Here is a 57,671-nt window from a genome sequence, read left to right as displayed (position 1 = left end):
TACTGGTCATGGTCAGTTGCTGGCCGTGACAACGTAATAGGATGTTGGACAAAATAGGCAGTGTAGAGCGCCGTTCTACGATGCTGCACACCAGTTGTAAGGGACGGGCAATAATGTCTTGGCTTACTGTAAATTGCATGATGTCTCTCTCAGCTAACTCGACAAAGTACGAAGTAAATTTCGGTAATCTTCCGCGATGCGGCTATCAGTTTCTTTCAGTTCCACTACTTTACGACAAGCATGCAGAACAGTGGTGTGATCGCGTCCACCAAAAGCTTCACCGATTTCTGGCAAGCTATGACTGGTGAGTTCTTTTGCCAGCGCCATTGCTATTTGTCTCGGACGGGCAACCGAACGCGTGCGTTTTTTAGCCAGCAAGTCCGATACCCGTATTTTGAAATATTCTGCAACAGTTTTCTGGATACTTTCCAGTGTCACCAATTTTTGATGCAAAGCCAGCAGATCTTTTAACGCATCCTGCGCCATATCAATTGACAGCGGCTGGTTGGTAAACCGTGAGAATGCCATGACTCGTTGTAGGGCACCTTCCAAATCACGGACGTTTGATTTGATACGTTTGGCAATAAAAAAGGCCACATCGTCCGGTAGGGTAATCAAGTTTTGTTGTGCTTTTTTGATCAAAATCGCAACGCGGGTTTCCAGCTCTGGCGGTTCAATGGCAATGGTCAGGCCCCAGCCTAGTCGCGATTGCAAACGTTCATCCAGATTTTCTACTTCCTTGGGAAAGCGGTCACAGGTCAGAATAATTTGGCGTTGGCCTTCCAGCAGACTGTTAAAGGTATAAAAGAACTCTTCTTGAGAACGTTCTTTTTTGGCAAAAAACTGGATGTCATCAATCAATAACGCATCGGCACTGCGGTAATGTGCTTTGAATTGATCGATGGCGTTATTGCGCAGTGCGGTAATCATATCCTGAACAAAACGTTCTGAAGACAGGTAAATAACCCGCGCTTTAGGATTGTTCTGCCGGATCTTATTGCCAACAGCAAGCATTAAATGGGTTTTGCCAAGCCCGGTTCCACCATATAGAAACAACGGATTGTATCCGGAGGTGCCAGGGGCTTCGGCGACATGTAATGATGCTGCACGAGCAATCTGATTAGATTTACCTTCAACATAGTTATCAAAGGTAAACAGCGGATTCATTGGGCTGCCGATGGCCGGTGTTGGTTCTGCTTCAGAGAGTGAGATTGATGCAGGAGCTTTATCAGTAGTTTTGACGCGGCGTTTGGTTTTTTCCGCAGAAATAGAATCTTTAGTTCCGACTTCAATTTCAAATTTGCTGATATTGCCGTTGCTCAAACCCTTGATCAGCGCATTTATCTGCTGTTCCAGCTGCTCATGTACCCAGGCTTTGACATAAGGATTTGGTGCCAGCAGGCGCAGACTGTCTTCGGTTTCAATGGCTTGAAGGGGGCGTAACCACGTGTTCAGCTGTTGTGCCGAAAGATCACCTTCAAGATGGGATAGACATTTTTCCCAAAGGGGTGAAGACACAGCAACTCCTTGACTAATATATGGTTTACAGGAAACAGACTGACAAATGCAGGCTTTTGTAGGTGATAGTATAGCGCGACAGACAGGGCATCTAAAGTTATCTGCATGCTGTTCGTTTGGCAAGTAAAATAATGTTAGTAGACATGTTGAATGCGGTTTGACTTGTTATGCCTGCAAACTCTATAATCCCATGTCTTTTGCCCCGGCTGTTTCCGTTCGAGAGACGCTTACCGGCTGCAAAACCATTGTTATTCCTGGAGTTGGTGAAATGAAAAGAACTTTTCAGCCTAGTAATCTGAAGCGCAAGCGTACTCATGGTTTCCGCGCACGCATGAAAACTGTCGGTGGCCGTCGTGTTATTAACGCCCGTAGAGCCAAAGGCCGCGCAAAACTTTCTGTTTAATTCTCTCTGTTCGCAGAGGGTGCATGACTTGGCCACTTTTAGCCGAGCCATGAAAATGAATAGCCCGGGAGATTTTACCCGGGTTTTTCGTCAGGGAAAGCGCACTGGTGGCGGTGGCCTGACGATCTTGAGCGTTGAAAACTCGGTCGGACATCCTCGACTGGGACTGGCAATCGCAAAGAAGCATCTCAAGCTGGCCAGCCAACGTAACCGGGTAAAGCGGATCATCCGGGAGTCTTTCCGGCAGCATCAATCAGCTTTATCCAATATCGACATTGTGGTGTTATCACGTCCTGATATCAGTCAGCGGGATTCATCGCAATTGTGGGCAGCATTGGAGCGACATTGGTTAACCGTGGTGGCACAATGGCAAACATCCTAATCGCTTTTGTTCGCGCATATCGCTTTTTATTAAGCCCGTTCATGGGCATGCACTGTCGTTTCCAACCTTCTTGCTCTCAATACATGATTGAAGCCATTCAAACACATGGCTCACTGCGTGGTGTGTGGCTCGGTTTACGCCGACTATCACGCTGTCATCCCTGGCACGCCGGCGGCGTGGATCCTGTTCCTGAACTAAAGACAAAAAAACACAATGGATAATCTCAGAACTCTGTTTATTTTTGGCCTGTTAATTGTTTCTCTGTTGTTATGGGAAGCCTGGCAAAATGACTATGTACGTCCTCAGCAAGTCGCCACCCAAGCCGATACAACCAGCCCATTCGCTGCAGCTGACCGTCAAGATGACTTACCTGATTTACCTGCTGCCGTTTCTGCAGATGGCCTTCCTGCTTTACCTGACAGTGACCAAGCTTCCTCAGGTTCTACCGGTCAGGTTCGAGTCAAAACTGATGTAATTGATGCGATGATCGATTTACGCGGTGCTGATATTCGCAAATTGGCGTTGTTGAAATACCCGGTTGATGTGAATTTACCAGATCAACCTGTCCAGTTTTTGAATGATGGTCGAGATCATTTCTTTGTCACACAATCCGGTTTAAGAGCTGAAGGTCCAGCCCCAACTCATTATGAAACTTATACTGCAGAGCAAGCTGAATACACTTTAGAGGATAACGCCGACAGTATTAGCATTCCATTTCGTTGGGAGTCTGATAACGGTCTGACGGTTATTAAAACCTATACTTTCACTCGTGACAGCTATTTAGTTAATGTGGTTTATCAGGTTGAAAATCAGTCTGGCGAGCGTTTTGCGGCATATCCATACGCTCAATTTAATCGTAACGAGTCGCAAGACGACAGTTTTCTTATCTACACCTACACCGGAGCGGTCTTTTCCAGTGAAGGCAATGAATATGAGAAAGTCGCTTTCAAAGATTTGAATAAAAATGATTTCCGCCGTGATGTAAACGGTGGCTGGGCAGCGATGATCCAGCACTATTTTGTCGCAGCCTTTATTCCAGAAAGTAAACCACTGGAAATCAGCCTGTATGGCAAATCAATAAACAACACCAATTTCACTGCAGGAATTCGCTTTCCGGTAATCATTGCCGAAGACGGCCAGCAGGCGCAAACCTCCTACAAAGTTTATCTTGGCCCGAAAGAACATAAACGATTGGAACAGGTTGCTGAGAATCTGGATCTGACAGTTGATTACGGCATCTTGACCATTATTTCCAAACCGTTATTTATCGTGATGGACTGGCTGCATTCACTGACGGGCAACTGGGGTTGGTCAATTGTCTTGCTGACGATTTTGATCAAACTGGCGTTTTATAAATTATCTGCCGCCAGTTATCGCTCGATGGCCTCCATGCGTAAGTTGACACCAAAACTGGCCAGCCTGAAAGAACGTTACGGTGATGATAAGCAAAAATTCAATCAGGCAATGATGGATTTATATCGCACTGAAAAAATCAATCCGCTGGGTGGTTGTTTGCCAATCCTGGTGCAGATGCCGGTATTTTTAGCCTTCTACTGGGTACTAGTCGAAAGTATTGAGTTACGTCAGGCCGACTTCATTTTCTGGCTGAACGATTTGACGGCGATTGATCCTTATTTTGTGCTGCCGGTTTTGTTTGGCTTGACTATGTGGTTCCAGCAAAAGCTCAACCCAATGCCACAGGATCCGGCTCAGGCGATGATGATGAAGGTATTCCCGATCATCTTTACTGTGTTCTTTGCATTCTTCCCATCGGGTCTGGTGCTTTACTGGCTGGTCAACAACCTTCTGTCAATCGCACAGCAGTGGTACATCACTCGTAAAATGGGTGCGTTGTAGCGCCGTTGCCGGACATAAGTAAACAGCATTACTTATGACTGAAATGTTCACCGATACCATCGTTGCCGTAGCCACTGCGCCGGGACGCGGTGGTGTCGGTGTTGTACGTTTATCGGGACCACAAAGTGCTCAAATTGCTGAGCAAATCTGCGGCAAACTGGCTCAACCCCGTCAGGCAAAATTCAGCCACTTTCGTGCAGCTGATAAAGAAATCATCGACAGCGGTATTGCGCTTTATTTTGCCGCACCTGCTTCATTTACTGGTGAAGATGTTATCGAGCTGCAAGGCCATGGCAGTCCATTAGTGATGGATAGATTGTGTCAGCGCGCGATTGAACTCGGTGCACGCATGGCCCGTCCCGGCGAGTTTTCTGAACGTGCATTTCTTAATGGCAAAATGGATTTAGCTCAGGCAGAAGCCGTCGCGGATTTAATTGAGAGCTCCACTGATCAGGCTGCTCGCAGTGCTATGCGTTCCCTGCAGGGTGAATTTTCCAAGAAAGTAAATGATTTCCTGCAGGAACTGACCCATTTACGCATGTTTGTTGAAGCGTCGATTGATTTTGCTGATGAAGAAATTGATTTTCTTGGCGAAGCACAAGTCGATAAACAGCTACAACAATTGTTAGTTACATTGGCAGGTATTCAAGGCAGTGCTCGGCAAGGCCGATTATTGCGCGAGGGCATTAGTGTGGTGCTAGCCGGCCAACCCAATGCTGGTAAATCCAGTTTGCATAATCGACTCGCTGGGCATGATGCCGCGATTGTCACAGAAGTTGCAGGCACCACACGTGATGTATTGCGTGAGCAGATCCATTTGGGTGGCTTGCCCTTACGAATTTCAGATACCGCTGGCTTGCATGACGCCACCGAAGACATTGTTGAGCTGGAAGGCATTCGTCGCACCAACAATGAATTAGCGCAGGCTGATCATATTCTGCTGTTGATCAATGATAAGTTGGGCATGACCGAGCAGGATGAAAAAATTCTTGCTTCATTACCAACTGATAAATCGCTGACCTTGATTCGCAATAAAATTGATCAAAGCGGCAATGCTCCAGCTATCAGCATGGAAAACAATCTGCCAGTCATTTATCTGTCAGCCAAAAATGGTGATGGCATGGAACTGTTGACCAAACATTTGTGTGAAGTGGTAGGGTTTCATCCAGAAGAAGAAGGTGTCTTTATGGCACGGCGTCGTCATCTGGACGCTTTACAGCGGGCTCAGCAGGCTATAGAAGCGGGTTATAACTGCCTGACTGGAATGGGAGCGGGCGAGTTACTGGCGGAAGAATTGCGGGTTGCTCAACTAGCTTTGGGAGAGATTACCGGTACTTTCACCACAGAAGATTTACTGGATAAGATTTTTTCCAGTTTCTGTATCGGCAAATGATGTTTGTTCATGTGCTTAGAGTTTCCCATAAAAGATACTCAAATCAGTGCCTTGCATGCGGTTCGCCATCAACAGATCCTTGAGTTAGTCAGACAAAGTGGCGCCAGACAGGTGCTGGATTTAGGTTGTGGTTCTGGCATTTTTCTCTGGCATCTACTGAATGAGCCTCAAATCGAAAATGCCATAGGGCTTGAACAATCCGGAATATCATTGCTACAGGCCCGTGAAAAACTTGCAGTTTATCTTGATGCTACTCCTTGCCGACTCAGACTAATCAATGGCTCCTACACAGATCCTCATCCAGAACTGCATAGCTTTCCGATGGCAGTAATGATTGAAACCATTGAGCATATCGAGCCCAAACATTTGTCTATGGTTGAACAAAACGTGTTTGCGCGAATGCGGCCAAAGCAAATTATCCTCACCACCCCCAACAGCGAATACAATTCTTTATATGGCTTGTTACCGGGAGAATTTCGAGATCCCGATCATCAATTTGAATGGACTAGGGCTAAATTCCAACAATGGGCCAATGGTGTGGCCGCGCGTCATGATTATGCTGTGCGCTTTGCAGGAATCGGTGAAGCTGATCTGCAACTTGGTTCGCCCACTCAAATGGCAGTATTTCAGCAAGTCTGACATAGCTCTGTCATTGAATTGCCACTGAAATGTCATAGCCTTTGCGGTATGAACCTGCCATTACGTTACAATGTTTTGAAAAATCCCTCATGCAAAACCCAATAAATTAGGAGCCGGCATGCTACGCCTATACAAAATTGCTCATGGCTTAATTAAAGAGATCAAGGTCGAAACTGAGGAGTTAGCGCATCACTTGAAGGAAGCCGACTGGATTGATGCGTTAGAGCCCGATGATGATGAGCGAGCGTTATTGGCCACCTTATTCAGTGATGAAGTACCCGATGTTGATGATGTCGAGGAAATTGAGGCATCGGCCCGGTGTTTTACCGATCAGGACGGCCTGCATGTGCATTCATTATTTTTGGGGTATTCAGAAGGACGTCACCATACGGTATCGGTAGCATTTATCCTGCAGCAAGATAGATTAATTGCCATCCGTGATGGCGAATTAAGCGACTTTCGTTTGTTAAGGATGCGCGCCCGCCGTGGTCAAGTCAGTTGTGAAACACCCACCGATTTATTGATTACTTTATTGGAACAAAAAGTCGAGAATCACGCCGATAATCTTGAAGATATCCATCGTCAGCTGGAGCGCGTCAGTCATCTGGTGTTGGAGGATGAAAGTGCCGATCTGGAAGATGCCATCAGTCAACTAGCACGGCTTGAAGATAGTAACGGAAAGATTCGTCTGTGTTTGATGGATACCCAGCGGGATATTTCGTTTTTGCTGCGTCATTTACGTGAGCCCGGATCTTCTCGGGAAACCTTGTATGAGATATTACGAGATTTAGAGACTTTGATGTCTCATACGACATTCCTGTTCGACAAGATAAATTTCTTGATGGACTCCACTCAGGGCTTTATCAATATTCAGCAGGCACAGATCATTAAAACCTTCTCGATTGCCGCTGTGGTGTTCCTACCACCAACGTTGATTGCCAGTATTTACGGCATGAACTTTAAGTATATGCCAGAGCTAGATTGGAGCTTTGGTTATCCATTTGCCATCGGTTTGATGGTGGCGGCAGGCATGGCACCTTACCTTTATTTCAAACGTAAAGGCTGGTTGTAAAATTTTTATAGGAGTAAGTCAGATGAGTCGACATTTTGATAAAGCTGAAGGGCTAAGCGAAACGCATGATACGGCAACACATAACTATGTGTTCAATCAGACGATGTTTCGCATCAAAGATCCAAAACGTAGCCTGAAGTTTTACTCTGAAGTCATGGGCATGACGCTGATCAAGCGCTTCGATTTCCCTGAAATGCAGTTTACCTTGTATTTCATGGCGGCTGTTTCTCCTGAACAACGTCAGGACTGGTCTGATGACAATGATGAGCGTATCAAACAAACTTTTGCCCGCCCGGCGATGTTGGAATTAACCCATAACTGGGGTGATGAGGACAAAGATGAGGTGGTTTACCACAATGGCAATAGTGAGCCACGTGGTTTTGGTCATATCGGTTTTGCAGTACCGGATATTGATGCCGCATGTGCGCGCTTTGAAGAATTTGATGTACCTTTTATCAAACGCCCGAATGACGGCAAGATGAAAGGTATCGCTTTCATACAGGATCCCGATGGTTATTGGATTGAAATCTTCACTGCTGATCGTCAGCCATTTTTGCTGAAAGATCATCTGGCATAGTTTCTTCGTGTTTATTTGAGCCTACCCCTAATGGAGGGCTGGCAAAAACCTGTATCCTATCAGGCAATTTTTTAGCTTCGTACATTGCCTCGTCCGCGTAGCGAACCAATTGCATGGCATTATTGCCATGCAATGGATATAAAGCGATGCCGATACTGACACCTATATGCAGAATTTTGCCATCCACTTCATAAGCAATGCTTAAACATTCACAGATTTTCTCGGCTGTATTCTGGGCATTCGCTACATGATGAACATTTTGTAACAACACGACAAATTCATCACCGCCAATGCGTCCCACTACATCCGCTCCACGCAGACATTGCTGAATCCGGTTGGCGACCTGTTGCAGGAGTAAATCACCGATAGCATGACCATGCTGATCATTAATCGGCTTGAAATTATCCAAATCCAGAAATAAAACAGCGACGGCTTGCTCTTCGCGTTGGCTTAATACAATGGCTTGATTCAAATGCTCAGTAAAACTGGCTCGGTTTGGCAGCCCTGTTAGCGTATCGTGATGCGCCATATAAGACATACGCTGCATCATCAATTTATGTTCGGTGATATCACGCGCGATACCGGTAAAAGAATTTACCTCGCCGTTTCTATCAAATAACGGTGCCACATTACTTCGATGCCAGCACCAATGGCCATTAAAGTGTTGTATTCGATATTCGATACCACTGTGTTTTTGCCTGCTATGACGAACTTGCTGCAAAAAACTATGGCAGGCAGAGATATCATCTGGATGAATAAAATGCTCAAAATTTCTACCGATAACGTCGGTCAGCGGATGGCCCAGAATTTCGCTCCAGTTAGGCGATGCATAGGTCAGAGTGCCGTCTAATGAAAGCGAATAGATGATGTCATTGGCATTTTCAACAAAGGCTCTAAATTTTGTTTCACTTTCATTAAGCGCAGTTTCATAGTTCTTGCGTTGAGTGATCTCATTACCATAGCCTGTCCAGACAATGGTGCCATCAGCTTCGCGAATAGGCGTGTCGTAGGCTTCAATCCAAATGATTCGACCGTTTTTAAGCAGCATCCGAAATTCACTGTGCCAGGCGCTGGCTGATTCTGCTGATTCGATACTTTCGTTGATTACACGTTGGTAGTCATCGGGATGGATCATTTTCAACAGCAAGGAGGCATCTTCAGCCAGTTGTTGTTGTGTTACACCAAATAAACTTTCAACTCTGGGGCTGGTATAGCTGTAATAAAATCGACCTTCAGGAGTTAGACAAAGTTGATAGATAAATCCGGGCAGATAAGGTGAAACGGCACTTAAATGTTTGAGTAACTCGTTGCCAGTCAGGTTGGTAGATTCCGTCTTGGCCTCTGATGGTGGTTGCATCATGCTTGAATAACACCCTTAATTTTCACTCAATAATAGGCTGATGCTATGACGGCTTCAAGCATTTACATGACTCAAAACATTTTTTTAGTTATTCCATGCCGCAGGAAGTTCGGCTTTTAGATGTTCAATAAAGACCCTGGTTCGACGTGATAAATGCCCATAGGGGTACATTAACCAAATGGGTAAGCTGGGTCCATTCCATTCTGGTAAACACCTTTGTAGCGTGTGAGGTTCGTTATTTAATTTCAACTCAGCCAACCAGTCCGGATAAAACCCTAAACCCCTACCACGGGCTACGGCATCGGCCTGCATCATAAACTGATCCGCTGACATGCGGGATGGCCTTACTGGCAACTTAAATGGTTTTTCATCTGGATGAGTTAAAGTTACTTCTTGCGTTGCTTGATCAAGGGTATCAATCCACTTATGTTCGATTAGCTGTCGTGGATGGATGATTTCAGCCGCCTGTTGCAAATAGTGTGGGCTGGCATAAATACCTTGGGTAAGCTGGCCAAGGCATTCATGGCGTAAACCGTTATCAGAGACTTTCCCTAACCATAAGATGACCGATTCTCCCTCAGCAGCCTGAGGCAAACTAAAACCGGTTCGCATTTTAAGATGTAATTTAGGATGTTCAGCCATCAGTGTTTCCACTTTATCGCTGAGCCAACAGCAACTAAACGCATTGTGGAAAGTAAAGTTGAGTTCTCCACTCACTTCCATCTGCAGAGCATCCAATGCCAGCTGGCTCTGCTGAGCCAGTTCAATAAACTGCTGGCAATAATCTGCAAATAATTGTCCTGCCTGTGTTGGAATAAGTCGGTTTGATTCTCGTCGCAGTAATTTTTGGCCTATTCGCTCTTCAAGTTGGGTTATTCGCCTGCTTAAAGTTGATTTTGGAATATCGAGTTGTTCAGCGGTAAACGTTAAACTTCCACTGCGAATAATTTCAATAAAGGCGCTTACCGCTCTCATATCTGGCAAAACTGCACGTTTTTTCATAATAATCCTGTTCAGTTTTTTGCAACTTGACGTTGATGATTAGCTACTTTTAAATACAAATGATAAACAATATCATCTGCATTAAGAGTAGTGCATTGTATTGAAGAAATTGAATCTCTACCAGCTATCCATGATGGTCTGATTTCAGTTGCTTTAGCTTAAACAAGTTACGGTTAAGAAAGGATTAACATCGTTAATCAATACACAATCTGTTTAAACCCTGAGAGATTTATTGTTTGTTTGCCCTTTCCCGGTGTTACTGCTAAGTACGCCGGGTTTTTTTTGTCTGCAATTTAGAGCTGTTTTCTCATTTTCATTTGCTACATAACGCTTTGATCGCCACACTAAAGACATTAGGAGTGTGCGATGAGATTATCAACAACAATGTTGTGGTTGAGTTTGGCTTCTGCCTCGACAGTCCAAGCCGATGAACCAGCCTTCAGCTACAATTTTTATAGCTCAATTAGGATGCAGGCAGAAACCGTCATTCCAGATAATCAGCAAATCATGTCTGGCTATGGTGGTTTACGTGATGCTTATTCCAGAGTTGGTTTCAATGCTGCTTATGTATTCTCTCAAAACACCTCGTTATTCGCCCAGCTGGAACTTCCATTTGATAGTGCGAATTTTCGATTTCGTGATTCATATGATCAGGCGAAGCCGGACGTGATAAAAAAGAAAATATCCGCGTCGGTTTAATAGGTCTGACCAGTCAAGCCGGCAGGATAACGGCAGGGCAGCAGTGGATGCCGTATTACAACGCTATTACCTTTCCAGTAGATCAGTTCAGTAGCTTTTACAGTGGCTTTGCAACCTACACGACCTTTCGAGTGAAAGAAACTCTGGCTTATGAAAGTCCAATATTCTGGAATGGCTTCAGTTTGGGCGGTTCTTATTCGACGCGTCATGGCAATATCCGTTCACCGTCCAGGATTGATGACCGTCGTATTCAAGCGGTTGCCAGTTATCAGTTTGCTGATAAGACACGTCTAGCAATTGGAATGGACGATCGTGGAAATGGCAGTGGTTACAAAGACCGGTTGTATGGCTTAACATTGTCCCATGCGAAAGGCTCATGGTCTTGGGCTGCTAAATACGAAATAACCGATACCGATAATCCCAACAGTTTTTATGGTGATAGAGCACAAGCCTTTAATTTATACAGTGCTTATTATCAAGGGAAAAATACTTACAAAATCATGCTGGCAAATGTTGAAGCATATGGTGAAGCGGTCATTCATTTGGGAATCGATCACCGAATCAATCAGGATTTAAGACTGTTTGCAGAGTTTTACCAAGAGCAGGAAACTGCCGCGATGACGGCCAAACAAGCTGGGCTTGATGGTTTTGATGCCAATATCAGGGGCGGAAAACTATTTTTAGTAGGGTTTCGTTATGATCTGAACATGTAAAACTCACTCCAGCTGATCATGCTGGAGTGAGTAACATTGGTTTATTCAGAGGGTTTTAACCTTTCATCATTCAACTCGCCTTTTGCATTCAGCATTTCATCATGCTCCTGCATTTTCCAGGGCAAGATGCCGGGTGAGATATGAATGAAATGCAGATATTTTTCAAACTGATTCAGAATGTCATCAATGACTTCCTGCTGATCACAGTTAAACACATCATAAGCTGCACCGCCTCTGCGCATAAAGACTTCAGCACGGTAATAACGTTTGTCACCATCTTCATCACTTGCCATCTGCGGGTAGGCAAAGGTCGGCATGGCATAGCCACGCATACGGATCTCATAAATAAAGTCGAGCTCTTCCGCTCGTACCACCTCGATATAGGCCCGATGCTGGGTATCATCAAAAAATACATTTACTGGCCAGCCTTTTTCATTCAATACCGCTTCAACATTCTGCATAGCCGGATGAGCAGTGTTTTTAATAAAATCAGCTACTTGCTGATAATCCGGATAATGAATCAATCCGGCCAAGCGTTTTTTCCAGCTACCAGGGCTATGTTGTGAGCTATGCATATAGGCTGACAGACTCGCCTCACGATGACCTTCAATTGCCAAAGCCCGCCACATACCGATGGCTGCAAGTACCATAATGATGGCAAATGGCAATGCACTGGTAATACTCATGGTTTGCAGGGCACTCAAGCCACCGGCAATTAATAATGCCGCTGCTACCAATCCTTCCATAGTTGCCCAGAAAACCCGTTGCCATACTGGCGTGACGCTGGCACCGCCAGAAGCTAATGAATCAATCACCAATGACCCCGAGTCAGAAGATGTGACAAAGAACGTCATGATTAAAATTACAGTGATAAACGACACAATCGAGGTCAGAGGCAACCGCTCATAAAGCTTAAATAACGCAATGGCAGTGTCATTCTGTACCTCGGTAATCAACGCGGTGTAACCCTGATGCATGATCATATTGAGTGCAGTATCACCAAAAATGGAAAACCAGATAAAGGTGAAAATCGTTGGAACCAGCAACACCCCAAACACAAACTGACGAATGGTCCGACCACGACTGATTTTGGCAATAAACAGCCCGACAAAAGGTGCCCACGCAATAGTCCAGCCAAAGATAAATAAGGTCCAGTTACCGATCCAGTCACTGCGGGTATAGGCCTGCAAGTTAAAGGTTCGTTCAACAATATTGTTGAGATAACTGCCGGTGTTTTGTAAAAAGGTTTCAAGAATAATAATGCTTGGCCCGGCAATAAACACAAACAGCATTAACGATACCGCCAGCACCATATTGAGGATAGACAAGCGTTTGACGCCTTTATCAAGGCCTGCCACCACCGACAAAATCGCCAGTAAGGTAATGCCGGCAATGGTCACCACTTGCACAAAAATGCTGACCGGAATGCTTGGCCATAAATAATTCATCCCGGCATTAATTTGAGCTACCGAGAGCCCAAGCGTGGTGGCAATACCAAATAAGGTACCGAGAATAGCGATGACATCAACGGTATGGCCAATCGGTCCATAAATTCGCTCGCCGATCAACGGATAAAGAGCTGAACGCATTGATAACGGCAAACCATGTCGAAAGGCAAAATAAGCCAGAACCAAACCGGTTAATCCATAAATCGCCCAGATATGGAAACCCCAGTGAAAAAAGGCAATTTGCATTGCTTGCTTGGCGGCATCGATGGTTTCTGGAGCGCCCTGTGGGGGAGAGGCATAGTGCAAAACGGGCTCAGCCACACCAAAAAATAATAAGGCTATGCCATAACCTGCAGAAAATAACATGGCAAACCAGGCGGGAAAGCTATATTGCGGCTCAGCATGATCGGGGCCTAATTTGGTTTTTCCCCAGCTGGATATTGCGACGGTCACAATAAAAACCAGAAAGAAAGCAACAGCCAACATGTAAAACCAGCCAAAGGTTTTGGTCATGTAACTCAGCGTGGCAGCAAAGGCTTCACCAGCCAATTCGGGATTACTAATAGTGCCGATCACCAACAGCAAGGTAATGACAACGGCGGGAACAAAAACAGGTACTAAGATTGTGGATGGAATTTTCGATGACTTGGTTTGCATGGTCAAACTCCCTTTATGGATTCTGAAGAATCGCAAGAGTCATGCAATATGTTGTATCAATTAGACGTAAACGTCTCGGCGCTGACAATGCAAAAAGATAAAAATGCTTACATTATTGGCATATTGCATGCCGGATGTGGTGCTGAAACACCCCGAACATACTTGTAAGTGTGTTCGGGGTGATATTTTTCGCTAGCCTTTAGGTCCTAGTAAGAACCATAAAATCAGACCAATTAACGGGAAGAACAACAATATTAAAATCCATAACACTTTGGCCATTGTTCCGGCACCACTTTTTGCCACTTTGAGAATGGCCCAAATGATGATGATCAGCCAAATCAGGCCTAACAGGCCACCGACTTCAACGCCCATTTTGTCGCTCCTTTGCTAGTGATTTAAAAAAGATTGTTACCTAGCATAACGATAAACGGTTCTTTAAACCAACTCTTTTTCAGGGTGTTGCCTGTTCAATCACTTCACCAGAGTAGGCTTTCAAGCCCCCGCCCAATGCTTTGTAAAGTGTTAATTGATTTCGCAGTCGAGCCAGCTGGGTATCAATTTGAGCTAATTGAGCATCAATGTGACTGCGTTGGGCATCCAGTACTTCCAGATAGCTGTCGACACCGGCGTCATAGCGAATTTCAGCCAGTTCCAGACTGCGGCCAGTGGCTTTGGTTAAATCTTGTTGTGCTGTAAGCTGCGCATCAAGTGTGACCCTTGCCTGCATTTCATCCAACACTTCTTTGAAAGCTTGCTGGATAGTTTCCTGATAACGGGCGATATTAATATCTTTTTGCAATTCAGCCACATCAAGATTGGCATCATTTACACCCCAATCAAGTAGCGGTAGGGATAATTGAGGCGAAATCTGCCAGAGACGATTACCTGTGTTAGTTAAGTCTGAAGGTGATGAGCCGCCCAAACCCAGCGAACTCGTCAGGCTTATTCGTGGGAAAAAGGCTGCTCTGGCCGCACCGATGTTGGCATTGGCTGCTTTAACCTGGTGTTCCGCCTGCATCACATCGGGCCTGGCCAGCAATACTTCAGAAGATAGATTTACCGGCAGATCTTGCAGTGTGTGCTCATCATCATTCCATTTCGCCGTCCATTGCTGGCGGTCCAATGTCTGGCCGACTAATAATTCCAGAGCGGTAAAGTTCTGATTAGCCTGTTGTTGATATAAAGACTCTGCAATACGTGCTTCATGCAAAGCGGTTTCAGCTTGTCGTAAAGCAAGCTCAGAAGCTAAACCTGATTCAAAACGCTTGTTAATCAATTCATAACTTTCCTCGCGGGCTTCACGAGTGGAGCGGGAGAATTCTAACTGGGCAATGGTAGCTTGCCAGCTGAACCAGGCATCGGCTACTTCAGAAACCAGGGTTAATTGAATGCTTTTTCGACTGGCTTCACTGGCAAGGAATTGTTCCAAAGCGGCTTGTTGCAAGCTGTCAATTCGGCCGAAAAAGTCGATTTCCCATGCCGAAATACCTACTCCGATCTGATACTCATCGTAGACTCCACTGCCGCCCAGACCAGTAGTATTTAAACTTTCCGGTACACGTTGACGGGTAGCACTGGCGTTGGCATTTAAAGCAGGTAACAGCTCTGCCCGCTGGATTTTATACTGTGCCCGCAGTTGCTCAACCTGCAACACCGTAGCGCGAAGGTTGCGGTTATTTTCCAGTGACAAAGCAATTAATTGTTGTAATTGTTTGTCCTGATAAAATTCCTGCCAGCCGGTATCCGCAGCTAAAGAAGCATCGACAATCGATTCACTGCTTTCCAGCATCACAGGATTTGCCGGACGTTGATATTCAGGAATCATTGAGCACGCGCTAAGCATGGCTGACAATGTCATTACAGAAATCAGTTTCAATTTGGCATTCATGCCGATTCTCCTTGAGAAACCTGCTGTTTGGCAGGCGTTTTACCAGTCATTTTGCTGGCTAATGTAAAGACCATCACAAAAAACATTGGAACAAAGAATATTGCCAGGCCTGTTGCGGTCACCATGCCACCAAACACGGCGGTACCAATGGCATTTTGACTTGCTGAACCAGCACCGGTACTGATCATGAGCGGTGTAACGCCTAACATAAAGGTTAAGGCTGTCATCGCAATTGGGCGTAAACGCATGCGTACCGCCTCCAATGTGGCATCCACCAGAGACAAACCGTCCTCATACAAGGTTTTGGCAAACTCAACAATCAGAATGGCATTTCGAGAAGAAAGACCTATCGTCGTTAACAGGCCAACCTGAAAATACACGTCATTTGACAACTCGCGACCAATCGCAAATAGCACCGCCCCGATGATACCCAACGGCACCACCAGCATTACTGAGAAGGGTACGGTCCAGCTTTCATAAAGTGCTGCCAGACATAAAAATACCACCAGTATTGAAAGCCCATAAAGCAGTGGTGCTTGGTTGCCGGATTGTTTTTCCTGGAATGAAATACCAGTCCATTCATAACCGATACCGTCTGGCAGCTGACTTATCAACTCTTCCATTGCCAGCATCGCATCGCCAGAGCTCACGCCGGGAGCGCCTTCACCTTGAATATTGCGAGAGGATACTCCGTTGTATCGTTCGAGTCTTGGAGAGCCGTCAATCCAACGACCACTGGTGACGGCGGATAACGGCACCATTTCGCCAATACTATTGCGAACATACCAGTTGCCAACATCTTCCGGCATCATCCGAAATGGCGCATCACCTTGAATATAAACCCTTTTGACCCGTTGGTTATCAATAAAATCATTGACATAACTCGGCGCCCAGACACTGCTGAAAGTACGATTGATTTCCGCTAATGACACGCCAAATGCAGCCGCCTTTTCATGATCGATATCAATCTTGAATTGGGGAGTGTCTTCTTGTCCGTTCGGGCGCACACCCATTAAACGAGGATCCTGTGAAGCCATGCCCAGTAATTGATTACGGGCATTCATCAACGCATCATGTCCTACACCACCAACATCTTTTAAATGGAGGTTAAAGCCGCTTGCAGTGCCAAGTTCAATTATCGGTGGCGGAACGAAAGGAAATGCCATGGCATCCTTTATTTGACTGAAAAAGCCCATCGCCCGACCAGCAACTTGTTGGACATGTTGCTCAGGATTTGGGCGCTCAGACCAATCTTTCATATTGACGAACGCGATACCATTATTTTGACCGCGGCCAGCGAAGCTGAAACCAATGACGGAGAACACCGATTCGACATTATCTGCCTCTTCATCGAGGAAAAAATCTTCAATCTGGTTCATGACTTCCATCGATCGTTCTTTAGAAGCATTTGCTGGTAAGGTCATTTGATTAAACAAAATGCCTTGATCTTCTTCAGGCAAAAAGGCTCCTGGCAATTTGGTGAACAGATAAGCCAATAAACCCACAATGACTAAGTAAAGCAGGGCATACCGGCCCATTCTGGCAAGAATGTGTCGTACACTGCTTTGATAACCGTTACTCAGCTTGTCAAAGCCACGATTAAACAGGCCGAAAAAGCCGCGTTTCTGATAATGCTCAGGATCAACTGGTTTTAATAATGTGGCACATAATGCCGGCGTTAACGTTAATGCCACTAACACCGATAATGCCATGGCGGAAACAACGGTAATGGAGAATTGCCGGTAGATAACGCCGGTTGATCCGCCAAAGAAAGCCATGGGTATAAACACGGCCGAAACTACCAGGGCAATCCCGACCAGAGCACCGGTAATCTGTCCCATAGATTTACGCGTGGCTTCACGTGGTGACAAGCCATCTTCATGCATGACCCGTTCTACGTTTTCCACGACGACGATGGCATCATCCACCAATAAACCAATCGCCAACACCATGCCAAACATGGTTAAGGTGTTTATCGAAAAGCCAAAGGCATAGAGAATGGCGAAGGTACCCAGCAATACTACCGGTACGGCAATCGTTGGTATCAACGTGGCACGCAGGTTTTGTAAAAACAGATACATCACCAGAAAAACCAGAATAATGGCTTCAATCAGCGTTTTTACAACACTTTCGATTGAAAGTTTTACAAATGGTGTGGTGTCATATGGATAAACCGTTTCTAATCCTTGAGGAAAGAACGGCTCTAATTCGGCAAGACGATCCCGAACGCCTTGAGCCGTATCCAACGCATTGGCACCGGAGGCCAGAGTTATGGCCAGTCCTGTCGCTGTTTGACGGTTATATTCGGTTTCAAACTGATAGTTTTCACCGCCCAGTTCGACTCGTGCAATATCGCCCATGCGGATCTGCGAGCCATCCTCATTGACGCGCAATAAAATATTGCGAAATTGTTCCGGTGTTTCTAGCTGTGTCTGCACAATCAAACTTGCACTGATTTGCTGGCCAGGGATGGCTGGAGCACCACCTAATTCACCAGCAGCAATCTGCACGTTTTGTGCCTGAATAGCGCTGACCACATCATCGCTGGTCAAATTATAATGCGCCATGCTGTCAGCATTCAGCCATATGCGCATTGCGTATTGAGAACCGAAGATCTGAATTTGACCAACACCATTTACTCGGCTTAGTGGCTCTTGAATAGTACCGCCAACAAAATCGGCAATATCATATTTGTCCATCCGACCGTCAGTTGAAACAAAACCGATGACCATCATAAAGCCCAATCCCGCTTTATTTACCCGAATGCCTTGTTGTTGAACAATAGTCGGTAATAAAGGCATAGCTGATTGCAGCTTATTTTGTACTTGAACCTGGGCAATATCAGGATCAGTACCCGGTTCAAAAGTGATATTAATTTCACCGACACCACTGGAGTCACTGGTGGACGACATGTAAAGCATGTTATCCAGACCGGTCATATTTTGTTCGATGACCTGAGTGACAGTATTTTCTAGTGTCTGGGCGGCAGCACCGGGGTATTCCACTCGAATATTAATCGATGGGGGAGCAACTTCTGGATATTGTGAAATTGGCAATTCCAGTATCGCTAACAAACCTGCCAACATGATAAGGAGTGAGATGACCCAGGCAAATACTGGGCGGTCTATAAAAAACCTTGCCATTTTAGGACTCCGTTCCGTTGTTCATTGGGGTTTGCTGTTCGTTATTGTCAATTTCGACCGTTGCTTCGGGAGCAATTTTCTGCAGGCCACTGACAATCAAACGATCACCTTCAGCTAGTCCCTCATCGACCAACCAATATTGGCCCACTTCACGGCGAATTTTCAGTTGACGTGGTTCGACCTGATTATTGTCATTGACGATCATGGCAGAAGCATTACCTTCCCGATCAAATGACACACCTCGTTGTGGCACCAGCAGTGCATTATCAATAGACGCTTCTTCCATATCCGCACGTACAAACATTCCCGGCAGCAATAAGCCTCGGGGTTTGGAAACAAGGCACGAATCACGATGCTGCCGGTCGATTCCTGCACATTTACTTCAGAAAATTGCAGCTCGCCACTGTGCTCATATTGACTGTTGTCTTCTAATGTCAGTGTGACAGTTGGGGCTGCCGCATTATCAATTTTGTTTTCTATCAATTGTTTACGCAGACTCAGCAACCTTTTTGAGGGCTGGGCAATATCAACATAGATGGGATCAATTTGCACAATAGTGGCTAATAGATCTGCTTGTTGTGCGGTGACCAAAGCACCTTCGGTCACATTAGAACGTCCGATGCGACCACTAATGGGAGCATTCACTTTGGTATAGCGAAGATTGATTTGTGCCGTTTCAATATTGGCTTTGGCAACAGCAACTTCCGCCTGTGATTGCAAGAAAGCCGCTAATGCATCATCGTAATCTTGTTGGCTAATCGCTTTATTGTCGATCAAACCTTTAAAGCGTTCTTCACGTGCTTTAGTGGACTGCAGGTTCGCTTCAGCTCTGGCCAATTCAGCCCTCGCCATTTGCAATGCTGCCTGAAAAGGCGCGGCATCTATTTGGTAGAGCTGTTGTCCAGCTTCAACATCAGCACCTTCTTCAAACAAGCGTTTTTCGATAATGCCATTCACTTGGGGACGCACTTCCGCCTGACGAAATGCAATGGTTCGAGCTGGCAATTCAGTGGTCAAGGTGACGGGCTGTTTGATTAAGGTCACCACATTCACTTTTGCAGGTGGCGGAGCACTATTTGTATCTTGAGTAGTGTTTGACTCAGATTGACATGCCACTAATCCGAGCACTAACAAACCACTTAAAGTTAACTGTTTAATAAAAAGGTTAAAACTTGGCATGTATTACTCCTGAGGGAATTGTCCGTTTGTATTTTTCGAAGCTGGGCCTGCAATAGCATCCCAGCTAGCATCAATGATGTGGGTGAGTTGTTCGCTATCGACTTTGATAATGTCCAATAAGTGCTGACGAGCAAGATACAGATAAGGTTCAATACTAAAACTGATCAAAATATCGTCAGGTAAGTTTTTGATTTTCTGGGTTTTACGGCCCTGTTCAAACAAATGTTTAAGAGGCTGAAGCCCATCCCACGCATGGCTGTGTTGGCTGCGTAATACATCTGGAGGCAAATGATCAAATTGTGCTTTGCAATGAGTGATGCAAGAATTTTCGATACAAAATTGCCAAATATTGAAACAGATGTGTTGATACTGTTGTTTAAGAGGTAACTGTGGATCATGCCCTTCAAGAGAGGCTTTGACGAAATCATTGATGATTTGGGTGTTTAATTCCCGAATAAGATCTTCTCGATCTTTGAAATATAAATAAATCGTTCCAGTTGCAACACCGGCCTCTTCAGCCAGTTGTTTAATAGAAAATCCATGAAAACCATATTTAGCAAGCAGCTTTATCGTTGCACAAAAAATGGCTTCGCGTTTATCGGGTGACGGTTTGGCTGGTGACATAGATGACTTATTATGAATGAACGTTCATTCATAATATACTTGATCTAAGTTAAGGTAAAGTTAACGCAAGCAAAAATTACCTATGAAACTAAGCTGAAAAGTGGATAGTCAGCGAATTAATTCATCATAAATGGTTTGTAGACGTTGCTTATCAGCTTCGATCAGAGAGGAGTTTTCTGTTCGTTGTTGCATCAGCTGCAGATGACGGGAAACCTCTGCACCAAATACCTCGGAATCAATATAAGCTAGAGCAGCTAACGCTTTTTGTAAGCGTAATTGGACTTCAATCATGTCGGCTCCATCACGTTCAATGGGCATAAAAATATCATCAAATAAATCGCTGAGATGGAGTTCTGGAACCAGTACATTCGGGTAGATTATTTGCTCATCTTTACCCGTAAATCTGCAATCTTTCCAAGGAACTAAGATACGCAGTCCTCGATTAATCACATCGATTGCTGTGCCGGGATCATTCACTGCTGGTGACAGAGCTCTGGAAGCGATTTCAGCTAAAACGGATAAGCCGAAGCGGGGATCCTGATCAAATGAACGTTCTTTTCCAAGCGTGATGGCTTTACAAACGGCGCTATGAATCTCATCGCTCACCTTTTTTCGGATCCAAGCGATAGGTTTCGCGGGATGAACAAATTCGCCCGGTAATGCCATTACACCGATTTCTGTCTGATGATGTTTGGCGCACTCATTTAATGCACCGACATCGACATGTCTTACATAGCCAATAGTATCCCCGTAAATTGCTTCAGCATTATCAGGAATAGTATTTTCGGTCAGTCTTTGAGCTCCGAGGGTTGGATGTTTGATACGTTGAGTAATGGTTTCTGCTGCTGCATTCTCGACGCGTTCTGTGGTCTCACCTACACGGCCAAGCTGAGAGAGATGTTCTATCCAACGCAAAATAGTGATGACAACCAAAATAATCACGCCGATGGTAACAACAAACAAAATTAAGCGACCATTCTCACCATATTGTTCGGTGCTTAAGGCAATGATACCGACCAGACTGTATAAAAATGAGCCGATGAAAGTGGCTAAAACATTTTGAGTGGTGGTGTCCTGTTGCACTAATTTAGTAGCGCGCGGTGTCACGCTACTGCTTGCTGCTGTGTAGGCAGCCACCATGACACTCAATGAAAATGTCGTAACAGCTAACATGCTGGACGCCAGAATATCGAGAATCTGGCCAACAGAATCAGCGCCGACACTAAATGGAAACGGGTTCTCGATAATATGTTGTGCAGGTATAGCAATCAGGGCTGTGACCACAGCCAACAGGGCAAATAATGAAGCTCGGATCCACAATGTTCGGGTAAGTTGAGAAAGCAACCATTGCCACTTTGAGAGCATTTTTAGATCCTTGAGTTAACGTTTAAGGCCCACTATCAATTAGCGATACCTTTTTAGCAGACATAAAAAAACCACTTTACCGCTAAGCGGCAAAGTGGTTTTTTGTACTACATATTGTGTGAACTATGGAGAGAAGGAAGAACCACAACCACACGTTGTAGTGGCATTCGGGTTACGAATCACAAATTGTGAGCCTTCAACACCATCGGTGTAATCGATTTCAGCACCGACTAAATATTGATAGCTGGCCGGATCAATCAGTAATGTCACACCAGATTTTTCAACTTCTGTGTCACCTTCACTGACTTCTTCTTCAAACGTAAAACCATATTGAAACCCGGAGCAACCACCGCCAGTGATAAATACGCGCAGTTTTAATTGATCATTACCTTCTTCAGCAATAAGCTCACTGACTTTTGCTGCGGCTGAATCGGTGAAAAGAACTGGACTTGGCATTTCGCTAGTCATGTTTTACTCCGTATGTATCGAGGATTGTTTATTTATTATCCAATTCTGACTAAATTAGTCAAGTATTATGGTTTTTTTTATCTTTTATCGCCACTTAAATTGTGACTGAAAAATAGTATCAAGCAGTTGAGTTGATTAAAGATAAATAGAGCCTAAGATTTTTGTTCAAGGTTCAAATTAGGATCGGTTGGGGTATGGTCCAAGTTTAAGTCGGATTGTTCTGCTTCACCTACATGAATCAGTTGTCCATTTACCTCACTACCCATAGCGACTTCTAACAACTTGTAAAACACATTGCCGTTGATACGAGCTTTTGCGGCAAGTTCAACATGTTCGGAAGAGTAAATATGGCCTTTCACATCGCCGTTAATTAGTTGAAAAGGAACTCTGATTTCGCCTTCTATGCGGCCTTTTTCACTCAGCGTTAATAACGCTGCTTCACCTTCATCAGCGGTAATGTTTCCGGTGATGACGCCATCAATTCTTAATCCGCCACTGAAATGAATATCACCTTTAATATGTGTGTTTTCACCGATTAATGTGTCAATTCGAGCGGCTTTGCGATGTTTTTGCTTTTTGCTGTTGAACATGAATTACCTCATTGCCCGATTGACGAATCTATTTGCCAATCAAAGCTACGTGAAATTAAGACTTTATCTTTCTGGCGCAAATCGACGCTGATTTGCTCCGGCTCAGGGAGTTCGGTCAAATTAAATACGCCTTCAATAACCTGGACATGGCGCAGATTCAGCGGATGTTCAGTCACATTCAGTTCAATGGCTTTGGCTTTTTCGCCTTCACCTTCAATATTTTGCAAACGGATAAGGATTTCGCCGGTAATCGGTTCACTAATATTCTTGCCTTGCGTAATGACCAGGCGGTAGCGTAATTGCTCCGGGTTTTCTGAATCAGGGCGTAACTGCAAATCGCGGATCTGCAGTTCGCTGCTGCTGTTGCCCTGAGTAATGTTTTGATAGAAAAGCAGTTCTTTGTCGAGATCAATGACTTTCTTCTGCAATTGTTCCAGCCGATTTTGTAATTGCTGTGCCGTTGCCTGATGCATAGCTTTAACTTGTTGCTGGTTTTGCATTAATTCCGCCTGCTGCATCAGTTGTACTTTCATTGAGGCAAGCTGTTCGGTCATCTGTTTATTTTGTTCAAGCAACCGGGCTTTATCGCCACTGTCATGATTAAACCAATACCATTGGATTAGTCCGGTGATGACGATTGCTACTACAATCCAGAAGATAATCCGTAAAGGACGTTTCGGTTGAATAACATAATTATCCAATGGCGAAGTCATCAGGGGAGTGTCGCAATTTGATTAATGCCGGCACGTTCATCAAGACCAAACATGATATTCATGTTTTGAATGGCCTGTCCGGAAGCCCCTTTAACCAGGTTATCAATTACCGATAACACTACAACCGTATCGGCATTTTCGGGTTGATGTACAGCGATTCTGCAGACATTAGCACCGCGCACACTACGTGTTTCAGGATGCGAACCGGCAGGCATCACATCGACAAAAGGTTCATCGGCGAACCGTTGTTCAAACAGGTCTTGTAAATCAGTTGCTTTCAGCAATTGCCCATACAACGTGGCATGAATGCCCCGAATCATCGGGGTTAAATGCGGCACAAAGGTCAGGCCGACGTCGGAGCCATTCATCTGGTTCAGGCCCTGCCGAATTTCAGGTAAATGACGATGACCGGCAACGGCATAAGCTTTCATATTCTCACTGGCTTCAGTCAACATGGTGCCAATACTGGCTTTACGTCCGGCACCGCTGACGCCTGATTTGGCATCGGCTATCAAATGTTTGGCATCGATGAGTCCAGCTTCCAATAACGGCATATAACCTAACTGGACAGCTGTTGGATAACAGCCGGCAACCGCAACTAATTGTGCATCACGAATTTTTTCACGATTAAGTTCAGGCAGGCCATATACCGCAAGCTCGGCTAGATGCGGGCAGGTATGAGGTGTTGCATACCACTTCTCCCACAACTCGATATTTTTCAGCCGGAAATCAGCTGACAAATCAATCACCCTAACGGCACGCTCGATTAAAGCCGGCACACTCGCCATTGCCACAGTATGGGGCGTGGCAAAGAACACCACATCACAGGCAGCTAAAGCATCGTCATCTGGCACCGTGAAACAAATATCAACATGACCACGCAGATTGGGATACATGTCGCTCACCGGCATACCCGCTTCGCTACGAGAGGTGATAACTTCCAGAGAGACGTGCGGATGTACCGCTAACAACCGGAGCAATTCGACACCGGTATAACCCGTGCCACCGACAATTCCTACTTTAATCATACCCATTCTTTAATGTTGGTCAGGTGCCACATCATAAAAGAGCTGCGGCGAAATCTAAAGCTTTACCGTATTAAACTGTTGCTCTAATTCGTATTTTCGATTCAGAAAAAACAAACTGGAATAAGGCGCCTTAGGCACAAACTGTAACTTATCAATAAAATAAAACGCCGGTTTATGACCATTTTGTTGTTGAAATAATTCAGCGAGGATGGTGCTTAACTGCGGATCACCCAGATCAGTTTTCACTACCTGCGAATTTATTTTTAATGCCAGTTGAGCACCGGTTATTTGCCAGATAACCGATAAGCTTGCCGAAGCAGGGCGCAGCGGTTTAATGGCATTTATCTGCCAACGCTGCTGTTGTTTCAACAGCTGATAACAATCACAACGTATCACCGTTTCAGCAACGCTATTATTAATAAACAGTTTCAGTTGCGCCAAAATCAGCGATTCCGTAACTGGCGGATGCGTAAATTGCTGCAAACGCCCGAGTTCATCAACTATATAAACCTCGGTGGTGTCGGTCTGGCGGTAAGCAAATAAACTGACAATTTGTTGCTGTTGATATAACAGTAACGAGTTAAGCAGATTGTCAGTATCAAGATAGCTATCTACCCGGCTTGGCAGGTAAAGTTTTTGTTCCTCTGCAAGCGCCTGATTAAGCGTTTTTCCAGCGGCGAATGGTTTTATCTGTAATGCATCATCGTGCCATTGGATCTGTAATAAACGATCACCATGTGTCAGCAAATAGCGACCCTGCTGAGGATGATATTGATAATGCGTTAATACCGCCTCAAACAGCGCTTGCAGTCGTTTGTTAATGGCCTGACCAAAAAATCCAGTGGCACACCAGCATAAAATATGGCTGCTCAATTGTGTTGCCGGTTGCCATTTGAGTGTCTGGCTTAATCCTTCAGCGACGGCATTAACCCCCTCAAAACGATAGTGATGCCATTGTCCCCAACTACTAAAAATCAACAGATCCAGGCTGTTCACCAGATTTTGTCGGCTGGAGGTATAACTCAAGGGGTCATTGTTCAGACTCGCCAACTGTACCGCGGCGGTTTGTTGAATATCGTTGCCAGTGGTTTGTAGATTAGCGAACAACATTAATTGTTCTGCTTTAGCTGGCTGCTGAAACGCTTCGCTCCTTACCTCGTTCTGAGTTAGTGGCAAGGGGGATTTCAATAAAGTCTGGGTCAATTCCAACACTAGGTTGATATTTATCTGATGTTTTTGATCGGCCACTCTCAACCAGCTGCGGGTGGTGAGAATATTGCTGCGTACCGCCCAAGCCAGCAGATGCACCAGAGATTTATGCTGATTAAGGCCAACCTGTTTCGCATCGCTCAGTGGGATAGAACTAAGTATCCAATAGGATTGCTCAACGTAACGATAAAGATACAGTTGCTCTGGCCCATTGGGCATCTGCAGCGCTGCCGGTAATTGTTCGATAACGGAATCTGTATTGTCGAGAGTAAGGGCGAGTAATTTCTCCAGCTCATCAAGTTGATCTGCGGCACTGGCTAAATGCTGTTTGGCAAATTGCTGCAAATCCGACAGAAAACGTTGCAATTTAGGCAACAGATCTGACCACCACTGCTGACGTTGCGGGTAGCTCCAACTGGCGCGGCTATCTTCAATTTTTAATGTGTCAGCTGACCAGCTCCAGTTGGTATAAATCTTTTGCAGACTAAAGCGCCGCCAGGAAAATTGAGGATGATGAACCTGTTGTGACAAACGTTCTCCGCATAGCGCATAAAAAGCTTGTCGGGCAATTTGTTGATCGCCGAGTGCTGCAAACTGCTCTATCTCGGCTAGCTTTAGACCAGCTGGTTCCACCCGCATACTATCGGTTTCGCCTAGTTCAACCTGCTGTTTATAGCGCTCGGCTAAAGGTATGACATTGGGCCATAGCGATAATTGATTTTGTAAAAAAACTAAATCCAGCAATGCGGTGGCATCACCTTGCAAGCTTTTTTTTAAAACCTGACAAGCATCATTGAACAACGCTTGTGCTTCGACAGATGAGTCAAAACCAAAGTCCAGCAGGCTGATTTGGGTTAAGCCGCGTTGTGATAATAAACGTTCGGCAATTTGCGGGTAGGAGAGTTGTTCTTCACTAGTGATCAACCACCAAAGCGGCGCACTGCCAGCGATACAAAGTCCATGAAGGTAAAACTGTTGTCTTTCAGTGGTGGAAAGTGCTTCGTTGCGGCATTGTGTTTCATCAAGCAGCCGGCATCGTAGAGTGATGCCTAATGTAGCCACCCACTGAGTGATGACCTCAACTTTGTTTTGTAATAGCGCCAGCTGGTCGGGTTTTAAGGTCGCGTGATGCACCAGCCATAAATCAAAACTGGCCGGTTCCGGATAGCGAATTTGCCCAGCTGGATTAAGCAGATAAACACCGCGTAAAGCATAACGGCGTAGCGCCTTGCGCCGATGAATAAAATTTCGATTCAGATTGATAGCACTGTGCAGTGCTTCATTATCAGGTTGGTAATCCATAATGCCTGCCGGACAGTCATCACTGATATACCCCGGCAGCAGTTTATGATTAATATGAAACAACAATGGCAGCAGACGATAAAACATCGCCTGCTTGGGTGGCGCCAGCTCTATTAAACGACTGATTCTGGCGCGGTTATGTGCCTGAAATACGCGAAGAGCCTGGGCGCGATCCACAAGGCGCTCAATACTTAGTGGCGGAAATGCCGCATGCCGGTAAATACCATCGCAATGCCATGCTCATTTGCAGCAGCAATGACTTCATCATCCCGCATCGAACCACCGGGTTGGATTACCGCGCTAATTCCAGCTTCGGCAGCAGCATCCAAACCATCACGGAACGGGAAAAAGGCATCTGATGCCATCACCGCACCGGGAACCGTTAATCCAGCATCGTTAGCTTTGATGCCAGCTATACGACTGCTGACCACACGACTCATCTGGCCGGCACCAATACCGACGGTTTGCTGGTTTTTGGCATAAACAATCGCGTTGGATTTCACAAATTTAGCGACGCGCCAGGCAAACAACAGATCAGCCAGTTGTTCTTGGGTGGGTTGCAGTTCAGTGACCACTTTTAATTCAGCCTCAGTGACAATCTGAATATCGCGGTCCTGCACCAGCAATCCACCAGTCACACGTTTGAAATCAAAATCAGTGGCCGGAGTGGATGGAAAATCGCCACTGCACAGCAAACGTACATTGGCTTTGCCAGCGACCACGGCTTTGGCGGCATCACTGATTTTTGGGGCGATAATCACTTCGACAAACTGGCGATCAATAATGGCTTGTGCGGTTTTGCCATCCAGCTCACGGTTAAAGGCAATAATGCCGCCAAACGCAGAGGTGGGATCGGTTTGATAGGCTAGATCATAAGCTGTCAGCAAATCATCAGCTGTGGCGACACCACAAGGATTAGCATGTTTAACAATGACACAGGCCGGTTTGTCGTTAAAGACTTTGACACATTCCAATGCAGCATCAGTATCGGCAATATTGTTATAAGACAATTCTTTGCCCTGTAGCTGAATGGCTGCACCAATTGAACCTGTCTCAGCGTGTTTTTCCACATAAAAAGCGGCTTTTTGATGCGGGTTTTCACCATAACGCATGGCTTGTTTAAGCTGGAACTGACTATTAAATGTGCGTGGGAATGCGGCTTTACTTTTATCAGCCTGGATAGTGCCAAGATAATTGGCAATCGCACCATCGTAATGTGCCGTGTGTTCAAAGGTTTTCAAAGCCAGATCAAAACGGGTGTGCTCATCGGTTCCACCTTGCGATTGAATCTGTTCAATGACTCGCGAGTAATCAGCCGGATCCACAACAACCGTTACATCAGCATGATTTTTAGCTGCCGCACGTAACATGGTCGGCCCACCAATATCGATGTTTTCAATGGCGTCTTCCAGCGGGCAGTCTTCACGCGCTACAGTCGCTTCAAACGGATACAAGTTCACCACCACTAAATCAATCGGTGCGATGTCATGCTGTTGCATGATGTTGTCATCTTTTCCGCGACGCCCCAGCAGGCCACCATGAATTTTCGGATGTAATGTTTTGATGCGGCCATCCATCATTTCCGGGAAACCGGTATGTTCGGAGACTTCTTTAACCTTCAAACCGGCTTCGCTGAGCAATTTAGCGGTGCCGCCGGTAGAGAGTAATTCAACGTTTAATGCTTGTAATTGTTTGGCAAATTCAACGATGCCGGTTTTGTCAGAAACACTCAACAGTGCGCGTTTAATCGAGTTCATCAGGATTCCAGATTGAGATTCAGGCTTGATTACAAGCCGTATTGCTTGAGTTTTTTTCGCAGGGTGCCGCGGTTAATGCCCAGAATTTCGGCAGCGCGACTTTGATTTCCGTGGGTGTGTGCCAATGCGGCTTGTAACAAAGGTACTTCAACCTCTGTCATCAACATTTCATAAAGATTAGCGGGGGAGTGGCCGTCAAGTTGCTCAAAATAGGTTTTCAGCGCGTTGGTGACACATTGATTTAAGGGCGCGTGTTGCTGCTCGGCGGTAACACCTAAATCAATACAATCAGCTAAGTCGTTGTTCAGCGCGTTATTCATGCGGCCAATGAATCCTTGTCAGCGAGTTGCGCAAAAAATGCATCTGTAAAAGCCAGCTGTTGTTCAGCTTTTTCCAGTGTATTCATTTGTTGGCGAAAGGCGTTACCATTGCGCAAGCCTTTGCTGTACCAGGCAATATGTTTGCGTGCCATGCGCACACCGGAATATTCACCGTAGAAATCGTACAGCGTGTGTAGGTGACTAATCAAGATCTGTTGCACTTCTGTTACAGGTGGTTCAGGTAAATTGTCACCAGTTTGTAAGAAATGCAGTATTTGCTGAAATATCCACGGGTTGCCTTGCGCGGCACGACCTATCATCAAACCGTCTGCGCCGGTTTTCTGTAATACCAGTAGCGCTTTATGCGGATTTTCGATATCGCCATTGGCAATGACTGGAATGGCGATGCGCGATTTAATTTCCGCAATGGTGTCGTATTCGGCATCACCTTTATATGCATCGGCGCGAGTGCGGCCATGTACGGCCAAGGCTTGAATACCGGCATCTTCAGCAATTCGGGCAATACGCACACCATTACGGTTATCACGATCCCAGCCGGTACGTATTTTTAACGTCACCGGCACGTCAACCGCATTGACCACAGCTTCAAGGATATCGCCGACCAATTTTTCATGTTGTAACAAAGCCGATCCGGCCATCACATTGCAGACTTTTTTCGCTGGGCATCCCATATTGATATCAATAATGTGTGCGCCTTCCGCCACATTATGCCGCGCGGCTTCAGCCATCATTTGTGGGTCAGCACCGGCAATCTGCACACTACGTGGTTCTGGCTCACCTTCATGATTGGCACGTAACAATGATTTTTTACTGGCCCATAACGCTTTATTGGCAGTGATCATTTCTGATACCGCCATACCGGCACCAAGTTTTCGGCAAAGTTGGCGAAATGGACGATCAGTCACACCTGCCATGGGAGCCAGAAACAGATTATTGGGTAAGGTGTACGGACCGATAGAAAGTGTTTTATCAGCCATGACGAATACCAGTCAGGCGTGCCCACTCTTCCAGCACAACAGGGGGATCCATATCAAAGTTTGTTTGGTAATGCTGACGTAAAGTTTCAGCTTGTACATCCAACAACCCTGATAACACCAGTTGAGTTTTAGGGCGGGTTAATTCGATAAACCGTGGCATTAATTCCATCAGCGGACCAGCCAGAATATTCGCCAGCAATAAATCACATTCAATGGTCGGGCAGTGTTGTGGCAGATAAGTTTCGATAATGACGCCATTACGCTGTGCATTGGCCTGTGTCGCTTCCAATGCCTGCGGGTCTGTATCGACCCCGATAATTTTATTTGCACCGAGCAGCGCCGCCGCTATCGCCAGAATGCCACTGCCACAACCATAATCAATCACGGTTTTACCGGTTAAATCAGCTTGATCTAACCATTGCAAACATAAGGCTGTGGTCGGATGCGTGCCAGTGCCAAAAGCCAAGCCGGGATCTAATAGAATATTAATGGCTTCTGGTTGAGGCGGTTGATGCCAGCTGGGCACAATCCATAATTTTTCACCGAAACAGATGGGTTTGAAGTTATCCATCCACTCGCGTTCCCAGTCTTTATCTTCAACCGCTTCAATCCGGCAGTCTGGTAAATCAGTTAGCTGGGATTTCAGTTTGGTCAGCAGCATATCCGTATCAGTTTCGGCATCAAATAATGCAATTACCGAGGTTGCAGACCATAGAGGTGTTTCACCTATAGCTGGTTCGTAAATCGGCTGATCGGCGTTGTCCTGGAAAGTGACAGCTGCCGCACCGCATTCAGACAGTGCATCAGATAATGCTTCTGCCTGCTGCGGCGAGCTGGTGAAAATAAGTTGGATCCAGGCCATAACAGACGGACTTAAAGTCCGAGTTTCTTTTCAAGGTAGTGGATGTTGGTGCCACCGGTTTGAAAATGCGTGTCATCCATAATGTCACGTTGTAATTCAACGTTAGTTTTGATGCCTTCAATGCCAATTTCTTTCAACGCCGTACGCATACGGGCGATCGCTGATTCACGGGTATTACCATAAGCAATCAATTTACCAATCAATGAATCATAGTTAGGTGGTACACGATAGCCGCTGTACAGATGTGAATCCATACGTATACCTGCGCCGCCAGGGGCATGGTAATGAGTCACTAAACCCGGACTCGGCATAAAGGTACGTGGGTCTTCAGCGTTAATACGACATTCAATCGCATGGCCGCGCATCACCACATCTTCTTGTTTAATCGACAGCGGTAAACCTGATGCTATACGGATCTGCTCAACAACCAAATCCACACCGGTAACGCGTTCGGTAACAGGATGTTCAACCTGAATACGAGTGTTCATCTCAATGAAATAGAACTCACCGTCTTGATAAAGGAACTCAAAGGTACCGGCACCACGGTAACCGATACGCACACAGGCATCGGCACAGACTTTACCCATACGATCGCGCATTTCTTTGGTAATGCCCGGCGCGGGAGCTTCTTCAACAACTTTCTGATGACGGCGCTGCATTGAGCAATCACGCTCGCCCAAATGCACGGCATTGCCATGTTCATCGGCTAATACCTGAAACTCAATATGACGTGGGTTTTCCAGGAATTTCTCCATGTAAACCATATCATTGCTGAACGCTGATTTAGCTTCGCTTTTGGTCAACGCAATGGCATTCAGCAAATGCGCTTCACTGTGTACTTCACGCATACCACGACCGCCACCACCGCCAGCGGCTTTGATAATGATCGGATAACCTATTTCGCGTGCCAGACGCAGATTAGTTTCATCATGGTTGCCAAGCGGGCCATCAGAACCCGGTACACAAGGTACGCCGGCCGCTTTCATGGCTTTTATCGCTTCAACTTTGTCACCCATAATACGAATGGTTTCTGGGCGAGGACCGATAAAAATAAAGCCACTTTCTTCGACACGTTCAGCAAAATCAGCGTTTTCTGACAGAAAACCGTATCCAGGATGGATTGCTGTGGCATCGGTGATTTCAGCTGCGCTGATCAAAGCCGGTACATTCAAATAGCTTAGGCCGGATGGCGCGGGCCCGATACAGACACTCTCATCAGCCAATAGTACATGTTTCAAATCCCGATCCACATCAGAGTGGACGGCAACAGTTTTAATCCCTAATTCCCAGCAGGCTCTGAGAATACGCAAAGCGATCTCGCCACGATTAGCGATGACAATTTTATCAATCATGATGTTTTATCCGCAGTGTTTAGCTTGCTAAAACAGCCGAAGCTGTCAGCAGTATTATTCGATAACGATCAACGGTTCGTCATATTCAACCGGGTGACCATCTTCGACCAGAATAGCTTTGACGGTACCGCTACGATCCGCTTCAATTTGATTGAACATTTTCATCGCTTCGATAATGCAAATGACATCACCGGCTGAAACTTGTTGACCGATTTCCACAAACGAAGCTGCTTCCGGTGATGGCGAACGATAAAAAGTGCCGACCATTGGTGAGCGAACAGCATTGGCTTCATTAGAGGATTTAGTTGCAGCGGCTGTTGCGGCAGCGGTAGCGGCTTCACTGGCAAATGACGGCACACTTGGTGCAGCTTGAGCGGGTTGTTGCGGAGCAGCAAAATATTGTTGTTGTGGATATGCAGTGCTGGCGCGGCTGATACGAACAGATTCTTCACCTTCAGAAATTTCGATCTCTGCAACATCCGATTCCTGAATCAAATCAATCAATTTTTTTATTTTACGAATATCCATGATTTAGCCTTGATGGTTGGTGTGTGTAATGGCAGCTTGTAATGCCAGTTCATAGCCCTGCGCACCAAGACCGCAAATCACGCCGACAGCTAAATCCGAAAAATAGGATTGCTGACGAAACGCCTCACGACGATGCACATTGGACAAATGTATTTCGATAAAGGGTATAGCTACCGCAGCCAAGGCATCACGAATTGCCACACTGGTATGGGTAAAGGCTGCAGGGTTAATTAAAATAAAATCATATTGCTGACGGGCTGACTGAATGGCGGCGATCAGTTCATGTTCGGCATTGCTTTGCAAAGAATCGAGTTGATGACCATCAGCTTGTGCCAGCTGTTGTAGGCGGTTGTTGATATCACTGAGGGTGGTGGCTCCATAAATTTCAGGCTCGCGCTGACCCAACAAATTCAGATTTGGGCCATGCAATACTAGAAATTTCGCCATAACAACCACATACCAACACTGGAAATATAAGCCGGGATTTTGCACCAGCGGGCGCTTTATTGTCCAGCTTTTTAACTAAAAATCCGGCTTTTTGTCGCTAATTTCGCCGAAATACAGTTATTCTCGCTATTTTGATTGTTGAGCCAGAAAATCCGCCAGATGAGTGTTCAACTGGGCGGCAGAGACATGACCGACCAAACGATGGGAAGCTGATTCTTCGGCATTTTTGTCATAAAACAACATGCTGGGTGGACCAAATACCCGAAGTGCTTTTAATAATGCCTGGTGCGCAGCAGTATTGTCAGTGAGGTCGACTTTCAGCAGAGTAAAGTTCTGCAAAGTACTGACCACTTGGGGATCACGAAAAGTAGTTTGTTCCATTGCCTTACAATCGGTACACCAGTCGGCGTAAAAATCCAGCATCACCGGTTGATTGCTGACTCTTAATGCCGATTCGAGCTCTTCGATTGAATTGACATAGGCAAATTGTAATTGTGGTGTAGTTGTTGAGTTGGCGTTACCAATACTCAATTTATGTAGTGGTTGCAAAATAGAATTGCCGCCACTGGCGCTACCGATCAGCATTAGTGCACCACTGATAAGTGATAGTAAACCCAGGCCTTTCCATAATTTTTGCCAGCCGGTGGCTTCGATCGGCAAATTATTAAGAGCTCCCAGATAAACCGCGCTGATAATCAACAATGCGCCGCTCATAAAAAGAATGGTCCAGCCGGGCAGAATGCGATCTAGCATCCAGATGGCAAGTGCAATAAGCATTACCCCAAAGAATGCCTTTATATTTTCCATCCAGCGTCCGGCTTTGGGTAATAAGGTGCCGGCCGAAGTACCAATGATCAGTAACGGTATGCCCATGCCGATACTCATCGCAAATAAGGCCGCACCACCTAAGACAGGATCGGCATGCTGGCTGATAAATAATAATGCTCCGGCCAATGGCGGTGCCAGACAAGGCCCGACGATTAATCCGGATAACAAGCCCATCAACGCGACCCCAATTAAAGTACCGCCTTGTTGACGATGACTGAGTTGGTGCAGACGTTGTTGCAAGCCATGCGGTAACTGCAATTCAAAAAAGCCAAACATTGATAAAGAAAGCAGCAGCAATATGCCAACAAAACTGGATATCACCCAGGGATTTTGCAACATGGCTTGCAGATTACCGCCGAGTAGTCCGGTTAACACACCAGCAGTGGTGTAGGTCACTGACATGGCGAGTACATAAATAAGAGACAGCACAAATGCCCGACGTGTGGTGATGTTTTCACCTTGGCCAACAATAATTCCAGACAAAATCGGAATCATTGGAAACACACAAGGGGTAAAAGCGAGCAGTAAGCCTAAACCAAGAAACCCAAACAGAATCTGTAACAGATTATCGTTTTGTAAACGTTGGGAAATCTCATCCTGTTGACTAACAACATTCGAGTTCATGACCGGGATAACAGGGGCAGGTTCGACAGCCGCTGCCGCTGGACTTGTTGAATCAGTCACCGCTGGCAGACTCAGATTAATGGTCTTACGAGTGGGCGGGTAACAAATGCCAAAGGTTTCAGAACAACCTTGATAGTGAGCCGTTAACGTCACCGAGGTTGCGTCAGTCTGACTGCGAATTAAAGGCAGATTTAGCTGAATATCGCTGGTATAAACTTCCGATAAGCCAAAATAGGCATCATTTTTTGTCTCACCGGCTGGCAAGGTAAATTCGCCAATCTGCACCGCATCGTTATCGGTTATTTCAAAGCGGATTTTGTCCTGATAAAGATAATTGCCCTCCATGATTCGCCAACCGGCAAGAATTGTTTCTGGAGTGGTCAATACCGCATCAAAAGCAAAGGCTTCATCGACTTCAGGAGGCATATCAGCGCTATTAAAGCCAAATTTCTCCAACAGGCTGGGCCGCGCTTGTGCTGAAAAACTGCTGAGAAGCATAAGCAGGATTAAAAATTGTTTCATGTAATGATCGCCACAGATTCGTTGCAGTTACAGACCATTCTAACAGCCGATTGTTACACGGGGATATGTAACAGGGTGTCATGTTGTCTTTAAACTGTAATAATTAGCCTCTTTTTTGGCAAAGCACAGGTGTCTTGTGGAAATCAAAACCATTCATAAACTTGAAAAGCAGGCCTACAAAAAAAGCCATGCTGAAATAGCACGAATAGGTTTCGCCTTATTTTTCCTCGCAGCCATCCTGGCATACAGTTTCGCCACCTCCGGCGGCGTTCCCAATAATCTCTTTTTAGCTATTGCCGCCGTGTTTGGTGGTTATATGGCAATGAATATCGGTGCTAATGACGTTGCCAACAATGTTGGACCAGCAGTAGGTTCCAAGGCGTTGACCATGGGCGGCGCCATCATGATTGCGATGATTTTCGAAGCCGCCGGTGCCTTTATTGCTGGCGGCGAGGTGGTTTCTACCATCAAAGGTGGCATCATCGATATCAAGCAATTCGGTGACGATACCGATAGCTTTATCTGGGCCATGATGGCCGCATTATTGGCTGCAGCTTTATGGTTGAATTTGGCTACTTTTGCCGGAGCGCCGGTTTCCACGACGCATTCAATTGTCGGTGGGGTGATGGGGGCAGGCATGGCCGCCGCCGGAATCAACATTGTTAATTGGGGCACCATGGGAGCAATTGTCAGCTCCTGGATCATTTCACCGTTAATGGGCGGCATTATCGCGGCATTATTTTTATTGGCGATCAAGAAAACCATTATTTTTCGTGATGACAAAATCCAGGCTTCATACCGTTGGGTACCAATTTATGTTTCAGTAATGGCCTGGGCTTTTGTAACGTACCTGGTGTTAAAAGGGCTCAGTCAAATTTGGGGCGGCATCGTAAACACGGTGAATAACCTGCCATTGGTTGACGTGGCAGCGCAAAGTAAACCGGGTTTTTTTATTGCAGCATTAATCGGTCTGATGGTGGCTGTGTTGGTGTTCTGGATTATGAAGAAGTCCTTAAGTCATAACATGCCCGGCATGAAGAATGATCGTCAGAGCGTAAACGCCCAGTTCACCATTCCATTGATATTTGCTGCTGCTTTATTAAGTTTTGCCCATGGCGCCAACGATGTGGCCAATGCTATCGGGCCTTTGGCAGCGATTAACGACGCAATCATGACCGGTGGCATCACATCTCAAGCCGGTATTCCAATCTGGGTGATGGCCGTTGGTGCTTTAGGTATTGCAATTGGTCTGGGCTTGTATGGGCCACGTTTAATTCGTACCGTTGGCGGTGAAATTACCGAGCTGGATCAGATGCGTGCTTATTCCATAGCAATGGCGGCATCATTAACAGTCATTATTGCTAGTCAATTAGGTTTGCCTGTTAGTACCACTCACGTTGCGATTGGTGGTGTATTCGGTGTGGGCTTTTTACGTGAATGGCTGGATGAATCAAATAAAATCGAAAGACAGATTGATCGCGAAAAAGCCGAAATCAGAGACGATAAAAAAATGCTTAATGCATTACGTAATGAGCTGAAAAAGCTGGAGAAAAAAACCAGCAAAATCCGTTGATGAATATCAACGGATTACTGAACTATATCGGTTGATCGAGGAAGAAGAAGCTGAGCTGAAAAAAGCCAAAAAAATCCTCAAAAAAGAAAAGAAAAACCTGTTTGTAAAACGCGATATGGTGAAAAAGATTGTGACTGCCTGGATTGTCACTGTACCAGCTGCCGCCACGCTGTCAGCCTGCATCTTCTTTATGATTAAAGGCATCATGCTGTAATCAAAAATTCATCAAACTGACATATTATAAATTGCTAATTAGTCAGGATGATTTTGCAAATGCTGAACAGACTTAAAGCGTTACCCGTTGCGATTCAGCAATATCTGGTGGTGACCTTCAGCTATTGGGCGTTTACCGTCTCAGATGGTGCGTTACGCATGTTGGTGGTGTTGTTCTTCCACCAATTGGGGTATAGCCCGCTTGAAGTGGCGATGTTGTTTGTCCTCTATGAGTTTTTTGGCATCGTGACAAACCTGGTTGGCGGTTGGCTGGCCGCCAGATTAGGCCTTAACGTCACGATGCATCTAGGCCTGTTATTGCAGGTCATTGCCTTAGCGATGTTGTTGGTCGATCCCCAATGGTTAACTGTAGCTTATGTAATGGTGGCGCAGGCGCTTTCTGGTATTGCCAAAGATCTCAATAAAATGAGCGCTAAATCCAGCATCAAAATGCTGGTTGCAGATGACGCTCAATCTACATTATTTAAATGGATATCCATTCTCACCGGCTCCAAAAATGCCCTTAAAGGGGTAGGTTTTTTTGTCGGTGCCGCTTTACTTTCTTGGATAGGCTTTCGCGGTGCCATTTTGGTTATGGCTGCGGTGTTATTGGTCGTGTTGATCTTCAGCATCGTGATGTTGCAGCGCGATTTAGGCAAAGCCAAAATCAAACCCAAATTCAGCGATATCTGGTCAAAAAGTGCGGCAGTAAATCGCTTGTCATTGGCACGGTTTTTTCTATTTGGTTCTCGTGACATCTGGTTTGTTGTTGCTTTGCCGGTGTTTTTGCACGCGCAATTGGAATGGCCAGCGATTTATGTTGGGGCTTTGCTGGCGGCATGGGTCATTGCTTATGGCATTGTGCAGGCCTTGGCGCCTAAACTCACTGGCTTTTCCAAACAGCATGCACCGGATGGATACCATGTCTGGTTATGGTCTTTGCCGCTTATAGTGTTGCCATTAATTATTGCGGGCGCGGTGTATTTTCAATGGGCAGTATTACCAGCATTAACCGTCGGTTTACTGGTTTATGGCGCTGTCTTTGCGATTAACTCAGCTATCCACTCTTATTTAATAGTGTCGTATGCTGATGCAGCAGGCGTGTCATTGGATGTTGGTTTTTATTACATGGCAAATGCGGCTGGCAGACTATTTGGAACCTTGTTATCCGGCTGGGTTTATCAGGTAGCTGGCTTGGCAGCGTGTTTGGTTATTTCAGCATTGATGATTTTCGCCGCCAGCATTATTTCAAAAATGTTACCGCGACAAGCCCAGCTCTGATAAAGGTTTCAGCGCTGTTATCAAATTGTCATATTTGCCCGTTAAGCTTTACGCTACGCAAAAATAGATCAGGGAACCCCCGTATATGAGCATATCGGTTTTGTTAGTGGAAGATGACGCCGCCATTCGTGACATGATTAATTTCAGTCTGCGACAGGCCGGATTCACCTGTGAAGCTTCCAAGGATGGTGAATCCGGTTTGGAGTGGCTGAAAAATCAGCAACCCGACATGATCCTGCTGGACTGGATGTTGCCCGGCATTGATGGCATCGAGTTTATAAGACGACTGCGCGCCAATGAATTTCTGGCCTCGATTCCAGTCATCATGCTCACCGCTAAAGGTGAAAGTGAGGACATGGTCAAAGGTCTGAGTGTCGGTGCTGATGATTACATCAACAAACCATTTTCTCCCCCAGAGTTAATCGCTCGCATAAAAGCGGTATTGCGTCGTTGCCGACCCATCGATAGTGATGATGCCCAGAAATTGCAGATGGGTGAATTAGTGATGGATACAAAGAGTCACAGGGTATTGGTCAATGGCGAAAGAATTGAATTGGGCCCGACCGAATTCCGTCTATTGCATTTCTTTATGAAAAATCCTGAGCGGGCTTATAACCGTTCGCAATTGTTGGATTTTGTCTGGGGCGACACCGTATATATAGAGGAGCGCACAGTGGATGTGCATATTCGTCGTTTACGTAAAGCACTTGAGCCAAGTAATCACGACAACCTGGTGCAAACCGTTCGTGGTGTGGGTTACCGTTTTTCTGCTGAATAACGGAGCACAATAATGCAATGGGATTATTGGCGTTTGCTCACAGTACTGAGTCTGGCAGGGTTTGTCGGGCTTGTATTCGGGCACATGATGACGTTTCTGTTTATCGCCTCACTTATTTATATTTTCTGGCTGCAAGGAAAGTGGTTTCAATTAAAAAGCTGGTTAGATAAACCGAAAAAAAATCGCTCCCCGGAAGCTGAAGGTGTTATTGACGATGTATGTCGTCAGATTGAGCAGATGCGGGCGCAAAACAGCAGTCGTAAGAAAAAACTCACCGGGTATCTAAAACGATTCCAGTCGGCAACCGCTGCGTTACCAGATGCAGTTGTGGTAATGGGAGAGTTTGGCCAGGTCAGTTGGGCGAATACCTCAGCTACTGAATTACTGGGTATCAGCTGGCCGCGTGATAATGGTGTACGAGTCAACAATCTGGTGCGTGATCCGACATTTCAAAGTCTTTTGGAAATGGACGCTGATGCTCCAGCGGTAGTTATTTCAACATCCCCAATGGATGATCGCATTCAACTCGAATTTAAAGTGGTGCGTTATGCCAGCAAGGATCGTTTGCTGATTGCCCGAGACATTACTCAAACTCAAAAATTGCAACGTATGCGGCGTGATTTTGTGGCCAATGTGTCACATGAATTACGTACGCCATTAACCGTGTTACGTGGTTATCTGGAAACCTTAACTACTGAGAGTGACCCAGATTTGTGGCGCCATGCCTTACCGGTGATGCAGCAGCAAAGCCAGCGCATGCATTTAATGATTAAAGACCTGTTGGCTTTGTCTCAACTTGAAACTGGCGATAAACCTTTATTACATAGACCTACCGATATTCCACGATTGCTGGCGGCAATTGTTGAAGATGCCAAACGTCTCGAACATTTTAATTCGCATCAAATAACCCTGCAGATCCTTAGCGATAAATGGTTGCTGGCCGATGTGGATGAGCTGCGCAGTGCCATCTCCAATCTGGTGTTTAATGCAGTGAAATATACGCCGGAAGCCTGTGAGATAGAGGTTATCTGGCAGGTTGAGCAAAACGTGCCTTCCATCAGCGTGATTGATCACGGTGATGGAATTGAAGCCCGCCATTTGGAAAGACTGACCGAACGGTTTTATCGTGTTGATTCGGGGCGTTCACGTGAGGCCGGCGGAACAGGTCTCGGGCTTGCCATCGTTAAACATGTTTTGCAACGCCACAATGCCGCGCTGACTATTGATAGTCAGATTGGCCAAGGCTCTCGCTTTACCTGTGTTTTCCGGAAACAAATTGGTTGAACCCAGCGATATCTAAGTTCCAGATATCGCTGTGGCTGTCATTGAATTGTCATATTAACTTCATACTCTTGTCACAGTCCGGCCCGATACTAAGCCCGGTAAGCAGCTTGTAGTTGCTTTATTTCTTTCAACCAATGGAGCTGAACACTCATGTTCAAAACTAAACTCGCCGTTCTGGGCGCCGCTGTAACGATGGCGTTCTCATCCGTAACACTGGCTGACGTTGATCCAAATCTTCCTGAATACAAATCTGTATCAGGTGTATCTGGCAACTTGACCAGTATCGGTTCTGATACATTGAACAACCTGATGACATTGTGGGCTGAAGAATTCAACAAATTCTACCCAAATGTAAACATTCAGATTCAAGGTGCCGGTTCTTCAACTGCGCCACCAGCTTTGACAGAAGGTACAGCTACTTTGGCCCCAATGAGCCGTGGTATGCGTCAATCTGAAATTCAGGAATTTGAGAAAAAATTTGGCTATGCACCAACTGAATTACCAGTTGCAGTTGACATGGTTGCCGTATACGTAAATAAAGACAATCCGATTGAAGGTTTAACCCTGCAACAAGTTGACGCTATCTTCTCTGCAACTCGTCGTTGTGGTAACGATGCTGATATCACTCGTTGGGGTGAGGTTGGTTTGAGTGGTGCTTGGGAAAATCGTGATTTTGCTCTGTACAGCCGTAACGCTGTTTCAGGCACATATGGTTTCTTTAAAGACAGCGCCTTGTGTGGCGGTGACTTTAAATCAAGCATCAACGAGCAACCAGGTTCTTCTTCAGTTGTTCAAGGTGTAACAGAATCAATTAACGGTATCGGCTACTCTGGTATCGGTTACCGTACTTCAGGCGTTCGTGTAGTGCCATTAGCTGCAGAAGCTGGTGCTGAATATGCAGAAGCAACTGCTGAAAATGCAGCTGCTGGTACATACCCGCTTGCACGTTACTTGTACGTTTACATCAACAAACACCCTAACCAAGAGTTAGATCCACAAACACGTGAATTCGTGAAAATGCTCTACTCTAAACCAGGTCAGGATGTTGTATTCCGTGATGGCTTCGTACCATTACCAGAATCAATTGCATCAAAAGTACGTAAAGATTTAGGCATTGAATAAACTTTAATGCTTGACCTGAAAGAGAGGCTTCGGCCTCTCTTTTTTTTGGGCGAAATTCAACTTAAAGCCAATAATTATAAGGCTTTTAAGTCTTGTCATATTTCTGTCACAGTTTGAATTTATCATTGCAGCTCAAACCGTCCAGCGGCTAACAGGCAACAGCAACCATGAATGAAACAACACTCTCAGCGGATGTTAATTCTCGCGGCAAATCTCTACTGCCTTCAGTAGAAGCACGAGAAAAAATGCGTAAGAAACGCGACTTTAAAGACAAACTATCCCGTTGGGGTATTACCTATGCCGGTTATGGTGTGGTATTCGCTCTGGCGATGATTTTTGTCTACTTATTTTATGAAGTAATGCCTATCCTCAAGGGCGCTTCAGTTACACCGCAAAGCAGTTACAGCCTGCCTGTGACCAGTGCACAAACCCAACATTTGATTTTAGAACGCTACGAAGAGCTGGGTATCCAATACACCGATGATGGTGTTATCACCTTCTTCGAAGCAGATGATGGCGAGATCCGTGAACAAGTCGAACTGTCACTACCTGATGATGCATCTATCACCAGCTTTGCTCATTCCGAATATATCGGTGGAGTTACTGCTCGTGGTTTAAGTAATGGTCAGGTGCACATCACTAAACATTCGTTCCAAACTTCCTTTCCAAATGATCAACGTTTAATTACGCCGGTTATTGATTATCCATTTGGTGAAGCTGCGATTACCATTGATGAGCAAGGTCAACCGCTAGAATTATTAGCGATTGAAACCGTTACCCGTGGTTCGGGTGGTTCAATGATCGCGGCATTAACTGCTGACAAACGTCTGTTGCTGACGCAAATCAGCAGTAAGAGCAACTTACTGACTGGTGAAGTCACCGTTGAAAACAACACGATTGAACTGAGTGATGTGCCTGCCTCACCAGTTAAAATGCTGCTTGATAAAGCCTTACGTAGCTTATTCATTACGGATAGCGAAGGTTTTATTCATTATTACAGTATCAATGATTTTAAAAACTCCCGTCTTGTCGCCACGGTAAATGCTGGTGAAGGCAGTCCAATTACCGCAATTGATTTTCTGGTGGGTAGTGTTTCGCTTATTGCCGGTAATGAGCGTGGTGAGTTAAGCCAGTGGTTTTTAGTACGTGATGAAAACAATAACTACGACTTAACCAAAATCCGTGAATTCAAATCGCATAAAAATGCGATTACCGCATTGGCTCCGGAATATACCCGTAAAGGTTTCCTGGCAGTGGATGCCGGTGGTTATCTGGGTATTCACTACGGTACGTCAGCTCGTACTCTGTACCTGGAGCAAGAAACAGAAAACCCTTTGGTCAGCGCTGCTATCTCACAAGTAAATGGACGGTTATTGTTATTGGATGACCAACAACAGGTTCAAGTCGCTGGTTTATGGAATCAACATCCTCAACTGTCATTCTCGGCGATGTGGAATAAGGTCTGGTATGAAGGCCGCGCTGATCCAGAATACATTTGGCAGTCATCTTCTGCCTCTGATGAATTTGAATCTAAATTCAGCTTGGTACCGTTATCGATTGGAACGCTAAAAGCAGCGCTTTACGCCATGCTGTTTGCGATGCCGCTGGCGATTGCTGGTGCCATTTACACGGCTTATTTCATGTCACCGAAAATTCGTGGTGTAGTCAAACCTAGCATTGAGATTATGGAAGCGTTACCAACCGTTATCCTCGGTTTTCTTGCAGGTTTATGGCTGGCCCCATTTGCCGAGGACCATCTGCCGGCGATATTCAGTTTTGTCATATTAATGCCAGTGATGATGTTGCTGTTTGCCTTTATCTGGACGAAGTTGCCAGCTGGTATTCGCCATGCGGTGCCTGATGGTTGGGAAGCCGCGTTATTGGTACCAGTCATATTATTGTTTGGCTATATCTGTATTACCGCCAGTCCCTATATCGAAATCTGGTTCTTTAACGGCAGTATGCGTCAGTGGTTTACCGATGTCGGTATTACCTATGATCAACGTAATGCGATGATTGTTGGTATTGCGATGGGTTTTGCGGTTATCCCGACTATCTTCTCTATTGCCGAAGATGCGGTATTTACCGTGCCAAAACATCTCACTCAAGGCTCTTTGGCATTGGGTGCAACCCGCTGGCAAACCGTTGTCGGTGTGGTGTTGCCAACCGCAAGTCCGGGGATTTTCTCGGCCATTATGATGGGCTTTGGTCGTGCTGTTGGTGAAACCATGATTGTATTGATGGCAACTGGTAACAGTCCGGTGGTGAACTTCAATATCTTTGAAGGTATGCGTACCTTGTCAGCCAATATCGCGGTTGAATTACCTGAAACGGCAGTCGGTTCGTCACATTTCCGAATCCTGTTCTTAGCGGCTCTTGTGTTGTTGGCTCTGACATTTATCGTCAACACCTTCGCCGAAATTATTCGTCAGCGGCTGCGTGCCCGCTACAGCAACCTGTAATTGGCATTTAAGGATCAAAAATGAAAACATGGTTTAAAAGTGGTGCGCCGTGGATTTGGCTGAATGGCGGTGCAGTGGCCATCTGTATGATTATGGTGGTCGGCTTGATAGGTCTGATTGCGGTACGTGGCTTTGGACATTTCTGGCCTGCTGATGTCGCTGAAATTGAAATTAACGACCATACCGGTAAACAAACAGTGGTATTGGGTGAAGTTGTCCGTTCACAAACGATTCCTTCAGCAGTTGCCAGAGACGCCGGCAATTATGTGCCGGATGATATCGAGCTGGTGACGCGTTATCTGATTAAACAAGGTAACCGTGACCAGACTGGCCGTGACTTCGTCTGGTACCTTGAACTGGGCATGGAAGATTTCCGTTACCCGGATACGGCGTATGTGGTTGAGCGTCGCGAGTGGGGTAACTTTTACGGCTATCCTTTAGCATTGCAACGGGAAGGCGAGGTCATTGCCACAGCAGCAGATGCTAATTTCTGGCCAATGATTCAAGAATCAGTAGATCGCAGTCTGAAATTGCATCGCGATATTCAGAGAATTGAAAAAGGCGAAATCGGCCGAATCAGTACTAGATTAAATGAGCTGCGACTGGATCTACGTCGTTTGGATTTGCGTGATCCTCCGGCCGATGTGCGGGCAGCAGAAGAAGCCCGTGTTGCCGAAGCGCGTGCTCAGTTAGAAATCGACTATCAGGTATTACGTAAAGACCTGGATGTGCTTTATCAAAGTACCAAGCGTGACACTTTGCAAATGCGCATGAGTGACAACAAGGAAGTTGCCATTTCGCTGGCGGATATTGTTCGGGTAACCGCACCAAACACCATGTCTGTGCCAACCAAAATGGGCCAGTATGTTGAACGTCTTTGGGAATTCTTATCAGAGCAACCACGTGAGGCCAACACCGAAGGCGGTATTTTTCCGGCTATCTTCGGCACGGTGACCATGGTTTTTGTCATGTCAATTATGGTGACACCGTTCGGTATCTTGGCGGCCATTTATCTGCGTGAATATGCCAAACAAGGTTTGATGACTCGTATTATCCGGATTTCGGTTTATAACCTCGCCGGGGTGCCATCCATTGTTTATGGTGTATTTGGTTTGGGTTTCTTCGTTTACTTTTTAGGCGGCAATCTGGACAGGCTGTTCTATGAGGCGGCGCTGCCCACACCGACGTTTGGTACGCCGGGTTTATTCTGGGCTTCATTAACGCTGGCATTATTAACACTGCCGATTGTTATCGTGTCGACCGAAGAAGGTCTGGCACGGATTCCATCAACCATTCGTCAGGGTAGTTTGGCGCTGGGTGCAACCAAAGCCGAAACGCTTTGGAAAGTTATTGTGCCATTAGCTACACCGGCAATGATGACCGGTTTGATTCTGGCGATTGCCCGAGCCGCTGGTGAGGTTGCACCACTGATGCTGGTGGGTGTAGTGAAACTGGCTCCGACATTGCCGGTCGATGCCACTTTCCCGTTCATCCATTTAGAACGCAAAATTATGCACTTGGGCTTCCATATATACGATGTTGGTTTCCAAAGTCCTAACGTAGAAGCAGCACGTCCATTGGTTTATGCCACAGCATTGATACTGGTGATTTTGATTGTGGTACTGAATTTAACCGCTATCAGTATCCGTAACCGCTTACGCGAACGTTATCGCAGTGCGTCCGATTAATGCTCAATGCATCCTGTAATTAAACGAGTATATGACTATGAATTCACAAGCAACTAACGCCACCCCGATTCGCGTTTCATTAAACCAATCACGCGGCGGTGAAGAAAGAGAAGCACTGCTGATGGCAAATGAAACACCAAAGATCCAGGTAAACGATTTAAATCTTTATTACGGAAAAGATCAGGCGTTGAAAAATATCACCCTGACCATTCCGGAAAAAAAGGTGACCGCATTTATCGGACCTTCCGGTTGTGGTAAATCAACTTTGTTACGTTGTTTCAACCGAATGAATGATCTGGTGGATAACGTCACCATCACCGGTGAAATGCTGATGGATGGTTTTGAAATAAACGATCCGAAAATCAACGTCGCTGAATTGCGCCGTCAGGTCGGTATGGTGTTCCAGAAGCCAAATCCGTTCCCGAAAACCATTTATGAAAACGTTGCTTACGGTCTGCGTTTGCAAGGCATTAATGATCGGCAGACGCTGGATAAAGTGGTTGAGAAATCACTAAAAGGTGCAGCGTTGTGGGATGAAGTCAAAGATCGTTTGAATGAATCAGCGATGGGCATGTCGGGCGGTCAGCAACAACGTCTGGTTATTGCCAGAGCGATTGCGATTGAGCCGGAAGTGATTTTATTGGATGAACCGGCTTCAGCTCTGGATCCGATTTCAACTTTGAAAATCGAAGAGCTGATTAACGAGCTGAAAGATCAATACACCATCGTTATCGTTACTCATAACATGCAACAAGCGGCGCGCGTTTCTGATTACACCGCCTTTATGTATATGGGCGAGATGATCGAATTTGGTGCCACCGACCAGTTGTTTACCAATCCAACAGTTAAACAAACTGAAGATTATATTACCGGCCGTTACGGCTAGGCTGCAGGTTCAGGAGATCCTTAATGGCTACAAATAAATCGCAACATATTTCGCAACAGTTCGAAAAAGAACTTCAAGATATCCGCAGCCGTGTACTTGCCATGGGTGGCTTGGTAGAACAACAAGTCTCCAATGCAATGGAAGCGCTGGTCACTGGTGATGCAGAACTGGCTCGCCAGGTTATTACCGACGATGAAGACGTTAATAAAATGGATATCAGCATTGATGAAGACTGTATTCAAATCATCGCGCTGCGCCAGCCCACAGCCAGTGATTTAAGACTGGTGACCGGTATTCTGAAAACCATTACCGATCTGGAACGTATCGGTGATGAAGCGGTACGCATTGGCAGAATGGCATTAAACCTTGCCGAAAAAGATCGACCGAAAAAGAATTACCGTGAGCTGCATGCACTGGGTCAACATGTGTCAGGCATGTTGCATAACACGCTGGATGCCTTCGCTCGTTTTGATGTTGATGCGGCCTTACAGGTAGCGCATGAAGATCGTCAGGTCGATGAGGAATATGAAGGTATCATGCGTCAACTGATGACCTACATGATGGAAGATCCACGGACTATCAGTCGTGCGATTGACATGATGTGGTCAGCCCGCTCATTGGAACGTATCGGCGATCATTCACGCAATATTTCTCAACATATCATTTACCTGGTTGAAGGTAAGGACGTCAGACATTTATCCGCTGAAAAAATGGAAAAAGTGGTTAAAGGTAACGAATAAATTTCTCTCGCGTGACTCGGCCCGTATTCATCATGGATGCGGGCTTTTTTTTACATCGAATTATCAAACTTCGTAGCATCCACGGTCTTAGTCAGGCAAAATGCCATCACGTCCATTTAAGCTGAGTTTATGGAAACACCAGAAGATTTTGATGTCCTCGCCGCTGTAGACCTCGGTTCAAACAGCTTTCATATGATCATTGCCCGATTGCGTGACGGGCACTTCCAGGTAATGGATCGACTGCGTGAAATGGTGCAGCTAAGAGCCGGACTGGATAAACACAATATGTTGTCCGAAGAGGCTCAGACTCGCGCTATCGCCTGTCTGGAACGCTTCGGCGAGCGCATTCGACATTTGCCTGCCGGAAAAGTCAGGATAGTTGGTACCAATACATTACGCGTTGCTGAAAATAGTCGTGAATTTCTGCGTAAAGCCCGACAGGCGTTAGGCCATCCCATCGAAATAGTCACTGGCGAAGAAGAGGCACGGCTAATCTATATGGGCGTTTCGCGCTCATTAGCCTTTGATAATAGCCGCCGACTGGTGATGGATATTGGTGGTGGCAGCACGGAATTTATTATTGGTGAAGGGCTGGAAGGCATGCGCCGGGAAAGCCTGGAAATGGGCTGTGTTAGTTTCACTCAACGATTCTTTACCGATGGTACTGTTAGTCAATTGCGTATGCAGGCAGCCTTATTAACTGCGGCAATCAAGCTGCGTTCTATTCAACGACCCTATCAAAATCTTGGTTGGGTTGAGGCTGTTGGCGCTTCCGGCACAATTCGTACAGTAGCCAGTATAGCAACAGCGCAGAGTTGGAGCGAAAATGGGGTAATCACCACCGAAGCTCTGGATAAAATTATTGCTCATATGATTGAGGCTGGTCATCACGATCAATTTCAATTGGAGGGTTTAAGTCCAGAACGAGCCAATGTATTGGCTGGTGGGGTTGCTGTCTTAAAAGCATCATTCGACCGATTAAAAATTGATCGGATGATTGTGTCAGATGGAGCACTTCGTGAGGGTTTGCTTTACGACTTACAAGGCCGTATTCAGCATGATGATGAACGGGACCGCACGGTCAATTCATTAGCCCGTCGTTATCACGTCGATGAAGCTCACGCTGATCGGGTTAGCAAAATGGCAACGGAGTTATATCAACAGGTTGCCACCGAATGGGAAATCAGTGGAGAAGAGCATCTACATCGCCTGCAATGGGCGGCCAAATTACATGAAGTCGGATTGGCCATTTCGCATTACCAATATCACAAGCATTCTGCTTACTTAGTTGCACACTCGGATTTACCGGGTTTTTCACGTGAAGAACAACAAGCACTGGCGGCTATGGTCAGAGGGCAGCGTCGCAGTTTCCCTCGAAAACATATCAAACAGTTGTCTGATGATATGCAGCAATCCACCACCCGTCTGACCATCTTATTACGCTTATCTCTTGTATTTAATCGCGGCCGCAGTGAAAAGACCGACACCCATGTTGGCCTCAGCATGCATCGCAATTCATTGATATTGACACTGCCAACCGGCTGGCTGGAAGAGCATCCATTAACGGAAGCCGATCTGATTCAGGAGCGCCAGGAATTGAAAGAGATTGATATTCGTTTGAAGATCCGCGACTAGCTGCTGTTGGTCTTTCAAAGCCGCCTTTGCAAGATCAAAATCCTCTAAAACGGAATTTCGCTGCTCAGCAACAGTCAATGCTGTAATTGGCGAGGATAATTTATGTGGCGAAGCATATCTGTTGTTGTTTCAGCTTTAACGGTAACGCAGCCGATATGGGCGGAAGACAAGCTATATCAAAGTGAAACGGGCGAACGCTTCATCATCAGCCAGACGAAAGATGGCAAACATTGGGCAACACTGTTTATCAGTGATAAATACACTGCCAGCTTTGCCCATAATGAACTGATTCTGCTGCAACTAGATGATCAAACACCAATTTCATTGGAGCATGGCAATTTGAGTTGTGGCTCACCAGCCAAAGCCGCACAAACGGTGTTTTATGATTATTCCAGTTCCGTTGATGAGGTATTCGCCAAAGCTGAAACTCAGCCATTACCAAAAGGATTTCAGCAGGCACGGCAACGTGATGTGTTTAGTGCTATCACCGTAGATCGGCGTGCTGAAACGGTTGATTTTGTGTTGGAGGCTGAAACGATCAATTTGCAACAACTGCACTCAGCTAACACACTGATTTTTCATTTTGTCACTGATGATGGCAAACGTCATCAGGCCATATTTCACTTAAAATAAAACATGCAGGATCTGAGTAGCACTCAGATCCTGCATGTTTTTTTACTGCGCTTTTTTAGGTCTTACCTCGCCAATCGCACCATCTGCTCTGGCTTTAAAGTAGGCATAAAGATTATCTAATCCTGCCATAACTTCAGCGCTGGCTTTCCATGGTGGCATGGCCATTCTTCCGTTGGTGACAATATCGTCAAATTCTTCTCTAGTCAGATTATTCATACTGTCGGCCAAGTTTGGCCCAATCATGCCTTGTCCGAAGGAGCATGACAGCGTGCGCACTGATTTCGATGGATAATAAAACCTTTATAGGTTTCTTCGTCCAACACGTTTCCATCAGTTACCGTGTAAAGTTTATCCTCGGCAAAACTTAATGGGCTAAAAGCGAGTAAATTTGCCAATAACACTAAACTGAACGTTCTTCTCAGATTGTTTTTCATACATACTCCTGCAAATATTAATTGTCAGAATTCTGAGAAATTAACCGTTACTTACTTCATGCTCATCACTAGCTAAACCGTGCTTTATATGAGCATTCACGTGTAAACTGCTGCTTTCATCAATTTAGGACGTTCCACTTTCAGATGGTCCTCGGTTTTGATTACAACGTTATCCGGTCAACTTCATCAAACTCACAATACTAGTTTAGTAAATGCTAATAAATGAAAAATGTGTTTTTTGCGGTGCCACTAGGGCAAATCACACAAAAAATAAAGGGTTAAAGTGATAATCTGTCGACTAGTTGAAATTCAGGTTAAATAAATGGATGCACTCACGACATCGTTGGTCACAGCTTTTTTGCTGGGTTTGTTCAGTTCGGCCCATTGCATTGCCATGTGTGGCTCGGTGATTGGCGCTTTGACGTTGACCTTGCCAGTCGAAATCCGTCAACAGCCTCGTAAAATGTTTCCATTTGTCTTCAACTACAACGTCGGTCGCATCCTTAGCTACGCTATTGCTGGCAGTATTGTGGGTTTTCTTGCTTCTCCATTAGCTCAAATCAATGGACTGTCGGTATTACGTTATCTTTCGGTTTTAGTGATGATCGGTATGGGCTTGTATCTGGCCGGTTGGTTTCCAAAATTCGCCCATGCAGAAAAAATTGGCGCGCCAATCTGGCGAAAACTACAACCGATTGGGCAAAAACTGTTACCGGTACGTACGCTAAAACAAGCTTTTCTATTAGGCGCCGTTTGGGGCTGGTTACCGTGTGGTCTGGTTTATGCTGGTCTTGCTGTAGCAGCAACGACGGGAGATCCTTTATATGCTGCTTCAGTCATGCTGGCATTTGGCTTAGGTACTTTACCTGCTGTAATGGGGGCGGGAATGTTTGCTGGTATGTTGGCTTCATTAGCGCGTAATCAACTGTTTCGAAAACTGGCGGGGTTATTGATCATCGTGATGGCTTTGTTGCTATTGTTATGGCCTCATGGCGGGCATCATGATCATGAACATGTTGATACATCCCCTTCAACAGAGATGGAATCTGGTCATGATCATTCTCACCAACATTAAGTTGAGCGTGCCAACATGACGACAGAAATGATTGGTCATTCACCGCAAATCACGCATTTGCAGCGTGTGTTGCCGATGATTGCGTTAAGTGATGCCAGCGTATTGATTTGCGGAGAGACCGGCACCGGTAAAGAACTGGTTGCCCAACGTCTGCATCAATTAAGTCGTCGTGCTGATAAACCGATGGTAACCATTAATTGTGCTGCGTTACCGGCTCAAGATACCGAAGTGGACTTGTTTGGTCGGGCTAATGCAAATGGTGAGGTAATTGAGCCAGGAAGATTGCTGGCGGCTCAAGGTAGTTCAGTCTTTCTGGATGAAGTCGATGCCTTACCATTAAGCGTGCAGGCCAAAGTATTACGGTTTCTCGAAGCAGGCGAATGTCAGTTAGCCGGTAGCCATAAATTACATCTTATCGATGCACGGATTCTGGCGGCGTCCAGTGTGGACTTACCTGCCGAAGTAAAAGCTGGTCGATTTCGTGCCGACCTTTATTATCGCTTGCAAGTGGTGCCAATCGAATTGCCGGTGTTGAAGCAACGCAGTGAAGATATTCCGTTGCTGTTGAATTATTTTGCCAAGCAATTTGCTGGCAGTAATGCGCCCTTACGTTTTGCCAAAGATGTTATCCAACAATTGCAGCGTTACAGCTGGCCGGGCAATGTCCGCGAATTATCCAACTTTTGTCAGCGCCTCAGTTTATTGCAGCCGGGCATTATGGTGCAGCTAAAAGATCTGCCAGCAGAGATGCAGCAGAAAGCATTCTCAACTCCACAGCAATTTACAATTCCCCCAGAAGGCATTGATCTGTCGCAGTTGGAACTGGATTTGATCGAACAAGCTTTGGAAATGGCCGCTGGCAACCGCTCCAAAGCCGCCAGATTATTAGGTATTACCCGCGATACGCTGCTTTATCGCATGCAGAAATACGGCCTCTCTGACGAAAACCGATAGCTCTCTCAACCGTGCGTCAAAAGCACTTTTGGTTTACAGTAGCGGCACTGCAACAAATGAGAAAACAGGCATGAAACAGTATCTCGAATTACTCCGTGATGTAATGGATAACGGTGTAGATAAAGGCGATCGCACCGGCACTGGTGCCCGCTCAGTATTTGGTCGACAAGTGCGTTACGATTTAGCCGAAGGCTTTCCTTTACTCACCACCAAAAAACTGCATATTCGCAGTATTCTTCATGAACTCTTATGGTTTCTTAGTGGTGAGACCAATATCCGTTATCTTAAAGAAAATGGTGTATCGATTTGGGATGAGTGGGCGACACCTGAAGGTGAACTCGGCCCGGTTTACGGTGCACAATGGCGTAACTGGCAAGGTGCTGATGGTCAAAAATATGATCAGATTTCAGCATTAGTCGAAAGCTTGAAAAACAATCCCGACAGTCGCCGCCATATTATCAACGGCTGGAATGTCGCATTGTTACCGGACGAAAAACAAAAACCTTGGGAAAATGCCGCCGCTGGAAAAATGGCTCTGCCACCATGCCATGTTTTGTATCAGTTTTATGTGGCCAACGGTAAGCTCAGCGCGTCTTTATATATTCGTTCAAACGATTTGTTTCTGGGCAACCCTTATAACACCGCTTCACTGGCGTTTTTAACGCATATGCTGGCCCAGCAATGTGATTTGGATGTCGGTGAAATCGTTCTCAGCATTGGTGATGCCCACATATACAGCAATCATTTCGAGCAGGTTGAAACGCAATTACAACGCACTCCGGGTCCCTTACCTCAATTGAAAATTCATCGTAAACCCGACTCTATTTTTGACTATCGTTTTGATGATTTTGAAATCGTTGGTTATGAAGCGCAGGCCCATATTAAAGCGCCGATAGCCGTATGATTGAAAAAGCCCAAAAACCGTTATATATCGTCTGGCAGGACAAGTTTCTGCAACACGAATCGATCATTGATGAACAGCACCGAGGTGCTGTCGCGATCATCAATTCCCTGCATTACTTTATCCAGCAAGGGCTTTCACTAAATCAGTTAAAGCCGACGGTGCAGATTCTGAAAAACTATCTGAATTTTCATTTCATGACCGAACAGGGAATTCTAGAAGCACTAGAATGCCCATTAATGAAGCAATATAAAGCAGAATCAGCCAAAACCTTAAGAGACTTTGATGCCTGCTATCTACAAGGCATTTCCGAGGAAGATCCAACGACATTACTGATTTGTCTGAGAAACTGGTGGCAACAACATCTGGAATTGCATGAAAAAATCACCCCGTTTCTGCACGAGTGGAAAGGGGACTATTGCCGAGTTAACGAGTAAACAATACGCTGCATGGTGCATTGAACATGCCTTAAGTTTTTATTAAGAATATGGGTTTAGCCTAAGCGTAAGAGAGTAAATTCAAGGACTACAGCATGACACAACAAAACTTAAAATCTTATCGAGTTTGGGATAGACCGGTCAGGATCTTTCATTGGGTGGCGGTGTTGACGTTTATCCCGATGGTTGCCTTAGGTTTGGTAATGATGTTCAGCCGCGACTTAGGCATATCGGGTGAAGATAAAGTGTTGTTAAAAGCCATCCACATCTGGATTGGCTATGTGTTTTTCTTGAACATTGTGATGCGTATTGTTTGGGCTTTCCGTGGCAATCGCTTTGCCAGATGGAAAGCCATTTTGCCATTCGGTAGGGTTTATAAAGCGCAATACGCGGCTTATCGTGAAGCTGGCAAAACCAAACGTAAACTCAATTTCCTCGGTCATAACCCGCTAGGCCGCTGGAGCGTTATGGTGATGTTGTTTTTGATGACAGCACAAAGTATCACTGGCCTGGTATTGGGCAGCACCGATCTGTATATGCCACCGTTTGGTTCGCAAATAAAAGCCTGGGTAGCACAAGATGAAGCTTCCATGGCGTTGATTGTGCCGGGTGATCGGGAAACTGGTATCAACCCTGAGGCTTATCAGGAAATGCGTGATTTCCGTACCCCGTATCGCAGCTGGCACACTTACTTTTTTTATCTGCTGATAATCTCAGTTTTAGTGCATATTGCAGCGGTTATCAGAGCCGAGAAGAAAGAGGGCAGTGGCCTGACGTCAGGCATGATCACCGGCAATAAGGTGTATTCCGAAAAACCGTTTGATGCGGATTAAAAAACTGTTAAGCCGAATGGCGACTGGTCACCAGTCGCCTGGCCCGACGTTTTTGTAACCAGCGGATCAAGCCGGTTACAAATAATATCAATGGCAAAAATCCAGCAATAAACACCAGAATTCGGCCAGTCATGCCAAACACTTCGCCGTTATGCAGCGGATGTAACCAATGCATTAATACATCACCTCCGGTGTCATGTTTGGTGTCACGAAGCGCCAGAGTTTCTCCAGTTAAGGGATCAATCCACACCTGAGTTCGGGGAAAACGTCGGCTCGGTTCCCCGTCTTGATACATGGCAATTCGCCAGGCTTTCTGGTTATTCAATCCGGGTGTTTCCACCCAGCGTAATTCAGCTTGGGGAAATTGTTGTCTGGCGATTTCGACCGCTTGATCAGCAGTAATCCGCGACGCATTCTCTGAATGATTTAATGCAATTTTCGGTGAGCTGGTTAGATCAGAAAATGGCTTCACCAACATGGCCGTTTCATCAGGCAGGGCGAGTGCCGCCCCGGTCAGACTTAAAATCAGCAAAAACACTAATCCATAACTGCCCGCCAGCACATGCAGATCGTAATTGAGTCGTGCTTTACCAGTTCGAAGCTGAGGTTTTAAAGCATGTTTCAACCCTGCCCAACCCGGCCACCACAGCCAAATCCCGGAAATAAACGAAATTAAAGAAATCAGCCCGATAATGCCAATGGCGATCTTGCCGGGTTTTTCCAACAGCAGACTGTAATGCAAATCGTAAATCCAGGTCATTGCATAATCGCCCCAAAAACGGGAGCTGGTGACTTCAAGCGTCACAGGGTCAACCGTCAACATTAATGGGGAAAAGTGTTTTCCATCGGACTCAACCGGCGTGTAATAACGCGCCATAATCGGCCAGTCATTGTGCATTGGCTGTTCGATACGCCACGGATCGGTACGAGTCGGATGCGCCTGTTGCAGGGCATCAAGAATGTCCTGTTGTGCTGGCATTTCGTAAGGAACGCTGGTGGGTTCAATCTGCGGATTGATGATCTGATCGATTTCCAGATAAAACACCAGAATACTGCCAGTCAGCCCCAGCAATACCAGCAAAGCACCGATACTCAGACCGAGATATAAATGAATGCTCAGCCAGGTTCGGCGGGCGTTTTTCATGGTGAGGTTTATCCGAATGACGTTATTGATTCGCTGCCGAATAGTGACAGCGAATCAACCAAAAAAGTAATGGGCTAGAAGTCTACCTGAACTGAGCCATACACGGCACGTCCATCGCCTGGGGAGTGCATGCTTTCGGTATTTAACCAAACATATTCATAATATCGGTCAAATATATTTTTCAGTTCCAATCCCAGTTTTACTTTGTCAGTGAGTGCATAACTGGCCGAAGCGTTGACTAAAACATATTGGCCAAATTTTCGTGTGTCATTGTCAACGGTTAGATAGTAATCATCTTGTGCGCTGACCCAACTGGACAGCTTCAGTTTTGGGTTCGCCTGATAATCGATACCGGCATCAATTAAATAGCTCGGCACATGATCAATTTCATTGCCTTTGGAATTAGGTTTATCTGAGCCCGCTTTCAGGATTTCCGAATCCTGAAATGCGGCGGCAAACCATACACCTAATTTTTCGGTGGCTTGTGCATTAAATTGAACATCAACGCCACGACGTTCGGTTTTACCAATATTTTCACTGTCATTATTAGCATCACCTAACTTTGTTTTGAACTCTCCCGAGGCAACCTGCTGCCAGACAGCAACTCGACCATTTAACCAGTCGGTGGGGGTAAATTTCAGCCCAATCTCCCAGCCTTCGTTAATAGACGCATCCAAATCATCGGAGAAAACATTTTTTTGATAGCTGGCGGCACCTGAAGCTACTTGAAAGGTTTTACCCCAATTACCATAAACCGCATAACGGTCCGTCAGTGAATACACAGCACTGAATTTTGGCTGACTGATATTGCCATAATCATTTATATCACGGCGCACACCGGCATCGTTCAAGCTGCCGCGAACCGTATCCACGCGATAAGCCGGTACCAGTTTTAACTTTTCGGTCGGTTTGTAAATCGCCTGAACAAAGCCGCCGTAGATATCAAAATCGAATTTTTGATCGCGAGTCTGAGAATTACGGTTTCTAAAATCATCGACGATATAACGGCGACTTTCATTATCTTGAAACTCGGCACTCAATCCCCCCACCAAGGCAAACTCATGCGCCCAACTCACTTCAGGTCGCCAGGTTAACGAGCTTAAAGCGCCTTTATGATCTTCCTGGGTGATGCGTTCATTATGATTGCCACCTGCGGCAAAGGTCACATAGCGATATTCATCAAGTTGATTCAGATAGGCTTTGGTATTCCAGAACAAGTTATCGCTGAGATCAACATCCAGATGTGCACTGAATTGATTCATAGAGCGATCCCCGCCATCAGGAGCGTTGTGAGGACGGGATTGTTCTGGATCATCACGTGCTTCAAAACGGGTTAAATAACCTGCTTCTTCAGCATTAGCCTGACCATGGCGGGCGATAAAACCAATCTGAGCACGGCCGCTTTCCGGGGTATAAAACCATTTACCTGAAAAGGTGCTTTTTTCGATATCACTATGATCACGGTAACGATTTGAATTCAGATAACTGATGGCATAGTTTTGTGAAAAACCATTGTTTTCGATACCACTGACAAACTGAACATGACGTGTGTCAAAGCTGCCGTAGCTGACTCGTCCTTTATTATAGTTGCCACCTTGCTGGGTCAGTATGTCGGCGTTCCCAGCAATGTTGTGCAATCCATAACGTGGGTCATTAGTTCCGCGAACAACTTCAATACTCTCAATCTCAAGTGGTGTCAGTAATTCCAGATAAGGCATATTGCCTGAGTTCTGGTTACTCGGAACACCATCAATCAGCAGTTTGACCGCATTGATTTCACCTTCACCATTAAAGCCCCGAAATGAAATTTTACCGGATTCATTTCCCATCCCATATTGTGTAAGCATCACGCCGGGCATTTGATCAAACAGTTGCCAAGTGTAATTCACATTTTGATTTTCAATGCGATCTTGGCTTAATACATCAACCGATGTTGATAGATTACGAGATGTCAGTGGGCCGTTATTGTCCGATGACACCACCATACTGCCCAAACTGAGACTGGCATCATCCAACAAATTTGAAGTTTGGGCATAAGCGCCATTGGCATAAATTACGGCAAGCGCAATGCTGATCGGTTTAAGTGTTTTGGTTATCGTCATAATGTTGGTCACGTCTTATGAATGGTTGG

The 57,671-nt window shown here is 45.7% G+C and carries 54 protein-coding genes and 1 pseudogene (1 of these 55 only partly in view); 26 read left to right on the top strand and 29 right to left on the bottom strand.

Going from position 1 to position 57,671, the window contains the following annotated elements; genetic code table 11:
* Together dnaN and dnaA are read right to left on the bottom strand one after the other, a co-directional pair.
* Positions 1-139, bottom strand: the start of a protein-coding gene (gene dnaN, locus A9E74_RS00835; protein WP_069294776.1) for a DNA polymerase III subunit beta. Its footprint begins 965 nt before the window's first position; the window shows 139 of its 1,104 coding nt (coding positions 1-139); its start codon is at positions 137-139; its stop codon lies off the left edge, out of view.
* A gap of 14 nt (positions 140-153) precedes the next feature.
* A complete protein-coding gene (gene dnaA / locus A9E74_RS00830) occupies positions 154-1,518 on the bottom strand; it encodes a chromosomal replication initiator protein DnaA (RefSeq protein WP_069294775.1) in 1,365 nt (454 codons plus the stop codon).
* Positions 1,519-1,786: 268 nt separating this feature from the next.
* Here dnaA and rpmH point away from each other — a divergent pair, with 268 nt between their 5' ends.
* The 8 genes from rpmH (at position 1,787) to gloA (ending at position 7,841) form a co-directional block, all read left to right on the top strand.
* Positions 1,787-1,921: a 50S ribosomal protein L34 gene (gene rpmH / locus A9E74_RS13955; RefSeq protein WP_036311011.1), complete on the top strand. Its 135-nt coding sequence runs from the start codon at positions 1,787-1,789 to the stop codon at positions 1,919-1,921.
* 49 nt (positions 1,922-1,970) lie between these two features.
* Positions 1,971-2,303, top strand: a complete 333-nt coding sequence (gene rnpA / locus A9E74_RS00820; RefSeq protein WP_069294773.1) for a ribonuclease P protein component — start codon at positions 1,971-1,973, stop codon at positions 2,301-2,303.
* On the top strand, positions 2,288-2,524 hold the full coding sequence (yidD, locus tag A9E74_RS00815; RefSeq protein WP_069294772.1) for a membrane protein insertion efficiency factor YidD: 237 nt from the start codon (positions 2,288-2,290) through the stop codon (positions 2,522-2,524). The genes rnpA and yidD overlap by 16 nt, the downstream gene beginning before the upstream one ends.
* Entirely contained in the window at positions 2,517-4,160 is a 1,644-nt protein-coding gene (yidC, locus tag A9E74_RS00810) for a membrane protein insertase YidC (protein WP_069294771.1), read from the top strand. The genes yidD and yidC overlap by 8 nt, the downstream gene beginning before the upstream one ends.
* 34 nt (positions 4,161-4,194) lie before the next feature.
* Positions 4,195-5,553, top strand: a complete 1,359-nt coding sequence (gene mnmE / locus A9E74_RS00805; RefSeq protein ID WP_218104267.1) for a tRNA uridine-5-carboxymethylaminomethyl(34) synthesis GTPase MnmE — start codon at positions 4,195-4,197, stop codon at positions 5,551-5,553.
* Between the two features lie 9 nt (positions 5,554-5,562).
* Complete coding sequence (locus A9E74_RS00800) at positions 5,563-6,192, top strand: methyltransferase (RefSeq protein ID WP_069294770.1); 630 nt, start codon at positions 5,563-5,565, stop codon at positions 6,190-6,192.
* Between the two features lie 118 nt (positions 6,193-6,310).
* Positions 6,311-7,264: a magnesium/cobalt transporter CorA gene (corA, locus tag A9E74_RS00795; RefSeq protein WP_069294769.1), complete on the top strand. Its 954-nt coding sequence runs from the start codon at positions 6,311-6,313 to the stop codon at positions 7,262-7,264.
* Positions 7,265-7,286: 22 nt separating this feature from the next.
* Entirely contained in the window at positions 7,287-7,841 is a 555-nt protein-coding gene (gene gloA, locus A9E74_RS00790) for a lactoylglutathione lyase (protein WP_069294768.1), read from the top strand.
* On the opposite strand, the gene A9E74_RS00785 is transcribed toward gloA, so the two are convergent.
* Together A9E74_RS00785 and A9E74_RS00780 are read right to left on the bottom strand one after the other, a co-directional pair.
* Positions 7,795-9,201, bottom strand: coding sequence for a sensor domain-containing diguanylate cyclase (locus tag A9E74_RS00785; protein WP_069294767.1), 1,407 nt, complete (start codon positions 9,199-9,201; stop codon positions 7,795-7,797). The genes gloA and A9E74_RS00785 overlap by 47 nt on opposite strands.
* An 84-nt stretch (positions 9,202-9,285) precedes the next feature.
* Positions 9,286-10,203, bottom strand: coding sequence for a LysR family transcriptional regulator (locus tag A9E74_RS00780; protein WP_069294766.1), 918 nt, complete (start codon positions 10,201-10,203; stop codon positions 9,286-9,288).
* A 366-nt stretch (positions 10,204-10,569) separates the two neighbouring features.
* On the opposite strand from A9E74_RS00780, the gene A9E74_RS13950 reads away from it, so the two are divergent.
* Complete coding sequence (locus A9E74_RS13950; RefSeq protein ID WP_084002794.1) at positions 10,570-10,902, top strand: hypothetical protein; 333 nt, start codon at positions 10,570-10,572, stop codon at positions 10,900-10,902.
* Entirely contained in the window at positions 10,887-11,615 is a 729-nt protein-coding gene (locus tag A9E74_RS00775; RefSeq protein WP_084002792.1) for a porin, read from the top strand. The genes A9E74_RS13950 and A9E74_RS00775 overlap by 16 nt, the downstream gene beginning before the upstream one ends.
* 41 nt (positions 11,616-11,656) lie before the next feature.
* Here the strand turns inward: A9E74_RS00775 and A9E74_RS00770 are convergent, their stop codons facing one another.
* The 21 genes from A9E74_RS00770 to dsbD form a co-directional block, all read right to left on the bottom strand.
* Positions 11,657-13,720 carry a BCCT family transporter gene (locus A9E74_RS00770; protein WP_069294765.1) on the bottom strand — a complete coding sequence of 688 codons (2,064 nt, stop codon included), beginning with the start codon at positions 13,718-13,720 and terminating at the stop codon, positions 11,657-11,659.
* A 192-nt stretch (positions 13,721-13,912) separates the two neighbouring features.
* The gene (locus tag A9E74_RS00765; protein ID WP_069294764.1) at positions 13,913-14,092 is read right to left on the bottom strand and encodes a PLDc N-terminal domain-containing protein; all 180 of its coding nucleotides are present in this window, start codon (positions 14,090-14,092) and stop codon (positions 13,913-13,915) included.
* Positions 14,093-14,171: 79 nt separating this feature from the next.
* Positions 14,172-15,608: an efflux transporter outer membrane subunit gene (locus tag A9E74_RS00760; RefSeq protein WP_069294763.1), complete on the bottom strand. Its 1,437-nt coding sequence runs from the start codon at positions 15,606-15,608 to the stop codon at positions 14,172-14,174.
* Entirely contained in the window at positions 15,605-18,751 is a 3,147-nt protein-coding gene (locus A9E74_RS00755) for an efflux RND transporter permease subunit (RefSeq protein WP_069294762.1), read from the bottom strand. The genes A9E74_RS00760 and A9E74_RS00755 overlap by 4 nt, the downstream gene beginning before the upstream one ends.
* A gap of 1 nt (position 18,752) precedes the next feature.
* The gene (locus A9E74_RS14600; RefSeq protein WP_483819043.1) at positions 18,753-18,956 is read right to left on the bottom strand and encodes a permuted SH3 domain-containing protein; all 204 of its coding nucleotides are present in this window, start codon (positions 18,954-18,956) and stop codon (positions 18,753-18,755) included.
* On the bottom strand, positions 18,953-19,930 hold the full coding sequence (locus A9E74_RS00750) for an efflux RND transporter periplasmic adaptor subunit (protein ID WP_245651987.1): 978 nt from the start codon (positions 19,928-19,930) through the stop codon (positions 18,953-18,955). Before A9E74_RS00750 ends, A9E74_RS14600 begins: the two co-directional genes overlap by 4 nt.
* Before the next feature lie 3 nt (positions 19,931-19,933).
* Complete coding sequence (locus A9E74_RS00745; RefSeq protein WP_069294761.1) at positions 19,934-20,554, bottom strand: TetR/AcrR family transcriptional regulator; 621 nt, start codon at positions 20,552-20,554, stop codon at positions 19,934-19,936.
* Positions 20,555-20,662: 108 nt separating this feature from the next.
* Positions 20,663-21,919 carry a DUF2254 domain-containing protein gene (locus A9E74_RS00740; RefSeq protein ID WP_069294760.1) on the bottom strand — a complete coding sequence of 419 codons (1,257 nt, stop codon included), beginning with the start codon at positions 21,917-21,919 and terminating at the stop codon, positions 20,663-20,665.
* A 123-nt stretch (positions 21,920-22,042) separates the two neighbouring features.
* Complete coding sequence (gene erpA, locus A9E74_RS00735; RefSeq protein ID WP_069294759.1) at positions 22,043-22,387, bottom strand: iron-sulfur cluster insertion protein ErpA; 345 nt, start codon at positions 22,385-22,387, stop codon at positions 22,043-22,045.
* 152 nt (positions 22,388-22,539) lie between these two features.
* Positions 22,540-22,977, bottom strand: a complete 438-nt coding sequence (locus A9E74_RS00730) for a bactofilin family protein (protein WP_069294758.1) — start codon at positions 22,975-22,977, stop codon at positions 22,540-22,542.
* Positions 22,978-22,985: 8 nt separating this feature from the next.
* The gene (locus A9E74_RS00725; RefSeq protein WP_069294757.1) at positions 22,986-23,690 is read right to left on the bottom strand and encodes a DUF6776 family protein; all 705 of its coding nucleotides are present in this window, start codon (positions 23,688-23,690) and stop codon (positions 22,986-22,988) included.
* Positions 23,690-24,718, bottom strand: a complete 1,029-nt coding sequence (gene argC, locus A9E74_RS00720) for an N-acetyl-gamma-glutamyl-phosphate reductase (protein ID WP_069294756.1) — start codon at positions 24,716-24,718, stop codon at positions 23,690-23,692. Before argC ends, A9E74_RS00725 begins: the two co-directional genes overlap by 1 nt.
* Before the next feature lie 54 nt (positions 24,719-24,772).
* Positions 24,773-27,406 (bottom strand): class I adenylate cyclase, encoded by a 2,634-nt coding sequence (locus tag A9E74_RS00715; protein ID WP_069294755.1) that lies wholly within the window; start codon positions 27,404-27,406, stop codon positions 24,773-24,775.
* 14 nt (positions 27,407-27,420) lie between these two features.
* Entirely contained in the window at positions 27,421-28,986 is a 1,566-nt protein-coding gene (gene purH / locus A9E74_RS00710; protein WP_069294754.1) for a bifunctional phosphoribosylaminoimidazolecarboxamide formyltransferase/IMP cyclohydrolase, read from the bottom strand.
* Between the two features lie 29 nt (positions 28,987-29,015).
* Entirely contained in the window at positions 29,016-29,306 is a 291-nt protein-coding gene (gene fis, locus A9E74_RS00705; RefSeq protein ID WP_069294753.1) for a DNA-binding transcriptional regulator Fis, read from the bottom strand.
* On the bottom strand, positions 29,303-30,304 hold the full coding sequence (dusB, locus tag A9E74_RS00700; RefSeq protein ID WP_069294752.1) for a tRNA dihydrouridine synthase DusB: 1,002 nt from the start codon (positions 30,302-30,304) through the stop codon (positions 29,303-29,305). Before dusB ends, fis begins: the two co-directional genes overlap by 4 nt.
* Complete coding sequence (gene prmA / locus A9E74_RS00695; RefSeq protein ID WP_069294751.1) at positions 30,297-31,166, bottom strand: 50S ribosomal protein L11 methyltransferase; 870 nt, start codon at positions 31,164-31,166, stop codon at positions 30,297-30,299. The genes dusB and prmA overlap by 8 nt, the downstream gene beginning before the upstream one ends.
* Positions 31,167-31,177: 11 nt before the next feature.
* Complete coding sequence (gene accC, locus A9E74_RS00690; protein ID WP_069294750.1) at positions 31,178-32,518, bottom strand: acetyl-CoA carboxylase biotin carboxylase subunit; 1,341 nt, start codon at positions 32,516-32,518, stop codon at positions 31,178-31,180.
* A gap of 54 nt (positions 32,519-32,572) precedes the next feature.
* A complete protein-coding gene (accB, locus tag A9E74_RS00685) occupies positions 32,573-33,046 on the bottom strand; it encodes an acetyl-CoA carboxylase biotin carboxyl carrier protein (protein ID WP_069294749.1) in 474 nt (157 codons plus the stop codon).
* Positions 33,047-33,049: 3 nt separating this feature from the next.
* Positions 33,050-33,493: a type II 3-dehydroquinate dehydratase gene (gene aroQ, locus A9E74_RS00680; RefSeq protein WP_069294748.1), complete on the bottom strand. Its 444-nt coding sequence runs from the start codon at positions 33,491-33,493 to the stop codon at positions 33,050-33,052.
* Positions 33,494-33,619: 126 nt separating this feature from the next.
* Complete coding sequence (gene dsbD, locus A9E74_RS00675) at positions 33,620-35,467, bottom strand: protein-disulfide reductase DsbD (RefSeq protein WP_069294747.1); 1,848 nt, start codon at positions 35,465-35,467, stop codon at positions 33,620-33,622.
* Between the two features lie 136 nt (positions 35,468-35,603).
* Between dsbD and A9E74_RS00670 the strand changes: the two are divergent.
* The 11 genes and pseudogenes from A9E74_RS00670 (at position 35,604) to A9E74_RS00620 (ending at position 49,762) form a co-directional block, all read left to right on the top strand.
* Positions 35,604-37,254: pseudogene (locus A9E74_RS00670) on the top strand (inorganic phosphate transporter).
* Between the two features lie 59 nt (positions 37,255-37,313).
* On the top strand, positions 37,314-38,534 hold the full coding sequence (gene arsJ, locus A9E74_RS00665; protein WP_069294746.1) for an organoarsenical effux MFS transporter ArsJ: 1,221 nt from the start codon (positions 37,314-37,316) through the stop codon (positions 38,532-38,534).
* A gap of 85 nt (positions 38,535-38,619) precedes the next feature.
* Positions 38,620-39,312 carry a phosphate regulon transcriptional regulator PhoB gene (gene phoB / locus A9E74_RS00660; protein WP_069294745.1) on the top strand — a complete coding sequence of 231 codons (693 nt, stop codon included), beginning with the start codon at positions 38,620-38,622 and terminating at the stop codon, positions 39,310-39,312.
* A gap of 12 nt (positions 39,313-39,324) precedes the next feature.
* Positions 39,325-40,596, top strand: coding sequence for a phosphate regulon sensor histidine kinase PhoR (phoR, locus tag A9E74_RS00655; protein ID WP_069294744.1), 1,272 nt, complete (start codon positions 39,325-39,327; stop codon positions 40,594-40,596).
* A 150-nt stretch (positions 40,597-40,746) separates the two neighbouring features.
* Positions 40,747-41,718, top strand: a complete 972-nt coding sequence (locus A9E74_RS00650) for a PstS family phosphate ABC transporter substrate-binding protein (protein ID WP_069294743.1) — start codon at positions 40,747-40,749, stop codon at positions 41,716-41,718.
* A 167-nt stretch (positions 41,719-41,885) separates the two neighbouring features.
* Positions 41,886-44,180, top strand: coding sequence for an ABC transporter permease subunit (locus A9E74_RS00645; RefSeq protein ID WP_069294742.1), 2,295 nt, complete (start codon positions 41,886-41,888; stop codon positions 44,178-44,180).
* A 20-nt stretch (positions 44,181-44,200) separates the two neighbouring features.
* Entirely contained in the window at positions 44,201-45,868 is a 1,668-nt protein-coding gene (gene pstA, locus A9E74_RS00640) for a phosphate ABC transporter permease PstA (protein WP_069294741.1), read from the top strand.
* A gap of 121 nt (positions 45,869-45,989) precedes the next feature.
* On the top strand, positions 45,990-46,754 hold the full coding sequence (gene pstB / locus A9E74_RS00635) for a phosphate ABC transporter ATP-binding protein PstB (protein WP_245651999.1): 765 nt from the start codon (positions 45,990-45,992) through the stop codon (positions 46,752-46,754).
* Positions 46,755-46,777: 23 nt separating this feature from the next.
* Entirely contained in the window at positions 46,778-47,494 is a 717-nt protein-coding gene (gene phoU / locus A9E74_RS00630) for a phosphate signaling complex protein PhoU (RefSeq protein ID WP_069294740.1), read from the top strand.
* 129 nt (positions 47,495-47,623) lie between these two features.
* Positions 47,624-49,129 carry an exopolyphosphatase gene (gene ppx / locus A9E74_RS00625; RefSeq protein ID WP_069294739.1) on the top strand — a complete coding sequence of 502 codons (1,506 nt, stop codon included), beginning with the start codon at positions 47,624-47,626 and terminating at the stop codon, positions 49,127-49,129.
* A 102-nt stretch (positions 49,130-49,231) separates the two neighbouring features.
* Positions 49,232-49,762, top strand: a complete 531-nt coding sequence (locus A9E74_RS00620) for a hypothetical protein (protein WP_069294738.1) — start codon at positions 49,232-49,234, stop codon at positions 49,760-49,762.
* A gap of 42 nt (positions 49,763-49,804) precedes the next feature.
* Here A9E74_RS00620 and A9E74_RS14595 read toward each other — a convergent pair whose 3' ends face one another.
* Entirely contained in the window at positions 49,805-50,005 is a 201-nt protein-coding gene (locus A9E74_RS14595) for a c-type cytochrome (RefSeq protein ID WP_245651986.1), read from the bottom strand.
* A complete protein-coding gene (locus A9E74_RS14590) occupies positions 50,002-50,196 on the bottom strand; it encodes a hypothetical protein (RefSeq protein ID WP_245651985.1) in 195 nt (64 codons plus the stop codon). Before A9E74_RS14590 ends, A9E74_RS14595 begins: the two co-directional genes overlap by 4 nt.
* A 322-nt stretch (positions 50,197-50,518) precedes the next feature.
* Here A9E74_RS14590 and A9E74_RS00610 point away from each other — a divergent pair, with 322 nt between their 5' ends.
* From A9E74_RS00610 to A9E74_RS00590, 5 genes are all read left to right on the top strand, one after another.
* The gene (locus A9E74_RS00610; protein WP_069294737.1) at positions 50,519-51,271 is read left to right on the top strand and encodes a sulfite exporter TauE/SafE family protein; all 753 of its coding nucleotides are present in this window, start codon (positions 50,519-50,521) and stop codon (positions 51,269-51,271) included.
* A 15-nt stretch (positions 51,272-51,286) separates the two neighbouring features.
* The gene (locus A9E74_RS00605; protein ID WP_069294736.1) at positions 51,287-52,225 is read left to right on the top strand and encodes a sigma 54-interacting transcriptional regulator; all 939 of its coding nucleotides are present in this window, start codon (positions 51,287-51,289) and stop codon (positions 52,223-52,225) included.
* Positions 52,226-52,295: 70 nt separating this feature from the next.
* The gene (locus A9E74_RS00600) at positions 52,296-53,129 is read left to right on the top strand and encodes a thymidylate synthase (RefSeq protein ID WP_069294735.1); all 834 of its coding nucleotides are present in this window, start codon (positions 52,296-52,298) and stop codon (positions 53,127-53,129) included.
* Entirely contained in the window at positions 53,126-53,563 is a 438-nt protein-coding gene (locus tag A9E74_RS00595; RefSeq protein WP_069294734.1) for a hemerythrin domain-containing protein, read from the top strand. The genes A9E74_RS00600 and A9E74_RS00595 overlap by 4 nt, the downstream gene beginning before the upstream one ends.
* Before the next feature lie 95 nt (positions 53,564-53,658).
* A complete protein-coding gene (locus tag A9E74_RS00590) occupies positions 53,659-54,396 on the top strand; it encodes a cytochrome b/b6 domain-containing protein (RefSeq protein WP_069294733.1) in 738 nt (245 codons plus the stop codon).
* Between the two features lie 7 nt (positions 54,397-54,403).
* On the opposite strand, the gene A9E74_RS00585 is transcribed toward A9E74_RS00590, so the two are convergent.
* Both A9E74_RS00585 and A9E74_RS00580 read right to left on the bottom strand, forming a co-directional pair.
* Positions 54,404-55,540: a PepSY-associated TM helix domain-containing protein gene (locus tag A9E74_RS00585; RefSeq protein ID WP_069294732.1), complete on the bottom strand. Its 1,137-nt coding sequence runs from the start codon at positions 55,538-55,540 to the stop codon at positions 54,404-54,406.
* A gap of 74 nt (positions 55,541-55,614) precedes the next feature.
* The gene (locus A9E74_RS00580; RefSeq protein ID WP_069294731.1) at positions 55,615-57,642 is read right to left on the bottom strand and encodes a TonB-dependent receptor; all 2,028 of its coding nucleotides are present in this window, start codon (positions 57,640-57,642) and stop codon (positions 55,615-55,617) included.
* Positions 57,643-57,671 lie beyond the last annotated feature (29 nt).

It is taken from the genome of Methylophaga muralis, assembly GCF_001720165.1.
Lineage (GTDB): Bacteria > Pseudomonadota > Gammaproteobacteria > Nitrosococcales > Methylophagaceae > Methylophaga > Methylophaga muralis.
The sequence above is the reverse complement of the archived record's forward strand: the minus strand, read 5'-3'. Positions and strand labels throughout refer to the sequence as shown.

What these genes read in the sequence shown, in the direction of transcription:
- dsbD (WP_069294747.1), bottom strand. Translation starts at nt 35,467, where the DNA reads ATGAAACAATTTTTAATCCTGCTTATGCTTCTCAGCAGTTTTTCAGCA.
- rpmH (WP_036311011.1), top strand. Translation starts at nt 1,787, where the DNA reads ATGAAAAGAACTTTTCAGCCTAGTAATCTGAAGCGCAAGCGTACTCAT.
- A9E74_RS00740 (WP_069294760.1), bottom strand. Translation starts at nt 21,919, where the DNA reads ATGCTCTCAAAGTGGCAATGGTTGCTTTCTCAACTTACCCGAACATTG.
- yidC (WP_069294771.1), top strand. Translation starts at nt 2,517, where the DNA reads ATGGATAATCTCAGAACTCTGTTTATTTTTGGCCTGTTAATTGTTTCT.
- A9E74_RS00730 (WP_069294758.1), bottom strand. Translation starts at nt 22,977, where the DNA reads ATGTTCAACAGCAAAAAGCAAAAACATCGCAAAGCCGCTCGAATTGAC.
- prmA (WP_069294751.1), bottom strand. Translation starts at nt 31,166, where the DNA reads ATGGCCTGGATCCAACTTATTTTCACCAGCTCGCCGCAGCAGGCAGAA.
- phoB (WP_069294745.1), top strand. Translation starts at nt 38,620, where the DNA reads ATGAGCATATCGGTTTTGTTAGTGGAAGATGACGCCGCCATTCGTGAC.
- gloA (WP_069294768.1), top strand. Translation starts at nt 7,287, where the DNA reads ATGAGTCGACATTTTGATAAAGCTGAAGGGCTAAGCGAAACGCATGAT.
- accB (WP_069294749.1), bottom strand. Translation starts at nt 33,046, where the DNA reads ATGGATATTCGTAAAATAAAAAAATTGATTGATTTGATTCAGGAATCG.
- A9E74_RS00750 (WP_245651987.1), bottom strand. Translation starts at nt 19,930, where the DNA reads ATGCCAAGTTTTAACCTTTTTATTAAACAGTTAACTTTAAGTGGTTTG.
- A9E74_RS00585 (WP_069294732.1), bottom strand. Translation starts at nt 55,540, where the DNA reads ATGAAAAACGCCCGCCGAACCTGGCTGAGCATTCATTTATATCTCGGT.
- A9E74_RS00610 (WP_069294737.1), top strand. Translation starts at nt 50,519, where the DNA reads ATGGATGCACTCACGACATCGTTGGTCACAGCTTTTTTGCTGGGTTTG.
- ppx (WP_069294739.1), top strand. Translation starts at nt 47,624, where the DNA reads ATGGAAACACCAGAAGATTTTGATGTCCTCGCCGCTGTAGACCTCGGT.
- mnmE (WP_218104267.1), top strand. Translation starts at nt 4,195, where the DNA reads ATGACTGAAATGTTCACCGATACCATCGTTGCCGTAGCCACTGCGCCG.
- rnpA (WP_069294773.1), top strand. Translation starts at nt 1,971, where the DNA reads ATGAAAATGAATAGCCCGGGAGATTTTACCCGGGTTTTTCGTCAGGGA.
- erpA (WP_069294759.1), bottom strand. Translation starts at nt 22,387, where the DNA reads ATGACTAGCGAAATGCCAAGTCCAGTTCTTTTCACCGATTCAGCCGCA.
- A9E74_RS00785 (WP_069294767.1), bottom strand. Translation starts at nt 9,201, where the DNA reads ATGATGCAACCACCATCAGAGGCCAAGACGGAATCTACCAACCTGACT.
- pstB (WP_245651999.1), top strand. Translation starts at nt 45,990, where the DNA reads ATGGCAAATGAAACACCAAAGATCCAGGTAAACGATTTAAATCTTTAT.
- corA (WP_069294769.1), top strand. Translation starts at nt 6,311, where the DNA reads ATGCTACGCCTATACAAAATTGCTCATGGCTTAATTAAAGAGATCAAG.
- purH (WP_069294754.1), bottom strand. Translation starts at nt 28,986, where the DNA reads ATGAACTCGATTAAACGCGCACTGTTGAGTGTTTCTGACAAAACCGGC.
- A9E74_RS00605 (WP_069294736.1), top strand. Translation starts at nt 51,287, where the DNA reads ATGACGACAGAAATGATTGGTCATTCACCGCAAATCACGCATTTGCAG.
- dusB (WP_069294752.1), bottom strand. Translation starts at nt 30,304, where the DNA reads ATGGCTGATAAAACACTTTCTATCGGTCCGTACACCTTACCCAATAAT.
- A9E74_RS14600 (WP_483819043.1), bottom strand. Translation starts at nt 18,956, where the DNA reads ATGATCGTCAATGACAATAATCAGGTCGAACCACGTCAACTGAAAATT.
- A9E74_RS00800 (WP_069294770.1), top strand. Translation starts at nt 5,563, where the DNA reads ATGTGCTTAGAGTTTCCCATAAAAGATACTCAAATCAGTGCCTTGCAT.
- A9E74_RS00580 (WP_069294731.1), bottom strand. Translation starts at nt 57,642, where the DNA reads ATGACGATAACCAAAACACTTAAACCGATCAGCATTGCGCTTGCCGTA.
- A9E74_RS00645 (WP_069294742.1), top strand. Translation starts at nt 41,886, where the DNA reads ATGAATGAAACAACACTCTCAGCGGATGTTAATTCTCGCGGCAAATCT.
- A9E74_RS00780 (WP_069294766.1), bottom strand. Translation starts at nt 10,203, where the DNA reads ATGAAAAAACGTGCAGTTTTGCCAGATATGAGAGCGGTAAGCGCCTTT.
- A9E74_RS00760 (WP_069294763.1), bottom strand. Translation starts at nt 15,608, where the DNA reads ATGAATGCCAAATTGAAACTGATTTCTGTAATGACATTGTCAGCCATG.
- accC (WP_069294750.1), bottom strand. Translation starts at nt 32,518, where the DNA reads ATGATTGATAAAATTGTCATCGCTAATCGTGGCGAGATCGCTTTGCGT.
- A9E74_RS00770 (WP_069294765.1), bottom strand. Translation starts at nt 13,720, where the DNA reads ATGCAAACCAAGTCATCGAAAATTCCATCCACAATCTTAGTACCTGTT.
- A9E74_RS00745 (WP_069294761.1), bottom strand. Translation starts at nt 20,554, where the DNA reads ATGTCACCAGCCAAACCGTCACCCGATAAACGCGAAGCCATTTTTTGT.
- A9E74_RS14595 (WP_245651986.1), bottom strand. Translation starts at nt 50,005, where the DNA reads ATGATTGGGCCAAACTTGGCCGACAGTATGAATAATCTGACTAGAGAA.
- phoR (WP_069294744.1), top strand. Translation starts at nt 39,325, where the DNA reads ATGCAATGGGATTATTGGCGTTTGCTCACAGTACTGAGTCTGGCAGGG.
- argC (WP_069294756.1), bottom strand. Translation starts at nt 24,718, where the DNA reads ATGATTAAAGTAGGAATTGTCGGTGGCACGGGTTATACCGGTGTCGAA.
- arsJ (WP_069294746.1), top strand. Translation starts at nt 37,314, where the DNA reads ATGCTGAACAGACTTAAAGCGTTACCCGTTGCGATTCAGCAATATCTG.
- A9E74_RS00650 (WP_069294743.1), top strand. Translation starts at nt 40,747, where the DNA reads ATGTTCAAAACTAAACTCGCCGTTCTGGGCGCCGCTGTAACGATGGCG.
- fis (WP_069294753.1), bottom strand. Translation starts at nt 29,306, where the DNA reads ATGAATAACGCGCTGAACAACGACTTAGCTGATTGTATTGATTTAGGT.
- A9E74_RS00600 (WP_069294735.1), top strand. Translation starts at nt 52,296, where the DNA reads ATGAAACAGTATCTCGAATTACTCCGTGATGTAATGGATAACGGTGTA.
- A9E74_RS00595 (WP_069294734.1), top strand. Translation starts at nt 53,126, where the DNA reads ATGATTGAAAAAGCCCAAAAACCGTTATATATCGTCTGGCAGGACAAG.
- A9E74_RS13950 (WP_084002794.1), top strand. Translation starts at nt 10,570, where the DNA reads ATGAGATTATCAACAACAATGTTGTGGTTGAGTTTGGCTTCTGCCTCG.
- phoU (WP_069294740.1), top strand. Translation starts at nt 46,778, where the DNA reads ATGGCTACAAATAAATCGCAACATATTTCGCAACAGTTCGAAAAAGAA.
- pstA (WP_069294741.1), top strand. Translation starts at nt 44,201, where the DNA reads ATGAAAACATGGTTTAAAAGTGGTGCGCCGTGGATTTGGCTGAATGGC.
- A9E74_RS00620 (WP_069294738.1), top strand. Translation starts at nt 49,232, where the DNA reads ATGTGGCGAAGCATATCTGTTGTTGTTTCAGCTTTAACGGTAACGCAG.
- A9E74_RS00765 (WP_069294764.1), bottom strand. Translation starts at nt 14,092, where the DNA reads ATGGGCGTTGAAGTCGGTGGCCTGTTAGGCCTGATTTGGCTGATCATC.
- A9E74_RS00590 (WP_069294733.1), top strand. Translation starts at nt 53,659, where the DNA reads ATGACACAACAAAACTTAAAATCTTATCGAGTTTGGGATAGACCGGTC.
- A9E74_RS14590 (WP_245651985.1), bottom strand. Translation starts at nt 50,196, where the DNA reads ATGAAAAACAATCTGAGAAGAACGTTCAGTTTAGTGTTATTGGCAAAT.
- A9E74_RS00725 (WP_069294757.1), bottom strand. Translation starts at nt 23,690, where the DNA reads ATGACTTCGCCATTGGATAATTATGTTATTCAACCGAAACGTCCTTTA.
- yidD (WP_069294772.1), top strand. Translation starts at nt 2,288, where the DNA reads ATGGCAAACATCCTAATCGCTTTTGTTCGCGCATATCGCTTTTTATTA.
- aroQ (WP_069294748.1), bottom strand. Translation starts at nt 33,493, where the DNA reads ATGGCGAAATTTCTAGTATTGCATGGCCCAAATCTGAATTTGTTGGGT.
- A9E74_RS00755 (WP_069294762.1), bottom strand. Translation starts at nt 18,751, where the DNA reads ATGGCAAGGTTTTTTATAGACCGCCCAGTATTTGCCTGGGTCATCTCA.